Annotated in this window: 38 protein-coding genes (1 of these 38 running past the window's edge); 20 read left to right on the top strand and 18 right to left on the bottom strand. The window is 64.8% G+C overall.

What is annotated here, in order from left to right; translation table 11 throughout:
* A protein-coding gene (locus tag ACIQUI_RS11115) for a putative quorum-sensing-regulated virulence factor (RefSeq protein WP_391124274.1) crosses the window boundary here: on the bottom strand, window positions 1-166 show its 5' portion. Its footprint begins 56 nt before the window's first position; 166 of the gene's 222 nt are visible here — the first part of the coding sequence; the start codon lies at window positions 164-166; its stop codon lies beyond the left edge, outside the window.
* A 202-nt stretch (window positions 167-368) separates the two neighbouring features.
* Between ACIQUI_RS11115 and ACIQUI_RS11110 the strand changes: the two genes are divergently transcribed.
* Complete coding sequence (locus tag ACIQUI_RS11110) at window positions 369-845, top strand: PA2169 family four-helix-bundle protein (RefSeq protein ID WP_403198194.1); 477 nt, start codon at window positions 369-371, stop codon at window positions 843-845.
* Here the strand turns inward: ACIQUI_RS11110 and ACIQUI_RS11105 are convergent.
* The 15 genes from ACIQUI_RS11105 to norR all read right to left on the bottom strand — a co-directional run bounded on the left by ACIQUI_RS11105 (window position 842) and on the right by norR (window position 37752).
* On the bottom strand, window positions 842-2332 hold the full coding sequence (locus ACIQUI_RS11105) for a diguanylate cyclase domain-containing protein (RefSeq protein ID WP_403198191.1): 1491 nt from the start codon (window positions 2330-2332) through the stop codon (window positions 842-844). The two genes, ACIQUI_RS11110 and ACIQUI_RS11105, sit on opposite strands and share 4 nt — an antisense overlap.
* 236 nt (window positions 2333-2568) lie before the next feature.
* Window positions 2569-3903, bottom strand: coding sequence for an OprD family porin (locus ACIQUI_RS11100; RefSeq protein ID WP_403198188.1), 1335 nt, complete (start codon window positions 3901-3903; stop codon window positions 2569-2571).
* A gap of 205 nt (window positions 3904-4108) precedes the next feature.
* On the bottom strand, window positions 4109-4333 hold the full coding sequence (locus ACIQUI_RS11095; protein ID WP_391124305.1) for a hypothetical protein: 225 nt from the start codon (window positions 4331-4333) through the stop codon (window positions 4109-4111).
* Window positions 4334-4653: 320 nt separating this feature from the next.
* Entirely contained in the window at window positions 4654-6042 is a 1389-nt protein-coding gene (locus ACIQUI_RS11090; protein ID WP_403198186.1) for a heavy metal sensor histidine kinase, read from the bottom strand.
* The gene (locus ACIQUI_RS11085) at window positions 6017-6691 is read right to left on the bottom strand and encodes a heavy metal response regulator transcription factor (RefSeq protein ID WP_403198183.1); all 675 of its coding nucleotides are present in this window, start codon (window positions 6689-6691) and stop codon (window positions 6017-6019) included. Before ACIQUI_RS11085 ends, ACIQUI_RS11090 begins: the two co-directional genes overlap by 26 nt.
* Before the next feature lie 9 nt (window positions 6692-6700).
* Window positions 6701-9793, bottom strand: coding sequence for a multidrug efflux RND transporter permease subunit (locus ACIQUI_RS11080; RefSeq protein ID WP_403198181.1), 3093 nt, complete (start codon window positions 9791-9793; stop codon window positions 6701-6703).
* Window positions 9790-10953 carry an efflux RND transporter periplasmic adaptor subunit gene (locus ACIQUI_RS11075; protein WP_403198179.1) on the bottom strand — a complete coding sequence of 388 codons (1164 nt, stop codon included), beginning with the start codon at window positions 10951-10953 and terminating at the stop codon, window positions 9790-9792. Before ACIQUI_RS11075 ends, ACIQUI_RS11080 begins: the two co-directional genes overlap by 4 nt.
* 330 nt (window positions 10954-11283) lie before the next feature.
* Window positions 11284-12018, bottom strand: a complete 735-nt coding sequence (locus tag ACIQUI_RS11070) for a YkgJ family cysteine cluster protein (protein WP_403198176.1) — start codon at window positions 12016-12018, stop codon at window positions 11284-11286.
* Window positions 12015-12326: a hypothetical protein gene (locus ACIQUI_RS11065; RefSeq protein WP_403198174.1), complete on the bottom strand. Its 312-nt coding sequence runs from the start codon at window positions 12324-12326 to the stop codon at window positions 12015-12017. Before ACIQUI_RS11065 ends, ACIQUI_RS11070 begins: the two co-directional genes overlap by 4 nt.
* An 89-nt stretch (window positions 12327-12415) precedes the next feature.
* Window positions 12416-13315, bottom strand: coding sequence for a chemotaxis protein (locus ACIQUI_RS11060; protein ID WP_403198171.1), 900 nt, complete (start codon window positions 13313-13315; stop codon window positions 12416-12418).
* A 204-nt stretch (window positions 13316-13519) separates the two neighbouring features.
* The gene (locus tag ACIQUI_RS11055) at window positions 13520-14704 is read right to left on the bottom strand and encodes an HlyD family type I secretion periplasmic adaptor subunit (protein ID WP_403198169.1); all 1185 of its coding nucleotides are present in this window, start codon (window positions 14702-14704) and stop codon (window positions 13520-13522) included.
* Window positions 14701-16869 carry a type I secretion system permease/ATPase gene (locus ACIQUI_RS11050; RefSeq protein ID WP_403198166.1) on the bottom strand — a complete coding sequence of 723 codons (2169 nt, stop codon included), beginning with the start codon at window positions 16867-16869 and terminating at the stop codon, window positions 14701-14703. Before ACIQUI_RS11050 ends, ACIQUI_RS11055 begins: the two co-directional genes overlap by 4 nt.
* Complete coding sequence (locus ACIQUI_RS11045; RefSeq protein ID WP_403198163.1) at window positions 16866-18302, bottom strand: TolC family outer membrane protein; 1437 nt, start codon at window positions 18300-18302, stop codon at window positions 16866-16868. The genes ACIQUI_RS11050 and ACIQUI_RS11045 overlap by 4 nt, the downstream gene beginning before the upstream one ends.
* 63 nt (window positions 18303-18365) lie before the next feature.
* On the bottom strand, window positions 18366-36005 hold the full coding sequence (locus ACIQUI_RS11040; protein ID WP_403198161.1) for a BapA/Bap/LapF family large adhesin: 17640 nt from the start codon (window positions 36003-36005) through the stop codon (window positions 18366-18368).
* A 190-nt stretch (window positions 36006-36195) separates the two neighbouring features.
* Window positions 36196-37752, bottom strand: coding sequence for a nitric oxide reductase transcriptional regulator NorR (gene norR, locus ACIQUI_RS11035; protein ID WP_403198159.1), 1557 nt, complete (start codon window positions 37750-37752; stop codon window positions 36196-36198).
* A gap of 154 nt (window positions 37753-37906) precedes the next feature.
* On the opposite strand from norR, the gene hmpA reads away from it, so the two are divergent.
* The 15 genes from hmpA (at window position 37907) to ACIQUI_RS10960 (ending at window position 51541) form a co-directional block, all read left to right on the top strand.
* Complete coding sequence (gene hmpA / locus ACIQUI_RS11030; protein WP_403198156.1) at window positions 37907-39085, top strand: NO-inducible flavohemoprotein; 1179 nt, start codon at window positions 37907-37909, stop codon at window positions 39083-39085.
* 417 nt (window positions 39086-39502) lie between these two features.
* Window positions 39503-40009, top strand: a complete 507-nt coding sequence (locus tag ACIQUI_RS11025; protein WP_403198153.1) for a disulfide bond formation protein B — start codon at window positions 39503-39505, stop codon at window positions 40007-40009.
* A 559-nt stretch (window positions 40010-40568) separates the two neighbouring features.
* On the top strand, window positions 40569-41513 hold the full coding sequence (gene cyoA / locus ACIQUI_RS11020; protein WP_403198150.1) for a ubiquinol oxidase subunit II: 945 nt from the start codon (window positions 40569-40571) through the stop codon (window positions 41511-41513).
* 3 nt (window positions 41514-41516) lie between these two features.
* Window positions 41517-43535, top strand: a complete 2019-nt coding sequence (cyoB, locus tag ACIQUI_RS11015; RefSeq protein ID WP_403198147.1) for a cytochrome o ubiquinol oxidase subunit I — start codon at window positions 41517-41519, stop codon at window positions 43533-43535.
* A 3-nt stretch (window positions 43536-43538) separates the two neighbouring features.
* A complete protein-coding gene (cyoC, locus tag ACIQUI_RS11010; protein WP_403198145.1) occupies window positions 43539-44165 on the top strand; it encodes a cytochrome o ubiquinol oxidase subunit III in 627 nt (208 codons plus the stop codon).
* Window positions 44165-44497, top strand: a complete 333-nt coding sequence (gene cyoD, locus ACIQUI_RS11005) for a cytochrome o ubiquinol oxidase subunit IV (protein ID WP_391124354.1) — start codon at window positions 44165-44167, stop codon at window positions 44495-44497. The genes cyoC and cyoD overlap by 1 nt, the downstream gene beginning before the upstream one ends.
* 11 nt (window positions 44498-44508) lie before the next feature.
* The gene (cyoE, locus tag ACIQUI_RS11000; RefSeq protein WP_014861450.1) at window positions 44509-45396 is read left to right on the top strand and encodes a heme o synthase; all 888 of its coding nucleotides are present in this window, start codon (window positions 44509-44511) and stop codon (window positions 45394-45396) included.
* Window positions 45397-45732: 336 nt separating this feature from the next.
* On the top strand, window positions 45733-46941 hold the full coding sequence (alaC, locus tag ACIQUI_RS10995; protein WP_201198563.1) for an alanine transaminase: 1209 nt from the start codon (window positions 45733-45735) through the stop codon (window positions 46939-46941).
* Window positions 46942-47140: 199 nt separating this feature from the next.
* Complete coding sequence (locus ACIQUI_RS10990) at window positions 47141-48268, top strand: hypothetical protein (RefSeq protein WP_403198141.1); 1128 nt, start codon at window positions 47141-47143, stop codon at window positions 48266-48268.
* Between the two features lie 129 nt (window positions 48269-48397).
* Entirely contained in the window at window positions 48398-48781 is a 384-nt protein-coding gene (locus ACIQUI_RS10985) for a YkgJ family cysteine cluster protein (protein WP_201198567.1), read from the top strand.
* Between the two features lie 318 nt (window positions 48782-49099).
* Entirely contained in the window at window positions 49100-49321 is a 222-nt protein-coding gene (locus ACIQUI_RS10980; RefSeq protein ID WP_403198137.1) for a hypothetical protein, read from the top strand.
* Window positions 49318-49569: a DUF3077 domain-containing protein gene (locus ACIQUI_RS10975; RefSeq protein ID WP_403198135.1), complete on the top strand. Its 252-nt coding sequence runs from the start codon at window positions 49318-49320 to the stop codon at window positions 49567-49569. The genes ACIQUI_RS10980 and ACIQUI_RS10975 overlap by 4 nt, the downstream gene beginning before the upstream one ends.
* 449 nt (window positions 49570-50018) lie before the next feature.
* Window positions 50019-50582: a GNAT family N-acetyltransferase gene (locus ACIQUI_RS10970; RefSeq protein WP_266028538.1), complete on the top strand. Its 564-nt coding sequence runs from the start codon at window positions 50019-50021 to the stop codon at window positions 50580-50582.
* A 12-nt stretch (window positions 50583-50594) separates the two neighbouring features.
* Window positions 50595-51134 (top strand): hypothetical protein, encoded by a 540-nt coding sequence (locus tag ACIQUI_RS10965; protein ID WP_403198132.1) that lies wholly within the window; start codon window positions 50595-50597, stop codon window positions 51132-51134.
* Between the two features lie 20 nt (window positions 51135-51154).
* On the top strand, window positions 51155-51541 hold the full coding sequence (locus ACIQUI_RS10960; RefSeq protein ID WP_403198129.1) for a lysozyme inhibitor LprI family protein: 387 nt from the start codon (window positions 51155-51157) through the stop codon (window positions 51539-51541).
* A gap of 435 nt (window positions 51542-51976) precedes the next feature.
* Here the strand turns inward: ACIQUI_RS10960 and mnmH are convergent, their stop codons facing one another.
* Together mnmH and selD are read right to left on the bottom strand one after the other, a co-directional pair.
* A complete protein-coding gene (gene mnmH / locus ACIQUI_RS10955) occupies window positions 51977-53089 on the bottom strand; it encodes a tRNA 2-selenouridine(34) synthase MnmH (RefSeq protein ID WP_403198126.1) in 1113 nt (370 codons plus the stop codon).
* Window positions 53089-54123: a selenide, water dikinase SelD gene (gene selD, locus ACIQUI_RS10950; RefSeq protein ID WP_403198123.1), complete on the bottom strand. Its 1035-nt coding sequence runs from the start codon at window positions 54121-54123 to the stop codon at window positions 53089-53091. Before selD ends, mnmH begins: the two co-directional genes overlap by 1 nt.
* Window positions 54124-54261: 138 nt before the next feature.
* On the opposite strand from selD, the gene ACIQUI_RS10945 reads away from it, so the two are divergent.
* Genes ACIQUI_RS10945 through phnE form a run of 4 tightly spaced genes read left to right on the top strand, consistent with a single transcriptional unit; the run spans window position 54262 to window position 57507 of the window.
* Window positions 54262-55116, top strand: a complete 855-nt coding sequence (locus ACIQUI_RS10945; RefSeq protein WP_403198120.1) for a putative selenate ABC transporter substrate-binding protein — start codon at window positions 54262-54264, stop codon at window positions 55114-55116.
* The gene (locus tag ACIQUI_RS10940; RefSeq protein ID WP_403198117.1) at window positions 55113-55922 is read left to right on the top strand and encodes a phosphonate ABC transporter ATP-binding protein; all 810 of its coding nucleotides are present in this window, start codon (window positions 55113-55115) and stop codon (window positions 55920-55922) included. Before ACIQUI_RS10945 ends, ACIQUI_RS10940 begins: the two co-directional genes overlap by 4 nt.
* Complete coding sequence (locus tag ACIQUI_RS10935; RefSeq protein WP_403198114.1) at window positions 55916-56743, top strand: PhnE/PtxC family ABC transporter permease; 828 nt, start codon at window positions 55916-55918, stop codon at window positions 56741-56743. Before ACIQUI_RS10940 ends, ACIQUI_RS10935 begins: the two co-directional genes overlap by 7 nt.
* Entirely contained in the window at window positions 56740-57507 is a 768-nt protein-coding gene (phnE, locus tag ACIQUI_RS10930) for a phosphonate ABC transporter, permease protein PhnE (RefSeq protein ID WP_403198111.1), read from the top strand. The genes ACIQUI_RS10935 and phnE overlap by 4 nt, the downstream gene beginning before the upstream one ends.
* Window positions 57508-57671 lie beyond the last annotated feature (164 nt).

Here is a 57671-nt window from a genome sequence, read left to right as displayed (position 1 = left end):
CGACCTCATGCATCAACGCCAGCAACCCACCCAGTTCTCCCGCCGGGAAACCCTTGCGCGCAAACCACGCCAGGTAGTCCCCCGGCAAGTCGGCAATGATGCGCCCCTGGTACTTGCCAAATGGCATGGTCCGGGTCACCAGCAGTTCGAGGGTTTCCGGTTTCATGTTCGGCGCACCTGGCAGTGGAAAAGTGCCGACCATACTGCAATCTGCACGAACGCCCAAGCGTGGATCATGCAGAACGCCCTCATATGCGGTCAGTCTTTTAAGTGTAAGTTATTGATTTAAATGATTTTATTTTTGATCCATCGCTTGGCACGAACTCTGCTCCATTACAGATGACTATCACCTGCCAAGGAGTTCGACCATGAGCAACCCCAACAAAGACGTGATTGATGTGCTCAACGACCTGATCGAGTACAGCAAGGATGGTGAGAAGGGCTTCAAGGCTTCCGCCGATGATGTGAAGGACCCCGAGCTGAAAGCGTTCTTCGTCCAGCGTGCCGGTGAGTGCGCCAACGCCGCTGGCGAGCTGCAAAGCGAAGTGCGCCGACTGGGCGGCGACCCGGAAACTTCCACCAGCATCAGCGGCGACCTGCACCGTGGCTGGGTCAACCTCAAGTCGATGGTCACTGGCAAGGATGAAGAAGCGGTGCTCAACGAAGTGGAGCGGGGTGAGGACCACGCCCTGAAGGCTTACAAAGAGGCTCGCGAAAAACTGGTCAAGCTGGGCCGCACTGCCAGCGACATGACCTACAGCCTGGTGGAAAAACAGCTGCAAGGCGTGCAGCGCAACCATGACCAGGTCAAGGCCCTGCGCAACGCCGCCCGCGCTCGCTCCTAAGCGTCAGGCCCCTCTACCCGGTTGCGGCCCTTGGCCTTGGCCCGGTAGAGCGCTTCGTCCGCGGCACCCAGCACCCCGGTCAGGTCGTGCTGGGTGCCAGACAGGCCGATACCGATGCTCACCGTCACCGCGTGGGCATCATCGGCAAAGGGTGCCAACGCTTCGACACTGGCACGGATGCGCTCGGCCAGCAGCCGTGCGCCAGCCAGGTCGGTTTCCGGCAGCACTATCTGGAACTCCTCCCCACCGTAACGCGCAGCCAGGTCGGCCGGCCGGCGGATGCACGCCTCGATGGCCTTGGCCACTTCGCGCAGGGCATGGTCGCCACCGGCATGGCCATGGCGCTGGTTGAACGCCTTGAAATGGTCCACATCCACCATCAGCACCGCCAGCGGCTTGCGATTGCGCTGCGCACGTGCCCACTCCTGGCGCAGCACCTGGTCCAGGCGGCGGCGGTTGGCCAGGCCGGTCAGGCTGTCGGTGGCGGCCAAGGTAGCCAGGCCTAGCTCGGCCTCCTGGCGGCGGCGCAGTTCGCGGCCCAGTAGCAGGGTCAGCCAGAGAATGCCCACGCACAGTACACCGGTGGCCACGCTGACCAGGATCGCGGTGCGCCGCCACGACTGGAACACTTCGTCGGCCGAATGCACCACCAGTACGATCAATGGCAGCTGCGCGACCCGGGCGAAGGTGTACATGCGCGGGCTGCCGTCGGTGCCGGAGCGGGCGATGAAGTTGCCGCTTTGCTCATTGAGGATGCGCTGGAAGTTGGGCCGCTCGGCATAGTTGGTGCCGATCAGCGGATCTTGCGGGCGCGAGGGTTGGCGGGCGAGCAATTGGCCGTCGGTATTGAACAGGTTAATACTGCTGTCGTCGCCTATGTCCAGGCGCTGGAACAGGTCGCTGAAGTACGACAGGCGCAGTGCCCCCGCCGCCAATCCGGCAAACTCGCCATCGGGCCCGGGGATGCGCCGGCTGAAGCTGATGCACCAGTCCAGGTCACCCAGCCTGGCCTTGAACGGCGGGCCCACCAGCAAGCCAAGGTTGGCATTGCGCTGATGGGCCTTGAACACCCCGGTATCGCCGAAGTTGGCCTTGCGCGGCACGTTGCTGGTGGAGTCGCCTACCACATTGCCTTGCTTGTCCAGCCACAGCACATCACCGCGCTTGCGGTCGACAAAGGCCTCGTTGAACAGCAGGCGCTGGCGCAAGGGGCCGGGTATTTCCGGCAGTTCCTTGCGCCCGACGGCCCAGATCAGGCCCTGCAACGACTGGTCGTACAGTTCGGCGTTACGCAGGATGTCGCTTTCGATCAGCTGGACGATGTTGTTGGACGAGCGAATGGCCGACTGCTCCACGCTGTCGCGCTCACGCGCCAGCAGGTAGCTGACGATGGCTACGATGGCGAGCACGGCAAGGCAACTGCCCAGATTGAGGGTCAGCTCGGGGTGCGACCTGAGGAATGCGAAACGCGGTAATCGGGTGGGCATGCTCGCTACTGCGTGGGCAGGGCCATTCGCGGCGGCGACATTCTAGGGAAGCGGGGATTGTCGGACAAGATTTGTCCGACGGAATCACGTATAGCTATCTTTCGGCTTCACGCCGAACCCTGTGGGAGCGGGCTTGCCCGCGAAGCAAGCGCCGCGGTGTATGGCACCGGCTTCGCCGGTGTTCGCGGGCACGCCCGCTCCCACAGGGGTTTACGTGTGCTGCCTACAAACGAAGGTCAGAACACGTTCAGCGGATAATCCACGATCACCCGCACTTCATCGTTGTCGCTGTTGCTGTCGATCGATGCATAACCCTGGCTGCCACGGTGGGTGGCATAGCGCACCAGTACCGACAGGTCTTTCAGGTCACCCTCCTGGAACACGTACTTCACGTCCAGGTCGCGCTCCCAGTGCATGGCGTTCTTGCCATCGGCACGGTAGTAATCGTAGTGGTCAGTGTTCTGCGTAGCCTTGGTCAGGTCGGCTTCACCGCGCGAGTACGACAGCGAGGTGGTCAGGCCAGGCACGCCGACGCCGGCGAAGTCATAGTCGTACTGCAGCTTCCACGAACGCTCGTTTGGCGCATTGAAGTCCGAGTACATGCGCGAGTTGTCCAGGTACACGCTGTCGCCCAGGTTGATGTAGTCGAACGGCGTGTTGCCGTTGACCCGCTGGTAGGCGGCGGTGACGCTGTGGTAACCGGCGTTGACGGTAAAGTGCACGCTGTAGGTGTTGTTGTCGATCTTGCCCAGCAGGGCCTGGCCGGTGTCCTGGGTGTGGTAGAAGTGCACGCCCGGGTTCAGGCTGACCAGGTCGTTGACCACGTAGGTGTAGTCGAAGTCAGCGTAGTACTGGTTCCAGATGTCCTTCAGCTCGGCGGCGTACAGGTTGGCGGTGATGTTCTCGGTACCGCTCCACGAAGCGCCGGCCCAGTTCAGGTGCTTGCTCTTGTCGTGCTCGTTCAGCGAGCCGTAGTAGGTATCGATACGGCGGTGGCCGCTTTGGTTGTACGGGTGGGTGAAGCTCACCTGGCCGCCTTCGAGCAGCAGGCCGTCGATGCTGGTGTTGGTCAGGCTCACACCGCGGAAGGTCTGCGGCAGCATGCGCGTTTCGCCGCCAGCGATCACCGGGTTGGTAAGGAACAGGTCACCGGCTTTCAGCTCGGTGTCGAAGGCCTTCAGCTTGACCGCGGCGCCCGCCGTGGAGAACGAGTGCGGCGCAGCGCCCAGTTCGTCGTTGTCCTTGATGTGCTCGGGCAGGATGCTGGTGCCGGCATGGCCGCCACCGCCATCGAGCTTCAAGCCCAACATGGCATGGGCATCCAGGCCAAAGCCGACTACGCCCGGGGTGTAACCGGATTCGAAGCGCGCAACCGCGCCTTGGCCCCACTCGCGGGTGTCACGCACGCCGGCATTGTGGTTGTCGCGGTTGAAGTAGGCATTACGAAAATGCAGGTTGAAGGACGACCCTTCGATAAAGCCATCAGCCTTGTCTTCATCTGCCTGTGCGGCGAAAGGGATCGTTGCAGTCAACGCAATGAACAGCGGGGTAAAACGAAACGCGGAAGGCACCGGTACTAGCTCCTTTGGTATGACGGTGGGGCAGTTGTTATTTTTGAATGTGCGTCTTTCTTATAGGTGAACGTTACAGCCGGGCTGATAGTTACAGCACATAAAAAAAGCCGCTGATCGGCAGCGGCTTTAAAAGGCTAACATATCGGCACCGGTGGTGCCCATGGCGTAGCCAAGGGAAATCGGGAGCAGCGACAGCGCTTTATCAGCTGTCGGCGTTGGCATCGACAGCAGCCTTGGAGGCTGTCTGTTTGGCGTCTTTTGCAGCGTCAGCCTTGTTTGCGGCTACAACGTCGCGGGCCTCTTGATGAACGGCGGCGAGCTCTGCATTACGGGTGACGAAAGCGCTGGATTCTTCGGCCATGGCCAGGGGCGACAACAACAGGGAAGACAGAACGAAGACGCTGGCAATACCCATACTGTTGGACATTTGAAACTACCTTCTTGCGGTGCAAGTGCTAATGAGGACGGGGGTAAAGTTAGTCCTTTCGATGCACCGGAAACAGAGCGAAGTGCGATAAGCACTGTTGCGCAAAAGGTAACTATCCATGAGAAAGCAATAGTACTTTTGGCGCAAAGCACCGCGTTAGACGCGGTCCTTGTGGGGAGGAACTGTCTTGTTCAAAATCTGAAAGCTTGCGCAATCTCTGTGGGAGCGGGCAAGCCCGCGAACACCGGCAGCGCCGGTGCCATCCACCGCGTCGCCTGTTTCGCGGGCATGCCCGCTCCCACAGGGACCGCGACCTCCTGTCAGGCATGGGTGGGTAGCTTGATACCGAAGGTATTCGCCCCCGCCCCACTGCGCACGAACACCTCCCCCCCATGCATCAGCGCAATCGCCTTGACGATGGCCAACCCCAACCCATGGTTGCCGCCACCGCTGTTGCTGCGTGCCGCATCCACCCGGTAGAAACGCTCGAACAGCAACGGCAGGTGCTCATCGTCAATCGCCGGCCCCGGGTTGCTCACGGCAATGCTCACCTGCTCAGGCCCGGCATCGATCTGCACCTGGATCACCTGATGCGGGGCCGTATGCTGCACGGCGTTGTTCAGCAGGTTGATCAACGCCCGGCGCAGTTGGGCCTTTTCGATAGGCGCCTGGGCATCGCCGGTCACGCTCACGCTGACCTGCGCGTCTTCGAGGATATAGTCGAGGTAATCGAGGGTGGTCGCCACTTCCTCGGCCAGCGAGGCCTGAGCCAGGGCAGTGGCCTTGCTGCCCTGGTCGGCACTGGCCAGGAACAGCATGTCGTTGATGATGCTGCGCAGGCGCTCCAGCTCTTCCAGGTTCGATTGCAGCACTTCGAAGTAATGCTCTGCACTGCGCCCGCGAGTAAGCGCTACCTGAGTCTGGCCGATCAGGTTGGTCAGCGGCGAGCGCAGTTCGTGGGCCACGTCGGCGTTGAACGCTTCCAGCCGCGAGTAGGCCTGGCTGACGCGATCCAGAGCGGCGTTGAAGGCACCGGCAAACTGCGCCAGTTCCGGGGGCAGGGCATGGGTTTGCAGGCGCCCGTCCAGGCGTGGCGGGGCCAGGGCCTGGGCCTCGTTGGACAGCGCCAGCAGCGGGCGCAAGCCAATACGCGCCACCCAGTAGCCCAGCACCGAGGCCAGCAGGACGCCGAGCACTGCCAGCCCGACAATCGCCACCAGCAGGCTGTGCTGGGCCTGCCAGAACGTTTCGGTGTCGATGCCGATCAGAAAGCGCAGCGGTGGCCGCTCGCCCAGCGCAGGCAGTTCGCTGACCAGCACTTTGTAAGGGTAGGGGCGGTCGGGCAGGCGCAGGTCGCGCATACCCTGCGGGCCTTCGGCGAAGGCACGTACAAGTTCGCCAGGGTGGCCATATTCGTAGGCAGGGTTGCTGCTGACTACCCAGAAGCGGATGCGTTTGTCTTCTTCGCCCAGCAGGTTGAGCTTGTTGTTGATCTTGGCCCAGTGATCGGGCGTGCCGAAGCGGTTGAGGGTGGATTCGAGCACGCTGAAACGCGCGTCCAGTTCGGCCTGCGGCAGCAGGTCGAGGCTGCGGTCGACCTGGCGGTACAGCGCCGAGCCTATCAATATGAATACGCCCAACGCCACCAGGATGAACAGTGCCGACAAGCGCAGGGCGATGGAATTACCCCGCACGGTTTTCCAGGACATAGCCCATGCCTCGGATGGTGTGCAGCAACTTGTTGTCGAAAGGCCCATCGAGCTTGGCGCGCAGGCGTTTGATCGCCACTTCGACGACGTTGGCATCGCTGTCGAAGTTGATGTCCCAGACCAGCTCGGCAATCGCCGTCTTCGACAGGATTTCACCCTGCCGTCGGGCCAACACACTCAGTAGCGAGAATTCTTTGGCGGTCAGGTCCAGGCGCTGGCCGGCGCGTGAGGCCTTGCGGGCCATCAGGTCGATCCACAGGTCTGCCACCTGCACTTGCAGCGGTTCATGGCTGCTGCTGCGCCGGGTCAGGGCTTGCAGGCGGGCGACCAGCTCAAGAAAAGAGAACGGCTTGCCCAGGTAGTCGTCGGCGCCCTCACGCAGGCCGCGGATGCGGTCTTCGACCCGCTCGCGAGCGGTCAGCATGATCACCGGCGTCTGCTTGCGCGCGCGCAAGGCGCGCAGCACGCCATAGCCGTCCAGGCCGGGCAACATCACATCCAGCACGATTACTGCGTAGTCGCCCTCCAGGGCCAGGTGCAGGCCGTCGATGCCGTCCCGCGCCAGGTCGACGGTAAAGCCCTGCTCGGTAAGGCCGCGATGAAGGTAATCGGCGGTTTTTTCTTCGTCTTCGATGATCAGCACACGCATGGTCTTGTCCTAGCTGGCACTTGGCGCTGCCGCAGGGGCAGCCTGGCGGCGGTGGAACAGGCGCTCCAGGGCCAAGTATATGACCGGGGTGGTGAACAGCGTCAGGGCCTGGCTCACCAGCAGGCCGCCCACCACCGCAATGCCCAGTGGCTGGCGCAACTCGGCACCGGTGCCGAAACCGAACATCAGCGGTACCGCGCCGAGCAAGGCGGCCAAGGTGGTCATGATGATCGGCCTGAAGCGCGTCAGGCATGCCTGGTGAATCGCCTGCTCCGGCGTCAGGCCATGATGGCGCTGGGCTTCAAGGGCGAAGTCGATCAGCAGGATGCCGTTCTTCTTGACGATACCGATCAGCAGCACCACCCCGATCAGCCCCATGATGCTGAAGTCCTGGCCCATGGCCCATAGCAGGATCAACGCGCCCAGGCCGGCCGAGGGCAGGGTGGAGATGATCGTCAGCGGGTGGACGAAGCTCTCGTACAGCACGCCAAGAATGATGTACACCGCCACCAGCGCCGCCAAAATCAGCCAAGGCTGGCTCGACAACGAACTCTGGAACGCTTGGGCCGCACCCTGGAAGTTGCCGCTGATGGAGTCGGGCATGCCCAGCTCGCGCTGGGTGCGGTCGAGGATGCTCACGGCATCGCCCAGGGCCACGCCAGGGGCCAGGTTGAACGACAGGTTGGCCGCCGGGAACAGGCCATCGTGGCTGATCGACAACGGCCCGGTGCTGGGCGGGGCCACGTGGGCCACGGCCGACAGCGGCACCATTTCGTTGCTCAGCGGCGAGCGCAGGTAGAAGTAGTTCAGGCTCTCGGCCTTGCCGCGTTGGCGGGCATCCAGTTCAAGGATCACCTTGTACTGGTTGGTGTCGGTCTGGAACTCGCTGATCTGCCGCTGGCCGAAGGCATCGTACAGGGCCTGATCGACGTCGGTGGTGGTCAGGCCGAAACGCGCTGCGGCCTGGCGGTCGATGTCGATGCGGGTGACGCTGGCACCCAGTTGCAGGTCGTTGGACAGGTCGCGGAACGCCGGGTTTTCCCGCAGGCGGTCGGTCAGGCGTTGGGTCCACAGGTTCAGTGCCTCGCCGTCGTTGCTCTTGAGCACGTACTGGTACTGGGTGCGGGACGGGCCGGAGCTGAGGTTGATGTCCTGGCCGGCGCGCATGTACAGGACAATGCCCGGTACCTGGGCCAGTTTGGGGCGCAGCCGGTCGATCAGCTCGCTGGCCGACACATCGCGTTCGCCGCGCGGCTTCAAGGCGATCCAGAAGCGGCCGTTGGCGATGGTCTGGTTGCTGCCGGTGACCCCTACCGAATGGGAGAACGCGCGTACTGCCGGGTCCGCCTCGATGATCTTCGCCAGCGCCTGGTGCTTCTCGATCATCGACGGGTACGACACGTCTGCTGCGGCTTCGCTTGTGCCCAGGATGAAACCGGTGTCCTGCAACGGGAAGAAGCCCTTGGGGATGGCCACGTAACCGGCCACCGCCAACGCCAGGGTCACGCCAAACACGCCAAGGGTCAGGCGCTGGTGGGCGAGGGCGCGGTTCAGGCCTTTTTCGTACCACTTGACCAGGCGCTCGCCAAAGCCGCCCTCGTGTTCACCGGGTGGCCGGCGCATGAACAGCGCGCAGAGGGTGGGTGCCAGGGTCAGCGAGACCACCACCGAAATCAGGATGGTGGAGGTGGCGGTCAGGGCGAACTCCTTGAACAGCCGGCCAACCACGCCGCCCATGAACAGCAGCGGGATGAACGCGGCAATCAGCGAGAAGCTGATCGACACCACGGTAAAGCCGATTTCCCCGGCGCCCTTTAGCGCCGCCGTGCGGCTATCGTCGCCGGCCTCCAGGTGGCGGTGGATGTTCTCCACCACGACGATGGCATCGTCCACCACGAAGCCCACGGAAATGACGATGGCCACCAGGGTCAGGTTGTTCAGGCTGAAGCCGAGGATGTACATCAGCGCGCAACTGGCGATCAGCGACACGCCGAGCACGCTGGACACCACCATGGTTGCCGACCACTGGCGCAGGAACAGCGCCATCACCCCGATCACCAGGGCCACGGCGATCATCAGGGTCAGTTCCACTTCGTGCAGCGAGGCGCGGATGGTCTGGGTACGGTCCTGCAGTACCGACACCTCGACCGAGGCCGGCAGCATTTCCTGCAGCTTGGGCAGGGCGGCCATGACCCGGTCCACGGTATCGACGATGTTGGCGCCGGGTTGGCGGAAGATCACCAGGTTCAGCCCCGGCTGGTCGCCGGACCAGGCCTTGACGTAGGCGTTTTCGGCACCGTTGATCACCTTGGCCACGTCTTTCAGGTGTACCGGTGCACCGTCCCGGTACGAGACGATCAGCTGGGCGTAGTCCTCGGGGTGGAACAGCTGGTCGTTGGCGGCGATGGTCGACACGCTGTGCTCACCGTACAGCGCGCCCTTGGCCAGGTTAAGGCTGGTCTGCTGGATGGCCTGGCGCAGGTCGGCCAGGGTCAGGCCGATGGCGGCGAGCTTCTCGGGTTGTGCCTGCACGCGGATCGCCGGGCGCAGTTGCCCGGTGATGTTGATCAGGCCCACCCCTTCGATCTGGCTCAGCTGCCGCGCCAGCAGGGTTTCGGCGTAATCGCTGAGGTCGTTGCCGGGCATCTGGTTGGAGCTGACGGTCATCACCAGCACCGGGCTGTCGGCCGGGTTGACCTTGCGCCAGGTCGGCGGGTTGGGCAGGTCTTGCGGCAGGCGGGCGGTGGCGGTGTTGATCGCCGCCTGCACTTCCTGGGCAGCGGTGTCGATATTCTTGTCCAGGGTGAACTGCAGGATCAGGGTGGTCGAGCCCAGCGCGCTGCTGCTGGTCATCTGGGTCATGCCGGGGATGGCGCTGAATTGCACCTCCAGCGGCGTGGCCACCGACGACGCCATGGTTTCCGGGCTGGCGCCGGGTAACTGGGCGGTCACCTGGATGGTCGGGAAGTCCGCCTCGGGCAGCGGCGCCACCGGCAGGCGCGGGAACGCGATGGCGCCCAGCAGCACCAGGGCGAAGGTCAGCAGCAGGGTGGCGATGGGGTGGTCGATGCACCAGGCCGAAACACCGTTGCGCGTGTTCATGGCTGGCTCCGGCGGTCGGCCATTTCCGATGGCGCGGGGGCATCAGGCGTGACCTCTACCCGTGAGCCCGGCTTGAGCCGCGACTGGCCGTCGAGCACCAGCCGCTCGCCCGCTTTGACCCCGGCAATGATGTTCAGCCCGCTGTCCTGGTACAGCACCTTGACCGGCACACTGCTGACCTTGTCGCCGTCCAGGCGGTAGACGAAGTGCCCGTCGACGCCGCGTTGTACCACCGGTGGCGGCACCACCAGGGCGTTTTCTTCCACGGCGGTGCGCAAGCGGATTGTGACCAGCTGGCCCGGCCACAGGTGGCCGTCCTTGTTGTCGAACTCGGCCTTGACCCGCACGGTGCCGGTGGTGGCGGAAATCTGGTTGTCGATCAGCGCCAGGTGGCCTTCGCCAAGCAGGCTGCGTTCGCCGTCGGCATCCATGTAGGCTTGCACCAGCGCCGGGCTGGATGCCTTCAACAGGCTTTGCAGGGTGGGCAGCATCTGCTGTGGCAGGGCGAACTCAACGGCAATCGGGTCGATCTGGGTAACGCTGAACAGGCCTTGGGTGTCGCTGGTGCGTACCAGGTTGCCCGGGTCGACATTACGGATACCCACGCGCCCGGTGACGGGCGAGCGGATCTGGGTATAGGAGAGTTGCACTTCGGCGTTGGCAATGGCGGCCTGGTTGCCTTTGACCGTGGCCTGCAACTGGTTGACCAGCGCCTGTTGCTGGTCGAGGGTTTGCTTCGATACGCCGTTATCGCTGCTGAGCAGGCGGTAGCGCTTGAGGTCGACGCCAGCCACCTGGATCTGTGCCTGGCTCTGGCCAAGCTGGGCGCGGGCCTGGTCGAGGCTGGCGCGGATGCTGCGGTCGTCGAGGGTGGCCAGCAGGTCGCCTTCCTTGACCCATTGGCCTTCCTTGACCAGCACCTGGGTGAGCACCCCTTCGACTTGTGGCCGCACCTCGACGCTGTGCAGCGACAGCACTGTGCCGATGGCACTGGCGTAGCGCGGCACATCTTGCTGGGCGACGCTGATCACCCGCACCGGCACGGCGGTTTGCGCGTGGGCGGCGGGGGCTGGCTGGCGCTGGGCGAACCAGCTGCCCGCTACCGCCAGGACGATGAGTGCCAGGGCGGCGAGGAGAGCGGAACGGGACGGACGTCGCATTGGTGCGGGCACCTTGGCCAAGGAAGGAGGGAAGGATGGTCAGTATTCAATCTTATAGCCCCGGAACCCGGTCGGCAGCGTGACCGCTGGCTGACAGCCGTGTCAGTTTCGCGACTTTTGAGTCATGCGCGGTTGTTTTTGTGGGAGATTGCCCAGCCCATTGGGCTGCGCTGTCGCGCAGAGAACTGATGCCGGGCGCACCGCGTACCCTGTGGGAGCGGGCGTGCCCGCGAAGAATCCAGCGCGGTGCATGGCACCGGCTGCGCCGGTGTTCGCGGGCTTGCCCGCTCCCACAGGGATTGTGCAACGCTCTGCAGTTTGGTGGTCTGGCTAGAAACCGATAAAGGCGTAGTACAGCGGAGCTTCGCTGGTCGTGCGCAAACCAAGCCCCTGCAATCTCGCGACCAGCGCTTCATCCTGCACATGCACGGTCCACTGCTCACTGTCATCTCCGGGTACCTGCGCCAGCGCAGTGGCAAACGCCCCCATGTCCGGCAGGTAAGCGGTAAACCCATTACCCTTGAGCGCACTGGTGGTCATGCCCAGCGCCTGGCACACCGCCACCTTGGCAGCAATGTCATCCCGGTCGGCCTGCCGTGAGGCTTGCACCAGCGCTTCCAGCTCCGCATCGACCAGTTGCGTGCCGTGGATCAGTTCCGGCCCCTGCTGCCACGCCTCTGGCGGGCAGTCCTTGCTCTCGGGGCGCAGCGGAATGTGTGGGTTGATTTCCACCGGATAGATGCGACAAACCAGCGGGCGTTCGTCGTAGATGGTGCAAAGGTCGGCGTCGTCGAGGTTACGGCAGCGTCCAGGGTTGAACGCAGCAAAGGTCACCGACACGCGAGCTTCGCCATCGCCGCAGTGCACCGGATGCGAGCGGCGCAGCACATGCTCACGCTGCTCCAGCGGCATGCCGGGGCCATCGGTGACGAAAGCTTCGATCAGCACGATCACCTGGCCGGCGTCAGCCGCCCAGCGTCGCGCCTCATCAAGGGTCAAGGGCACATGGTGCCCGGTGCAGCACTTGCCGCAGCCGGTACAGCCGAATCGCAAGCTGTCGGTCACTTGGCTTCCGGGCTCCACTCGCTGACAAAGGCACGCTGGTGCTGGCGGTCGTACAGGCACAACTCGGTGCCGGTGCGTTGCTGCATTTGCTTCTGTGGGTAGACGCCTTCGATCAGCAGGGCGCTCATGCCCACCTGGTCATCGAACTCGGCAGGCTTGCCACGGGCGTGGGCATCCTTGAACTGGCTGGCGGCCAGGCAGGCCTTGAGCATCTGCTTGCGCTGCTCGTTCCAGGCCTGGCTACTGGAGGCCTGGGCAATACCGCTGAAGAGGGCGCAGCTGATCAGGATGGAGCTGAAAAACTTCATACGCGGTTCCGGCAGTTTTCTCACGAGGGGGCGCGAATTATGCCCGGCTCACCCCCGGCGGCAAACCGGGGAGTTTGTCTCGGAATATATCAGTGCTCGGCGAAAACCACGGTACGCGCCGCCACCACCAGACAATCGGTCAGCTCTGGCGAGGAAAACTTGGTCAGGATGGCGTTGGCCCCGGCCTGGGTCGCCTTTTCGCTGCTCATGGCGCTGTCCAGCGAAGTGTGCAGCAGCACGTACAGGTGCTGGAAGTCTGGCGTTTCGCGCAGGGTGCGGGTGAAGGCGTAGCCGTCCATCTCGCTCATTTCGATGTCGGAGACGATGATGTTGATTTCCTGCGCGGTGCCTTGCAGTTCCAGTAACACGTTGATGGCGTCCTTGGCGCTGCGCGCGGTGTGGCATTCGATGCCCAGGTTGCGCAGGGTGTGCACCGACTGCTGCAGGGCTACCTGGCTGTCGTCCACTACCAGGATGTTGGCGGCGGCCAGGAGGCTGGCATCCTCATCGCTCAAGGTGCCGTGATGCGGCTCGGCTACCGGTGGGGCGATGGCGTGGATGACTTTCTCGATGTCCAGCACCTGCACCAGGGTGTTGTCCACGCGGGTCACGCCTGTGATGAACGAGCGGTTGCCTGAACCGAAGGGCGGCGGTTTGATATCGGTGCTCAGGCAATGCACGATGCGGCTGACCGCCTGCACATGCAGGCCCTGGCGCGAGCGGCTGATCTCGGTGACGATCAGGCAGCCGCCCTGCGGGTCTTCCAGCGGCCGCTCGCCAATGGCGCGGGACAGGTCGATGACCGACAGCGAATGGCCGCGCAAGGTCGCGACGCCTTTTACGTGGGGGTGCGCTTCGGGCAGCTTGGTCAGCGGCGGGCAGGGGATGATCTCGCTGACCTTGAGCAGGTTGATTGCCATCAACTTGCCGCTGCGCAGGGTGAACAGCAGCAGCGACAGCGAGTCCGCGCGGGCATTTTGCGTGGCCATGGTGACCTTCGGTGGGGAACAGGGGATAACCGGTTATCGGCCTGTTCGGGCTGGGCTTTAGGCATTTTGCACAGCCCGAAGGAATACTCGGGACCCTGTGGGAGCGGGCAAGCCCGCGAAGAGTGCGACGCGGTGCATGGCACCGGCTTTGCCGGTGTTCGCGGGCATGCCCGCTCCCACAGGGGGGGCGTGTGAACGCCTGGGTCAGCGTTCGCGCAGGGCCTCCTTGGCCCGGTTCAGCGGCTTGATCAGGTAGTCGAGAATGGTCTTTTCCCCGGTACGGATATCCACCGTGGCAATCATCCCCGGCACGATCGCAAAGTGCTTGCCGGCCTTGTTCTGCAAGCTGTCCTGTTCGGTGCGGATGAACACCCGGTAGTAATAGATCTCCGGCTTCACTTCATCCTGCAAGGTATCTGGCGAAATCCCCACCACCTTGCCATCCAGCCCGCCGTACACCGAGTAGTCATAGGCACTGATCTTGACCTTGGCCGCCTGGTCCGGGTGGATGAAGGCAATGTCGCGCGGGGCGATGCGGGTTTCTATCAGCAGGCGTTCGTCCATTGGCACGATCTTCATCACCTGGCCGCCCGGCTGCACCACGCCGCCCAGGGTGTTGACCTCGATGTCCTTGACGATGCCGCGTACCGGTGAGCGCAGGGTCAGGCGGGTGAGCGAGTCGCTGCGCCCACGGATCACCTCCGACAGGCTGTCGGCCTCGGCGCTGGCCTTGGCCAGCTCTTCCCGGGCGCGTACCAGGTAGTCGGAGCGCGCCTCGTTTGCCTTCAGTTCCAGTTCCGAACGCTGGCGGTTCAGGCGGATCACCTCGACCCGGCTGGAGGCGCCCATCTTGGCCAGGTTTTCGGTGATCTTCAGCTCGCTGCGCACCAGTTGCAGCGAATCCTCGATGCCGGCCAGGGTCTGCTCCAGGCCGCGACGGCGGGTCTGGTACAGGGCGGTTTCAGCGTCTATCAGGTCGGGTGAGTCGCGCAGGCTTTCGGGGAACGTCAGCGGCTTGCCAGTCACCTCGGCCTGCAAACGGGCCTGGCTGGCCTTGGCGGCGCGGTACTTGGCTTCGCTTTCGCCAACGCTGGAAGCGGTCTTGGTCGGGTCGAGCTGGGCCAGCACCTGGCCGCGCTCCACCAGGTCGCCTTCGGCCACGCTCATCTGCGCGACGATGCCGCCTTCGAACGACTGGATCACCTGCTCGCGCGAGCTGGGGATGACCTTGCCGGTGCCGGTGGACACTTCGGTTACCTCGAACCAGGCCGCCCAGGCCAGGAACGCCGCCAGCATCAGCGCGCAGATGGTGATGATGCGGCCGGCGCGGAATACCGCCTGGTCGTCCTGCCCGTCCAGGTAGGAGGCCGGGAGTTCATGGTTGCTCATGCCTGCGCTCCTTGCAGTTTGGCCATTGCGGCATCACGTGTGTCGTCGATGACGATGCGCCCGCCATCCAGCACCACGATGCGGTCGACCCGTTGCAGCACGCTCAGGCGGTGGGTGGCGATCACCAGGGTGCGGCCCTGACAGAAGCGCTCCAGGTTATCCAGCAGCTTGCGTTCGGTCAGGTCGTCCAGCGATGCGGTCGGCTCGTCCAGCAGCAGTACCTGCGGTTGACGTACCAGCAGCCGCGAAAGCACCAGCGCCTGGCGCTGGCCGCCCGACAGGCCCAGGCCACCTTCCAGGATCAGGTGATCCATGCCTTTGGGCAGACGGCGCACGAAGTCCAGTGCCCCCGTGGCGGCGAGTGCGGCCACCAGCTCCTGGTCGCTGGCCTGGCCGGCGCCCAGGGTGAGGTTTTCCCGCAGGGTGCCGTGGAACAGCCGGGCATACTGCGGCAGCAGGCCGACGTCACGGCGCAGGTCGGCAGGGTCGAGGTGGGCCATGGCGATGCCGTCCAGGCTGACCTCGCCCTGCACCAGGTCCATGGCTCCGCCCAGGGCTTGCAGCAGGGTCGATTTGCCGGCGCCGTTGCGGCCGAGCACGGCAATGCGCTCGCCCGGTTGAATGTCCAGTTGGCCGATGTTCAATACTGGCGGGGACTCTTCGCTGTAGCGGAAGTTGGCCTGGCGCAGGCGGTATTCGCCGCGGATGGCCGGCAGGTGTACGCGGGCTTCGCCCTCGGGGTGGTCGACCGGCGACTGCATCAGCTTGTCCAGGCCCTGCAGCGCCACCTTGGCCTGTTGCCAGCGGGTCAGCACGTGGGTCAGCTGGGCCAGCGGCGCCATCATCCGCGACGACAGCATGGATGCCGCCACCAGGCTACCGGTGGTGAGGTCGCCGGCGATCACCATGGGTGCGCCGATGACGATGACCACGGCAAACACCGCGCCTTGCACGTTCTGCGTCCAGGTCACCAGGCCGTTGGTCAGGGTACGCAGGCGCAGGTTGGTGTGCGCACAGGCGGCGTTGTACTGGTTCCACTGGCGCTCGAAGCGTGCTTCGGCCTGCAGTGCCTTGATCTCGTCCAGGCCCTGGATACTTTCCACCAGCATGGCATTGCGCAGCGCAGACTCGCGCATCGAAGCATTGGCCAGCCGCGCCAGGCGCCGTTGTGCCAGCAGCCCGGGCAGCACCATGGCCAGCAGCGCCACCAGCGGGATGAACACCAGCACCCCGCCGATCAGCCAGAACACGAACAGGAACAGCAGGAAGAACGGCAAGTCGGCCAAGGCCGTGGCGGTGCTGGAAGTGATCAGGTCACGGATCGACTCCAGCTCGCGCAGCTGCGAAATGAACGAGCCGGTGGATTTCGGCCGCACCGAGTTACGCAGGCGCAGGGCATGGCCGTAAACCAGGTCGCTCACCCGCAAGTCGGCGCGCTTGCCCAGCAGGTCGGTCACCTTCAGCCGCAGCAGGCGCATGCTGAAATCGAACACCAGCGCCAGTACCACGCCGCCAAACAGCACGTACAAGGTGGGCAGCGATTCGGCCGGGATCACCCGGTCGTACACCTGCATCGAGAACAGCACCCCTGCCAGCGCCAGCACGTTGGCCACCAGCGAGGCGACTATCACCTGGCCATAGGGGCGCAGGTCGCGCAGCACGATGCGGGCGAACCAGTGGCGGTCGTAAGGCGCGGTGTAGTCGTCGGTGCGCACGTCACGCAATGGCCGCGCCGGGCGCAGCAGGGCGACCCGGTTGATGCGGCCCTTGAGGGTGTCGCGCGGCAGGCGCGAGGTCAGGCCCTGGTCGCCGGCGAACACCACCGCCAGGTCATCTTCTTCGGTGACCGACTCGACCACCGCCAGCTGGCCATCGTCCAGCTCCAGCACCAGCGGCGTGCGCCACTGCCGCAGGCCCTTGGCATCGAAGCGCACGAAGCGCAGCGCCAGCCCGGCCTGGCGGGCCATGTGCCGGAGGATTTCGTCCAGTGGGCGGGCGTCCTCGACGGCGGCCAGGCGAATGCGCTGGGGCGACACGTCGAGGCGGTAGTGGTGCGCCACCTGCAGCATCACCTCCAGCCAAGGCCCCAGATCAGGCCGATGCGGCTGCTCGGCCGCTGAAGCAGCAGGTTGGGTGGGCAGGGTCACATTGATCGAATCACTCATGGCTGGATCTCCACACCTTGCAGGTTGCGCCCGTCAAGGCCAAAGGCCGTGCGCAGGGCGCCGGTGTTGTACAGGCAGTCGACATCCAGGCGCAGCAGGTCGGAGCGGGTGCCGGCAAGTTCGAAGCGTGACTGGTATATCTCCTGCTCGGCGTTGAGCAGGTCGAGCAGGGGCCGGGTGCCAAGGTCCAGGTACTGGCGGCCATACAGCATGCGCGCCTCCTGGATGCTGACCTGGCGCGCTTCCAGCGAGCTCAGCCGGCGCCCCAGACCGGAAGTTTGCGCCATGGCCTCGGCCAGGCCGCGACGGGCTTGCAGGCGTGCGGCGTCCTCGGCGGAGTCGGCAGCGGTCAGGGCATGGCTGGCGGCGCGGCTGCGGGCACTGATGGCGCCGCCCTGGTAGATGGGTACCTCGACGTTCAGGTAGATACCCGCCTGGGTGCGGTCCATGCGCGAGTTGTCGCGGTTGTAGTCGTTGTCCAGGTAGTGATTGACCTGCGGTTGCAATGAAACGGTCGGGTAGGCCTCGGCCTTGGCCTGGGCCAGTTCGGCCTGGCCCTGGGCACGCTGGGCCAGGGCCATCAGCACGGCGGGCAGGCGGTCATCGCCTTGCGAGGGGCGCTTGCAGGCCTGGTTCAACGCGGGAGGTGACTCTTCGGCCAGTGCCGGTGGGGTCACGCGGCCCATCAGCGCCGCCAGGGTCGAGCGCCAGCGTTCGTACTGCGACTGGTACTCCTCCAGCGTGGCCCGGGCGCTTTCCACCCGGGACTCGGCCTGCACCACGTCGGAACGGGTGCTGGCGCCCATGTCGCTGCGCTGGCGGGCCATGCCGGCAATATCGCCGACCCCGCGGATCTGGTCGCGGGCAATGGTCATCAGTTGCTCGTAGCGGCGGGTTTCGATCCAGGCATAGGCGGTGTCACGGGCCAGGTCATCCACCACCAGCAGGATATTGGCCTGGGCGCGTGCAGCGGCGGCCTGGGCGGCGCTGACGGCGCTGTCGACCTTGCCGAAGTCGTAGAGCATCTGCTTGAGCGACAGGTTGAGGGCCTGGCTGTTGCGGTCGCCGCCATAGCCGGTGTCGTAACCGGTGCGGATACCGCCGGAAATCTGCGGGTAATACCCCGCGCGGGCGACGTTGATGCCTTCGCCCTGCTTGTACAGGTTGCCGATGGCTTCGGCGATGCTCGGGTGCCACTGCGCAGCTTGCAGCACTGCGTCGGTCAGCCCCAGGCGTTCGCCACTGGCGACCGGGGCCATGCCGATGGCCGGGCGGGCAGGCACCGCTTCGGGCGCATCGCGTAACAGCGAGGGCCCGATGTGGCGCAGTTGAGGGTCTATATCATCGGCTGCCTGGGCAACCGGGTGGAAGTTGAGGGCCAGGAGCCCGAAGGCTCCCAGCAACAGCGGTGACAGCGGACTGCTTCGCTTCACATAGTTCCCTTACTGCTGGTCGTCCATGCCGCCGGGCGTTTGCCCGGCGGGTTTGCAGCGGCCTCAGACAACGTGGATACCGTTCTGCACCCAGAGCTGGTGGCTCGGATCCTCCTGCGCCGTATATTGGTTATAGTCGAGCCCGTCGGCAGTTTGGTTCCCGACCAGGCTCCAGTTGTCCGTCATGTGCACCGAGTCGTTCGTGTCCCCCTTGATGATCAGTGTGTTGTTGCCGGTTTCGGTAATGGCCACCACGTCGGCCAGGTTCAGGGTCAGGGCCACCGAACTGGTGTCGTTGAGGTCGATGATTTCGATGTCGTGCACGCGCCCGACCAGGTTGCCCAGGTCGATGCTGGCATCGCCGCCGCCCCATTGCAGGGTATCGGTGCCGGTGCCGCCGTCGACGCTGGCGAAGTTCTGGTCGACGATCACCAGGGTATCGTCACCCGCGCCACCTTCCAGGGTGATGTGCCCGCCCTGGCTGCCCACCAGGTGATCGTTGCCGTCGGTGCCGGCGATTACGTCGCTGGCGGCGGCCACGCTGGCCAATGCGACTGCCTCGTCACCGCTGTCGGCCACCAGCGAACTGAAGGTGGTGAGGCCGGCAGCGTTGTCCAGGTTGATGGTAAGCGTTGCCGTGTCGGTGGTGCCGTTGGGGTGGGTCAGCGAGTAGGTGAAAGTGTCGTGCTGGCCGAGCGCCGCCGAGGTGAGCCCCGCGTTGAGGTTGTAGGTATAGCTGCCATCCGCGTGCACCAGCAAGGTGCCGTAGGTGCCGGCCACGCTCACCCCGTTGTAGCCCGGGATGGTGTAGGTGTTGGCCGCTGTCAGTACGCTCAGCACGGTCAGTGCCGAGCCCACGTTGTCGTCGGTCAACAGGTTGCCGGTCGCAGCCGTCGCGCCGCTGACCACGAATTCGGTCAGGTGCGTGGTGGTGGCGTTGACACTGGTGGTGATCGAACTGGCCAGGCCGATGCCACCGGCGGTGACCCGCACGTGGTAGGTGCCGGCGCCCTGGTTCTGGAAGGTATACCCTGCGCCGCCACCGAGCAGGCTGATCAGCGAGCCACCGTTCACCGACTGCACCAGCACGTACTGGCCGGTGGCCGGGTTGAGCTTGAGCAGTTCGATGGTGGTGCCGTTGAGCAGGCTCAGCAGGTTGGTGGAGTTGACCACCACTTGCAGGTTGGCCGTGGTATCGGCGGCCACCGTGGTGGTGTAGGTGGCCTGCCGTGAACCGATCAGTGGCAAGGTCAGCGAGCCCAGCGTACTGCTGCTGGTATCTACCCGGTTGGCCAGGGTCAGGTGGCTGAAGCCGACATCGTTGACTGCGTCGACCACCGTGGCCGGCGCGCCGTAGTTGGTGTCGCTCCAGATCTCCGTCGCCTGTGGGCTGTCGATGCGTACGTACAGGTTGGCCGCATCGGACAGACCGTTCGGGTGCACCAGCTGGTAGCTGAACACATCGACCTTGCCGACGCTGGCCGGGCTGCCGTTCGGCGTGTAGGTGTAGCTGCCGTCCCCGCGGATCACCAGGGTGCCGTACAGGCCCTGCACCGTGGTGGCGGTGCCGGCCGCGACGTAGCTGCCACCTTTGAGCACTTGCAGCACGGCCAGGCTGTCGGGGCCACGGGCATCGACGGTGCCATCGGTGCCGACGTCGGTGATGACGTTGCCCGAGGTGGCGGTGCCGGTGCCGGTGAACTGGGTCAGGCTGGTGGCCGTGATATCCAGCGCGGTGGTGACCTGGGTGATCAGGCCTATGCCGCCGCTGCCCACGGTCAGGCGGTAGTCGCCCGCTTGCAGGCTACCAATGTCCACCTGCAGCCCGATAGGCAGCACGATCAGGTCGAGCAGCCCCTGGGTGTTGCCGGTGGCGAGGGTTATCCAGGCACCGGCCGCGTTCTTGACCTGCAGGGTGAACGTGGTGTTGTTGAGCAGTGCCAGCACGCTGTTGGTGGTCAGCGTCAGGGTCGGGTCGACCGTGGTGCCGGCCGCAACCGTCCAGGTGTAGGTCTTGGTGAAGCCCGACAACAGCGTGGTGAAGCTGTCGGTGTAGGTCTTGGTGGCGCTGACCGGTACCAGGTTGACGGTAGCCGTTGCCAGGTTGTCGCTGGCAATGACTGGCGCGTTGGCATCCACATCCGGCGCGGTGATGTTGACGTTGCCCGACACGTTGCCGCGTGGGTCGGCCAAGGTTACCGAGAGGATCTGGCCGTTGTCCTGTGGCGGGCTCAGGGTGACGGTGAAGGTGCCGTTCGGCTGCACCGTTGCGGTTTGCAGCACGGTACCGCTGGCGCTGCGCACGGTCACCGTGGCACCGACTTCGCCGGTACCGGTCAGGGTACCGCCGTCGGCACTGATCACCAGGTTGCCGGCCGCGGCAGGCGGGGTCAGGTCCGGTGCGGTCAGCGCGGTGCCGGTGGACACGTTGCCGGCGGCGTCGGTGAGGGTGACGCTGAGCGCCTGGTTGTCGATCTGTGCGGCGGCCAGGCTGACCACGAACAGGCCGTTGCTGCCCACCGTCGCAGTCCCCAGCACGGTACCGGCGCTGTTGCGCACGGTGACCGTGCTGCCGACCTGGCCCGAACCACTGACCGAGGTGCCGTTGGCGTTGATGGAGGCCAGCGGCGCGGCCGGCGCAGTGGTGTCCGGGGCCGTCAGGCTGGTGCTGGCAGACAGGTTGCCGGCCGCATCGGCCTGGCGCACCACCAACAGTTGTCCGTCGTTCTGCGCAGTAGTCAGGGTGATGCTGAAGGTGCCGTTGGCCTGCACCACACCGCTACCGACCTGGCCGTTCGGGCCTTGTACGGTGACGGTTGCACCTGCTTCACCGGTACCGGTGAGTACGGTGCCCGCGCCGTTGATGGTGACGTTGGTCGGTGCTGCCGGTGGCTGCAGGTCGGCGGCGGTGTAGCTGGTGCTGCCAGAGATATTGCCCGTGGCGTCGGCCTGGCTCACGCCCAGCACCTGGCCGTTGAGTTGCGCGGCGTTGAGGTTGACGGTGAACACGCCACCGGCGTTCACCAGGCCGCTCCCCAGCACGTTACCCAAGGCATCGCGCACAGTCACCGTGGCCCCGGCCTCGCCGGTACCGCTCAGCACCAGGCCGTTGGTCGACAGGCTGGTTACCAGCGGGTTGGCCGGCGGGGTGATGTCGGCTGCCTGCACAAACGTTGGCTGCGACTCGCCGCCGACCAGCGCCACGGCTGTCACCGAGAGGTGCTGGCCGTTGAGCTGGGCTGCGTTGAGCGTCAGCGTGAAGGTGCCGTTCAGCGTCGCGCCCCCGGTGCCGATCAGGTTGCCTGCGGCATCGTACACGCGGATGCCAACGCCGCTTGGCGCGTTGCCCGTCAGGGTCAGGCCGTCGCCGCCGAGAATCACGTTGGTCGGTGGTACCGGCGGTGCGATCAGCGGGGTGACGTAGGTCGCTACTGCCGACGTGTTGATGCCGTCGGACTGTGTGATTGCCAGGGTGGCCAGCGAACCCGCTGCCGGCGTCAGGGTGATCTGGAAGTTGCCCGCAGCATCGACCGTGCCGGTGCCGATCACTGTCCCCCCGAGGCTGACAGTGACCGCGGCATTGGCCTCGCCCTTGCCGGTCAGCACGTTGAAGGTGTTGTTGATCGCCAGGTTGGTGACGATGGCGGGTGGCGAGGTGTCGTTGGTCTGGTAAGGCGCAGGCACCGAAACGTTGCCGGCATCGTCAGTGGACACCACGGAGAGCAGCTGGCCGTTGTTCTGCGCCGGGCTGATCGGCACGGTGAACTGGCCGTTCGCACCCACTTCCACGGTGCCTACGACGCTGTTGTCCGGCCCGCGAACGGTGATGGTGCTGCCGGCTTCGGCGGTACCGGTCATCGACGTGCCGGCGGCATTGAGCAGCAGGTTGCTCGGCTGCACCGGTGGCGTCAGGTCTGGCGCAGTCACCAGCAGTGGCGACGATGGGTTGCCGGTGGCGTCCTGGGCGATCAGGGTCAGTTGCTGGCCGTTGATCTGTGGGCTGGTCAGGTCAACCACGAAGGTGCCGTCCGGATCGACCGTCACCTGGCCCAGCAGGTCGCCATTGTTGTTGATCACGGTAACCCGGGTGCCGGCCTCGGCGGTACCGATCAGCTGGGTGCCGCTGTCGTTGATGCTGGCAATGACGGTTGCCGGTGGCGTGATGTCCACCGCCGTTACCGTGCTGATCGGCGACACGTTGCTGCTGGCGTCGGTCAGGGTCACCTGCAACACCTGGCCGTTGAGCTGGGCCGCATCCAGGTTGACCGTGAAGGTGCCGTTTGCGGCGACTGTGGCAGTACCGATTTCAGTGCTGCCGACATACACGCGCACCGTGGTGCCCGCTTCGCCGATGCCGGCCAGTACATCGCCTGCTGCATTGAGCCGCAGCTCGGTTGCCGCAGCTGGCGGTGTGTGGTCCGGTGCCAGCACGCTGACCGGTTCGCTGACGTTGCCGGGTGGGTCGGCCTGCAGCACCGACAGCACCTGGTTGTTGATTTGCGCGGGGCTCAGCTCGACGCGGAAGCTGCCGTCGGCCAGTACCGTGCCGGTGCCCAGTACGGTACCGGCGGCGTTGCTCACGATTACCGTGGCGCCGGCTTCGCCCAGGCCGCTGACCACGCTGCCATCGGCATTGATCACCACTTGGGTGAGCGGGGCTGGCGGGGTGAAGTCCGGGGTCAGCAGGGTGGCTACCGCCGACACGTTGCCGGCGGCATCGGTCTGGGTGAAGCTGAGCAATTCGGCGTTACCCAGCGCCGGGGTCAGGGTGATGCTGAAGTGGCCACTGGCATCGACGGTGGCGCTGCCGATCTGTGCACCGCTCGGGTCGGTCACGGTCACCAGCGCGCCGGCTTCGCCGCGACCGGTCAGGGTGACGCCATCCCCGGATACCGCCAGTTCGCTCGGGGCCACCGGCGGCGTGGTATCCGGCGCGGTAATGGCGCTGGCGGCGGACTGGTTGCCCGCCGCGTCGGTCAGCACCACGTGCACCTGCTGGCCGTTGGCTTGCGGTGAGGTGAGGTTGACCTGGAAGGTGCCGTCGGCACGTACTACGGCGGTACCCAGCACGCTGCCATCGGCGGCCAGTACCTGTACGTTGGCACCGGCTTCGCCGCTACCGTTGAGCAGGCTGCCTCCCCCGGCAAAGGCCAGGTTTTCAGCGGCATCCGGCGCCACGCGGTCGGGGGCGGTGAGGCTGACGCTGTTGGACTCGTTGCCGGCCGCGTCGGACTGGGCGGCGCTGAGCTGTTCGCCGTTGATCTGCGCGGCACTGAGGTTGGCGCTGAAGTTGCCGTTGGCATCGACCACGGCGGTGCCCAGGTCGATACCGCCCTCACCGATCACGGTGACGGTGGCACCCGGTTCGCCGCGGCCACTGAGCACCAGGCCGTCGTTGGACAGCACCAGGTTGGTCAGCGGTTGTGGTGCGGTGGTGTCCGGTGCCAGCAGGGTGGCAGGCAGCGATACCGTGCCATCGCTGCCCGTTGCGCTGACGTGCAGCACTTCGCCGTTGGCCTGGGCACTGCCGAGGTTGACCGTGAAGGTGCCGTCGTTGGCCACCGGGCTGCTGCCCAGCAGTACGCCGTTGGGGCCATACACCTTGACCGTGCTTGCGGCGGTGGCGGTACCGGTTACCGACAGGCCGTCTGCAGCCAGCACCAGGTTGCCCGGCGTGGCCGGGGCCAGAACCCCCGGTGCGGTAACGCTTTGCGCAGGGGAGGCGTTCTGTGCAGCATCGGCCTGCACCACGCTGAGGCTTTCGCCAGTGAACGCCGCGGGCGACAGGGTGACGCTGAAGCTGCCATCGGCGGCGACGGTAGCGGTGCCCAGCACGGTACCGTCCGGAGCGCGCACGGTGACCGTGGCTGCGGCTTCACCGTGGCCGGTCAGGGTAGCGCCGTCGGCGGACACCGCCAGGTTGCTCACAGCGGCTGGGGGCGTGGTGTCGGCTGCCGTATACGGCGCAGCCGGCGACACGTTGCCCGCCGCATCGGTGGCGGTTACCTGCAAGGTCTGGCCGTTGGTCTGGGCAGTGCCCAGGGTGATCTGGAAGGTGCCGTTGTTACTGGCCACCGTGGTCCCCAGCACGTTGCCGCTGGCATCGCGCACGGTCACGGTGCTGCCGGCTTCGGCGTTACCGCTCAGTTGCAGGCCGGTACCCGACAATACCAGTGCCGTCGGCGCTGCCGGTGGGGTGAAGTCCGGTGCGGTCACTGCCACGGCGGTGGAGGTATTGTTGGCCGCATCGGTCTGGGTCACGCTCAGGTGCTGGGCATTGAGCTGGGCACTGGTGAGGGTGAGGGTGAAGCTGCCATTGGCTGCCACCAGGCCGGTGCCGATGATGGTGCCGTCCGGGCCGCGCACGGTGACGCTGGCGCCTGCTTCGCCGAGGCCGGTCAGGGTCAGGCCGTTGTTGTTCAGCGCCACGTTGGTCAGCGGCGCAGGCGGGGTCAGGTCCGGGGTCGCCAGGTTGACCGCTGGCGAGGTGTTACCGGCAGCATCCACTTGCGTGACACCGATGGCCTGGCCGGTGGCTTGCGGGGTATCGAAGGTGACCGTGAAGCGGCCATCGGCACCCACGGTCGCCGTGCCGAGTACAGCCCCCGCGGCATTGCGCACCTGCACCGTGGCCCCGACTTCGCCGCTACCGGACAGCTGCCGGCCGTCCTGGCTCAGCACGGGGTTGGTGATTGCAGCAGGCGGTGTACGGTCTGGCGTGGCCAGGCTGGCCGGGCCGGATATGTTGCCCGCGGCATCGCTGAGGGTCACTTGCAGAGGGCTGCCGCTGGTCTGTGCAGCAGGCAGGGTGATCTGGAACTGGCCGCTCTGGTTGACCGTGCCGGTGGCCAGAATGGCACCGCTGGCATCGCGAACCGTGACACTGGCGCCTGCTTCGCCCTGGCCGCTGAGCACGGTAGCCGCGCTGTTGAGGCTGAGGTTGCTGGCCGCCAGCGGTGCCTGCAGGTCGGGCGTCTGCACGCTGGTTGCCAGCGACACGTTGCCGGCTGCGTCGGCCTGGGTGACGATCAGGCTCTGGCCGTTGGCCGTGGTTGGCGCCAGGGTGATGCTGTACAGGCCGTTGCTGCCGACAGTGCCGGTGCCCAGCAGGTTGCCCTGGGCATCGGTGACGCGCACCGTGGCCCCCACTTCGCCCTGGCCGGTAAGCGAACTGCCGTTGGTGCTGAGGTTGGCAGTGGGTGCGTTCGGCGCCGTGGTGTCGTTGGCCACGACGGTGGCCGGCACCGATGGCTGGCCATCGACCGTGGCACGGGCGCTGACCTGCAAGGTCTGGGCATTGAGCTGGGCGTTCTGGAAGAACACACGGAAGCTGCCGTCGCTGCCGACGGTGGCGGTGCCCAGGGTGGTGCCGCCAGAGGTCACGGTGATCAGCGAACCGACGGTGCCGGTACCGGTCAGCAGGAAGCCGTCTGCGCTGATCGCCAGGCCGGCAGGTGTCGCCACTTCGTTGCCGGTCGGGCCTGCCACGGGCACTTCGGTGGAGGTGTTGCCCGCCGGATCGGTGACCACCACGGTGCCGGTGTCGCCAGCGGCAAGAGGTGGGTCGACCGGCACGACGAACGTGCCGTCCGGGCCTGTGGTACCGCTGCCGATCGGGGTGCCGTCGGCGTCACGTACGATCACGGTACTGCCCGGTTCGGCGGTGCCGCCCACCGTGCCGCCATCCGGGCTGACGGTCACACCGGTGGCCGGTTGCGGGTCGGTGGTGTCGGGTGCTGTGGTTGCTACCGGTGCCGAATCGTTACCGGCTGCATCGGTCACCACTACAGTCACGGTTTCGCCGTTGGTCTGCGGCGTGTCCAGCGGCACGCTGAAGCTGCCGTCCGGGTTGACCGGGACGGTGACGACATTGCCCACGCTGTCGGTGACGGTGACCGAACTGGCACCCGGCGCAGTGCCGGTAACAGTCGTGCCGTCTGCGCTGACCGCCACATCGCCGGGCACTGCCGGAGGGGTGATGTCGGGTGCGGTGATCGGGGTGATGTCGGAGACGTTGCCCGCCGCGTCGGTCAGGGTCACTTCCAGCGCCTGGCCATCCAGTTGTGCAGGCGCCAGTGGTACGGTGAAGTTACCACCCGCCGGCACTACCACGCTGCCGAGCAGGTCGCCAGCGGCGTTGCGCACTTCAACGGTGCTGCCCGCTTCGCCAGTGCCCTGGATGGCATTGCCGCCCTGGGTGATGGTGAGGCCTGCCGGTGCGTCCGGTGCGCTGCTGTCGTCGGCAGTGAAGCTGGTCGAAGGCGAGGCGTTGCCACCGCCATCGATCAGCACCACCGACAAGGTTTCACCGTTGGTCTGGGCTGGTGCGATCGGCACTTCGAAGGTGCCGTCGCCGTTCACCTCGATGGTGCCCAGCAAATCGCCGGCCGCGTTGCGCACTTCCACGGTGCTGCCAGGTTCGCCCTGGCCGCTGAGCAGCGTGCCTGCGGCGTTCAGGCCAAGGCCCTGGGCTGGCAGTGGCGCCTCAAGGTCCGGCGCGGTCACGGTGTCGGCAGGCGATGGGTTGCCGGCGTTGTCCGCCTGGCTCACGGTCAAGGTCTGGCCGTTTACCTGCGGCGGGTCGATGGTCACGCTGAAGCTGCCGTCGGGCTGCACGGTGGCGGTGCCTACCACTGCGCCGGCTGTGCCGGTGACGGTGACCTGGGCACCAGGCTCGCCAGTGCCGGTCAGGGTGGAGCCGTCGCCGGAGAGGGTCAGGCCACCTGGAATGGCCGGCGCCTCGGTGTCCGGTGCAGCAAGGTCTACGGCTGCCGACAGGTTGCCGCTCGGGTCACGCTGCTCTACGGTCAGCGCCTGGCCGTTGGTTTGCGCTGTGCCGAGGGTGACTTCGAACGCGCCGCCTGCGCCGACCACCACGCTGCCCAGCACGCTGCCATCCGGCCCGCGCACGGTGACGGTGGCGCCCGGTTCGCCGATACCGGTGACGAGGGTACCGCTATCGTCGATGGCCGGGCTGCCGACCACCTGTGGCGGGGTAGAGTCCGGTGCAGTGAAGTCCACCGGCCCGGCACTGTTGCCCCGGCTGTCGGTGGCATCCACGGTCAGGCTTTCGCCGTTGCGCTGTGGTGCGTTCAGGGTTACGTCGAAGCGGCCGTCGCCGCCCACGGTGGTGGTGCCCAGTACATTACCGTCAGCATCGCGCACGGTGATGATCGAGCCACTCTGGCCCTGGCCGGTCAGGTGCACGCCGGCGCTGTCGATGGCCAGGCCCGAAGGTTGCAGCGGGCCGTCCAGGTCCGGCGCGGTGATGGTCGCCGTCGAGCTGTTGCCGGCGGCATCGCGCAGCACCACGTCCAGTTCCTGGCCGTCGGTTTGCGGTGGGTTGAGCTGCACGCTGATGACCCCGTCGGCGCCGACCTGGGCATTGCCCAGCACGTTGCCCTGGGCATCGGTGACCTGCACCGTGGTGCCGGGCTCGCCGCGCCCGGTGAGGGTGCTGCCATCGTTGCTCAGTTGCAGTTCGCTCGCCTCGTTGGGCGGCGTGATGTCCGGGGCGCTGACCTGGACCGGCAGCGAGGTGTTGCCATCTGCGTCGATCGCCACCACATCCAGCAGTTCGCCGTTGGCCTGGGCAGGTGAGAGACCGATGGTGAAGTTACCGTCGTTGCCAGCCTGGATGCTGCCTATCAGGTTGCCCTGGGCATCGCGCACTTCTACCAGGCTGCCTGGCGGGGCCGAACCGCTGATGGAACTGCCATCGGCAGCCACAACCAGCCCACTCGGGCTGTCCGGTACCGCGGTGGCCGGCACGATGATGGTGAGGCCTACCGAAGGGTTGCCGGCAGCATCGGTCTGCACCAGCACCAGGGCTTCACCGGCAATGACCGGGCTGTCGAGGTTGACCAGGAATGTGCCATTTGCCGAGACGATGCCGGTACCGATGACGCTGCCATTGGCATCGCGCACTTCGACCGTGGCACCGGCTTCGCCGCGCCCGGAAATGACCAGGCTGCCAGCACCCGCAATGACATTGCTGATGATACCTGGGGGGGTGATATCCGGGGTGGCGTAGCTCAGCGGTACAGAGCTGTTGCCGGCTGCATCGGTCACCCTGACCGACACGGTTTCGCCGTTGGCCTGCGCCGGGTTCAGGGTGAGGCTGAAGCTGCCATCCTGCCCGGCGATGGTGCTGCCGATCAGGTTGCCGGAGGCATCGCGCACATCCACCCGCGCACCTGCTTCGGCCGTACCGGTCAGGGTCACGCCATCGGCCAGCGCCAGGCCGGTCGGTTGCAGCGGTGCCACATGGTCGGGTGCAGTCAGCGGGCTTGGTGTGGACACGTTGCCAGCGGCATCGGTCAGGGTTACTTGCAGGGACGAGCCGTCGATCACCGGCGTTGGCAGGGTGACGGTGAAGCTGCCGTCTGCCTGCACGGTGCCGCTGACCAGCACCTGGCCCTGGTCGTTGCGCACTTCCACGGTCGCGCCCGCTTCGCCACGGCCCGAGACGGTACTGCCATCGTTGCTGATGACCAGGTTGCTGGCCGGCTCCGGTGGCGTGGTATCGCCGCCATTGTCGATGATGGGGGCCGTGATCGAGCCGGCCTGCGAGGCATTGCCGGCAACGTCGGTGGCGATGACTTGCAACTGTTCGCCCGCCACTTGCGGCGGGGTGAGGGTGATTTCGAAGGCACCGCTGGCACCGACCACCACGCTACCCAGCACGGTGGTGCCGTCGGCGGCCAGCACGCGCACGGTGCTGCCGGCCTCGGCGCGGCCGCTGACCACGGTACCGTCGGCGGCGATGACCAGGTCGCTTGGCGCGACTGGCGGGGTAATGTCTGGCGCGCTGACCTGCACCGGCAGCGACGAGGTGCCGTTGCTGTCGATGGCCACCACGTCCAGCAGCTCGCCATTGGCCTGGGCCGGGTTGAGCACCACGGTGAAGGTGCCTTCGGCACCGACCACGATGCTGCCGACCAGCGCGCCGTTGGCACCGTGTACTTCCACGCGGCTGCCGGCCGGGGCCGAGCCGCTGATGCTGGTGCCGTCTTCGGCGACCACCAGGCCGCTCGGGCTGGTTGGCGTGACCACCAGTGGCACGTCGTAGGTCAGGGCCTCGGAGGCATTACCGCTCGGGTCGGTCTGCACCAGGCTCAGGCGCGCGCCTGGCAGTGCAGCCGGGTCGAGGTCGAGCAGGAAGGTACCGTTCGCGGTTACCAGGCCACTGCCGATCAGTGTGCCATTGGCATCACGCACTTCGACCGTGGCACCCGCTTCGCCACGACCGCTCAGGGTCAGGCCAGCGGCGCCGACCACGATGTTGCTGACCTCGGCAGGCGGGGTGGTGTCCGGGGCATCGAACTGCAGTGGCGTCGACACGTTGCCGGCAGCATCCACCAGGCGAATGTCGAGTACTTCGCCATTGGCCTGGGCCGGCGACAGGGTAACGCTGAAACTGCCATTTTCGTTGACCAGGCCAGTGCCTATCACATTGCCCGAGGCATCGCGCACCTGCACGGTGGCGCCTGGCTCGCCGCTACCGCTCAGGGTAACGCCGTCGGCCAGGGCCAGGCCGGTCGGCTGGGCCGGCGCCTGCAGGTCCGGGGTTACCACCGAAGCTGGCACAGAGGCATTGCCGGCGGCATCGGTCAGCACCACCTGCAGGGTGCTGCCGTCCTTGACGGGCGGGTCGAGGGTGATCTGGAAGCTGCCATCCGGGTTGACTGTACCGTTGGCCACTACATTGCCCTGGGCATCGCGTACCTGCACGCTGGCACCGGCTTCGCCACGACCGCTGAGCTGGGCGCCGGCCAGGCCGACCACCAGGTTGCTAGCGGCGTCCGGTGGCGTGGTGTCGCCACCGTCGATGTCTGGTGCGGTAACGCTGCCGGCGGTGGAGGCATTGCCGGCAGCGTCGGTGGCAGTAACCTGCAGTACCTCGCCGTTCACCTGCGCCGGGTTGAGGGTAATACTGAAGCTGCCGGTGGCGCCGACTACCACGCTACCCAGCACAGTGGTGCCATCGGCGGCCAGCACGCGCACGGTGCTGCCTACTTCGGCGCGGCCGGTGACCACGCTGCCGTTGGCATTGATTGCCAGTTCGCTCGGTGTGACCGGCGGGGTGATATCCGGGGCGGTAACCTGCACTGGCAGTGAGGATGCACCGCTGCCGTCGATGGCCACCACGTCCAGCAACTCGCCGTTGGCCTGGGCCGGGTTGAGAACGACGGTGAAGGTGCCTTCTGGGCCTACCACCACGCTACCGACCAGGGTGCCGTTGGCATCGTGCACTTCCACACGGCTGCCGGCCGGTGCCGTACCGGTGATGCTGGCGCCATTCGCCGCGATCACCAGGTCGCCCGGGCTGGCCGGGGTGGTGGTCAGCGGTACTTCAAATTGCAGCGCGTCGGAGGCGTTGCCGCTCGGGTCGGTCTGCACCAGGCTCAGTTGCTCGCCCGGCTGCACGGCGGGGTCGAGGTTGACGGTGAAGGTGCCGTTGGCGCCGACGATCACACTGCCGATCAGCGTGCCGTTGGCATCGCGCACTTCGACAGTGGCACCGGCTTCGCCACGCCCGCTGAGTACCAGGCCATCGGCACCGACCACGATGTTGCTGACCGCGGCTGGCGGGGTGATGTCTGGCGCCGTGAACTCAAGCGGCGCCGAGCCGTTGCCGGCGGCATCCACCACACGCACTTCCAGCGCTTCGCCATTGGCCTGGGCGGGGAACAGGGTGACGCTGAAGGTGCCGTCCGGGTTGACCAGGCCGGTGCCGATCAGGTTGCCGGCAGCGTTGCGCACCTGCACGGTGGCGCCAGGTTCGCCGCGGCCGGTGAAGGTGACGCCATCGGCCAGGGCCAGCTCAGTGGGTTGGGCCGGGGCTTGCAGGTCTGGCGAAGCCACCGAGCCGGGTTGCGAGACGTTGCCGGCGGCGTCGGTCAGGGTTACCTGCAAGGTGCTGCCATCGGTGACGGCCGGGCTCAGGGTGATGGCGAAGGTGCCATCCGGGTTGACTGTGCCGTTGGCAATCACATTGCCTGCGGCATCACGCACCTGCACGCTGGCACCGGCTTCGCCACGGCCGCTCAGCTGGCTGCCGTTAGCGTTGACCAGCAGGGCGGTGGGCGCTTCTGGCGGCGTGGTGTCGCCGCCGTCGATGTCCGGCGCAGTGACGCTGCCGGCCGTGGAGGCATTGCCGGCCGCGTCGGTGGCGGTGACTTGCAGTACCTCGCCGTTCACCTGCGGCGGGTCGAGGGTGATGCTGAAGCTGCCGGTGGCGCCAACCACCACGCTACCCAGCACGGTGGTGCCGTCGGCGGCCAGCACGCGTACGGTGCTGCCCGGTTCGGCACGGCCGGTTACCACACTGCCGTCGGCATTGATTACCAGCTCGCTCGGGGCGACAGGTGGGGTGATGTCCGGTGCTGTTATCTGCACCGGCAGCGACGAAGCGCCGCTGCCATCGATGGCCACCACATCCAGCAGCTCGCCATTGGCCTGGGCCGGGTCGAGGGTGACGGTGAAGCTGCCATCAGGGCCTGCCACCACGCTGCCGATCAGCGTGCCGTTGGCATCATGCACTTCCACGCGGCTGCCAGCAGGCGCGGTACCGCTGATGCTGCTGCCGTCCTCGGCGAACACCAGGTCGCTCGGGCTGGCCGGGGCAGTGGTAACCGGCACTTCGAACTGCAGCGCCTCGGAGGCATTGCCGCTCGGGTCGGTCTGCACCAGGCTCAGTTGCTCGCCAGGCTGCACGGCCGGGTTCAGGTCGATGAGGAAGGTGCCGTTTGCCGCAACCACGCCGGTGCCGATCAGCGTGCCATTGGCATCGCGCACCTCGACGGTGGCGCCGGCTTCGCCGCGACCACTCAGGGCCAGGCCGCCAGCGCCGATCACGATGTTGCTGACCGCCGCAGGCGGGGTGATGTCCGGTGCATCGAACTGCAGCGGTGCAGAACTGTTGCCGGCAGCATCCACCAGGCGCACGTCCAGCGCCTCACCGTTGGCCTGGGCAGGCGACAGGGAGAGGCTGAACAGGCCGTCGGCATCAACTATGCCGGTACCGATCACGGTGCCGCTGGCATCGCGTACCTGCACGGTGGCACCTGGCTCGCCACGGCCGTTGAAGGTAACGCCATTGATCAGCGCCAGCTCGGTGGGCTGCGCAGGCGGCTGCAGGTCTGGCGAGGTGACCGAGCCGGGTGGCGAAACGTTGCCGGCGGCATCGGTCAGGGTCACTTGCAGGGCGCTGCCGTCGTTCACCGGCGGGGCCAGGGTGATGGCGAAGCTGCCGTCTGCAGCTACGGTACCGGTGGCCAGGACATTGCCCGCGGCATCCCGTACTTCCACGTTGGTGCCCGGCTCACCGCGCCCGCTCAGGCGGCTGCCGGCCAGGCCGATGACCAGGTCGGTAGGTGCTGCGGGTGGCGTGGTATCGACACCGTCGAGGTCTGGCGCGGTCACTGCACTGGTTGGCGAGGTATTGCCCGCAGCATCGGTGGCAGAGGCTTGCAGCACTTCACCATCAATCTGTGGCGGAGCCAGGTTGATGCTGAACACACCGGTCGGGCCGACCACCGCGGTACCCAGCTCGGTGCCGTCGGCGGCGACGATGCGCACGGTGCTGCCCGGCTCGGCGCGGCCAGTGATGACGCTGCCGTCAGCGCTCACGGCCAGCTCGGCAGGCGCAGCCGGTGCGGTGATATCGGGCGCAGTGATCTGCGTGGGGATGGACGAAACGCCATCGGCATCGATGGCCACCACGTTCAGCAGTTCGCCGTTGGCCTGGGCAGGGTTGAGTTCAATGCTGAAGGTGCCGTCGGCATTGGCAATGGCGCTACCGATCAAGGCGCCGCTGGCGTCGTGCACTTCCACGCGGCTGCCGGCAGGGGCATTACCGGTGAGGGTGGTGCCATCGGCATCGATGGCCAGCCCGCTGGGGCTGACCGGGGCAGTGGTCAGCGGCACATCGTATTCGAGTGGGGCCGAGGCGTTGCCGCTTGGGTCCACCTGCAACAGCGTCAGCTGGTCGCCGGGTTGTACGGCCGGGTCAAGGCTGATCAGGAAGGTGCCGTTGGCCGTGACCACGCCACGGCCCAGCAGGTTGCCATCGGCATCGCGCACCTCCACCGAGGCACCGGCTTCACCGTGGCCACTCAGGGTCGTGCCGCCCGGGCCGACCAGAATGTCGCTGACGGCATCCGGCGGGGTGATGTCCGGGGCGTTGAATTGCAGCGGTGCCGAAGCATTGCCCGCGGCATCCACCAGGCGTACATCCAGCGCTTCGCCATTGGCCTGGGCAGGCGACAGGGTCAGGCTGAACAGCCCGTCGGCGCCTACTATGCCGGTGCCGATGAGGTTACCGGCGGCATCGCGCACCTGCACGGTGGCGCCCGGCTCGCCGCGACCGGTAAAGGTCACGCCATCGGCCAGGGCGAGGTCGGTCGGCTGGGCGGGTGGCAGCAGGTCGGCCGAAGTTACCGAACCTGGCGGCGAGACGTTGCCAGCGGCATCGGTCAGGGTGACTTGCAAGGTGCTGCCGTCTTTCACGGCAGGGGCCAGGGTGACGGCGAAGGTGCCATCTGCGCCGACGGTACCGGTGGCGATGAGGTTGCCGGCGGCGTCACGCACCTGCACGGTGGTGCCGGCCTCGCCACGGCCGCTGAGCTGGCTGCCGGCCAGGCCGATCACCAGGTCGACTGGTGCATCTGGCGGCGTGGTGTCGCCACCGTCGATATCCGGAGCGGTGACCGAGCTGGCCACGGACGTGTTGCCAGCGGCATCGGACGCGGTAGCTTGCAGTACCTCGCCGTCGACTTGTGGCGGGTTGAGGGTGATGCTGAACACACCGGTGGCACCGACTACGGCAGTGCCCAGTTCGGTGCCGTCGGCGCCGACAATGCGCACGGTGCTGCCCGGTTCGGCACGGCCGGTGAGCACGGTGCCATCAGCGCTGACGGCCAGTTCGGTCGGCGCGGCAGGGGCGGTGATGTCCGGGGCGGTGATCTGTGCGGGCAGCGACGACACGCCGCTGTCATCGATGGCAACCACATCGAGCAGCTCGCCGTTGGCCTGGGCCGGGTTCAGTTCGATGCTGAAGCTGCCGTCGGCATTGGCGATGGCGCTGCCGATCAGCGTGCCATTGGCGTCATGCACTTCCACCCGGCTACCGGCTGGGGCGGTACCGGTCAGGATGGTGCCGTCGGCGTCGATAACCAGGTTGCTCGGGCTGTCCGGGGCAGTGGTCAGCGGCACGTCGTATTCGGTCGCCGGCGACACGTTGCCGCTTGGGTCCACCTGCACCAGGCTCAGGTGTTCGCCGGGCTGTGCGGCTGGACTGAGGTCGACCAGGAAGGTGCCGTTGGCACTTACCACGCCGGTGCCGATTACGTTGCCGTTGGCATCGCGTACCTCGACGGTGGCGCCAGGTTCGCCGCGACCGCTCAGGGCTGCGCCACCCGGGCCGACCAGGATGTCGCTGACGGCCTCGGGCGGGGTGATGTCCGGGGCGGTGAATTCCAGTGGGATCGAGCTGTTGCCGGCGGCATCCACCTGGCGGATATCCAGCGCTTCGCCATTGGCCTGGGCGGGCGACAGGGTGAGGCTGAACAGGCCATCGGCGCCAACGGTGCCGCTGCCAATGATGTTGCCGGCGGCATCGCGCACCTGCACGGTGGCACCCGGCTCGCCGCGACCGGTGAGGGTTACACCGTTGGCCAGGGCCAGGTCGGTCGGCTGGTCGGGGGCGGTGGTGTCAGGGTTGTCGACGTCTGGTGCGCTGATGCCGGCAGCCGGCGAGGTGTTGCCGGCTGCGTCGGTGGCGCTGACTTGCAGGGCCTGGCCATCGGTTTGTGGCGGTTGCAGGGTGATGCTGAACAGGCCGTCCGCACCGGCTACCGCAGTGCCCAGCACTGCACCGTCGGCGCCGCGCACGGTAACGGTCGAGCCGGCTTCGGCGCGACCGGTGAGGGTGGTGCCCTGGGCATCGATGGCCAGTTCGGTAGGGGCCAGTGGCGCAGTCACATCCGGGGCGGTGACGGTGCCGGGCGCCGAGACGTTGCCGGCGCCATCGGTCAGGGTGACTTGCAGGTTCTCGCTGTTGACCTGCGGTGGGTTCAGGGTCACGTTGAAGCTGCCATCGGCGGCCACGGTGCCGCTGCCGATGAGGTTACCGGCGGCGTCACGGATGTTCACCGTGGTGCCCGCTTCGCCACGGCCGGTCAGGCGCAGGCCGTCCGGCGATACCAGCAGGTCGATTGGCGTTGCCGGTGCGGTGGTGTCCGGGTCGGAGCCGCCGCTGCTGCCACCACCGCCGTTGTCAGCCGCTGCTGCCGCACCGCCGACACCCAGCAGGCTTAGCCCGGCAATCGCCCAGGTTGGCATGGCGCTACCGGCGGTGCCGATACCCGCGACCAGCTCGTCCAGCGAGGTCACATCTTCGAAGGTGAAGCCGGTGAAGGCCGTTGCATCGTATTGGGCGTGCCACAGGGTGCCGTCTTCGCCGACGAAGACGATGTCGCTGCCGACCCCGGCCTGGTCCACGGCAAAGAAGTTGCCAATGGTGACTTTTTCACCGGACTTCAGGGTCACGATCAGATCTTGCCCACGTTGGGTGACGGTGGCGATCTGGTCGGGGGCAACCGGCATCTGCACGACGCCCGGACCTTTCAGGTTGATGTTGCCCCAGGCGCTCTGAGTGGCGACTTCGGATTGCTTATCGGCGACGACGATGTTTTCCATGGATGCTCCCTGCTGGTATCCGAATCCCCGGCCCGGCTATTCGGGCCATAACCGCCGTAACAGAGCCCTTGCAAGGGGTGTTGCGCGCAGTCTCGACCAGGCAGTCGAGAAATGGGTGGTTAGGGAGATATAGCAGCCAGCCCGGAAGCAACCAGATGGCTTTCTGGGTTAATCCTTTGGTAGGTAAACCTCAGCGAAGCCCCAGTCGGCGGGCCAATCGGCTCAGATTTGCTCGGTCCAGACCCAGCTCTCGCGCAGCTGCCGCCCAGTTGTCCTGATGGCGTTGCAGGCAGGCTTCGATCACCTGGCGCTGGTAGATATCAACGGCTTCGCGCAGGCCGCCCTCGGGCAGCTCGGCCACGGGTGGCGGGGCTATGGTGGAGGGCAGGGCGCCGGCGGTTGGCGGCGATACGCGCAGGTCCAGGTCGGTGGCTTGCAGGGTGAGGATGCGTGGCCGATCTGGGTGCTGGCCCAGCGCCTTGAGCGCCGAACGGCCGATCAGGTGTTCCAGTTCGCGCACGTTGCCTGGCCAGTCGTAGGCAAGCAGCGCGGCCTGCGCTTCGCTGCTCAGGCGCAGGCTATTAAGACCCAGGCGCGAACGGTTCTGTTCGAGGAAGTAGCCGGCCAATAGCAGCACATCGCGCCCACGTTCGCGCAACGGCGGTACGTGCAGCGGGTACACGCTGAGGCGGTGGTAGAAGTCGGCGCGGAAGTTGCCGTTGCGTACTTCTGCCGCCAGATCGCGGTTGGTTGCAGCGATCAGACGCACATCCACCCGGTGCTCGCGGTCCGAGCCCAGGCGTTGCAGTTGGCCGCTTTGCAGCACGCGCAGCAACTTGGCCTGTACCGTCAGCGGCAGTTCGCCCACTTCGTCGAGGAACAGCGTGCCGCCGTTGGCCAGCTCGAACTTGCCCCGGCGCTCGCCGTGCGCACCGGTGAAGGCCCCGCGAACATGGCCGAACAGTTCGCTTTCCACCAGGGTGTCGGGCAGCGCGGCACAGTTGAGGCTGACCAATGGCTTGTCGGCGCGGTTGCTGGCCTGGTGCAGGGCCTGGGCCACCAGCTCCTTGCCAACGCCGGTTTCGCCGGTGATCAGTACGGTCAGCTCGCTAGCGCCGACCAGGCGGATTTCTTCCACCAGGCGCTTGTGCGCCGGGCTCTGGCCAATCAGCTCTTTGTCCTGGCCGCTGGCCTGGCGGTAGATCTCGGCGCGGTGGTGTTCATCTTCGGCGCGCAGGGCAAGGTGCTCGATGCGTTCGGCCACGGTCACCGTGGCGGCGGCCAGGCTGGCGAAGGCCTGCAGGGCATCCAGCTCCAGGCTCTGGAACTGCCCTGGGGTGAGTGCATCGAGGGTAACCAGGCCCCACGGGCGCTCATCGACCATCAACGGGCAGCCCATGCAGTCGTGCACCTCAAGGTCGGCATCCGGGGCATTGACCAGGCCGTCGTAGGGGTCGGGGAGTTCGGAGTCGCTGGCGAAACGGGTGGGTTCCGGGCGGCTGAGCAATATCTGGAAGCGTGGGTGCTCGCTGACCCGAAAGCGCCGGCCCAAGGTGTCGGGGCTCAGGCCATCAACCGCCAGCGGCACCAGCCATTCACCATCCAGGCGCAGCAGCGCGGCGGCATCGCACGGCAACAGGCTGCGCATGGCCTGCAGCAGGCGGCGGTAGCGTTCCTGGTCGGGCAGGTCGCGTGACAGATCACTGACCAGGGGCAGAAGGGCGGTAAGCAGCGGCTTTGCAGTCATATGGACTCCTGTTGGTCAATATGACTATACGCTGCGCTGGGTCGTTTTGACATGGTCGGCTTCAACCCCCTGATTTTACTGGTGATAAAAGTTGGCACGATTGCTGAAATAGTCATGGCAGTCATTTGAAGCCACAGGCTCAGGAGTTGTCGCAATGCTCAATGCCGAACAACGTGCAATCATCAAGGCCACTGTACCCCTGCTGGAAAGCGGCGGCGAAGCGCTGACCACCCACTTCTACAAGATGATGCTCAGCGAATACCCCGAGGTACGCCCGCTGTTCAACCAGGCCCACCAGGCCAGTGGCGACCAGCCCCGTGCCTTGGCCAACGGCGTGCTTATGTATGCCCGCCATATCGACCAGCTGGAGCAGTTGGGCGGCCTGGTCGGGCAGATCATCAACAAGCACGTTGCCTTGCAGATTCTGCCGGAACACTACCCGATCGTCGGCAGCTGCCTGCTGCGTGCCATCGAGGAAGTGCTGGGCAAGGAAATCGCCACCCTTGAGGTGATCGACGCCTGGGCTGCGGCCTATGGCCAGCTGGCCGACATCCTGATTGGCGCTGAAGAAAACCTTTATAAAGAGAAAGAACAGGCCGAGGGCGGCTGGCGCGGTACCCGCGAGTTCCGCCTGGTTCGGCGTGAGCAGGAAAGCAGTGAGGTCGTGTCGTTCTACTTTGCCCCGGTGGATGGCAAACCGGTGCTCAAGGCTGAACCTGGCCAGTACATTGGCCTGAAGCTGGATATCGACGGTGCCGAGCAGCGCCGCAACTATTCCCTGTCGGCGCTGTGCGATGGCAAGGAATACCGTATCAGCGTCAAGCGCGAGGCGGGCGGCAAGGTTTCCAATTACCTGCACGATGAGCTGGTGGTGGGCGAAACCCTGCAACTGTTCCCGCCTGCCGGTGATTTCACCCTGGCAGCCAGCGACAAGCCGTTGGTGCTGATCAGTGGGGGCGTGGGCATTACCCCGACCCTGGCGATGTTGCAGGCGGCACTGCAAACCCAGCGTGAGGTGCATTTCATCCACTTTGCGCGTAACGGTGCGGTGCACGCCTTCCGTGACTGGATCGATGGCCTGGCGGCGCGTCATCCACAGCTCAAGCGCTTCTACTGCTATGCCGAGGCGCAGGAGGGCGCTGCGGCGGATGCGGTCGGCCTGCTGAGCGAAGACCTGCTGGCCGAATGGCTGCCGCAGGAGCGTGATGTGGATGCCTACTTCCTTGGGCCCAAGGGCTTCATGGCGGCGGTGAAGCGCCAGTTGAAGGCGCTGGGTGTGCCAGAGCAGCAGAGCCGTTACGAGTTCTTCGGGCCGGCGGCCGCCCTGGAGTGATGTAGCGCCTGTGCTGGCCTCTTCGCGGGCACGCCCGCTCCCACAGGGATAGCGCAGCTTTCAAAGCCTGTGCAGTGCTTGTGGGAGCGGGCGTGCCCGCGAAGAGGCCAGCACAGGCAATACACACTTCCTGCCTATATATAAGGAAAGATGAAAGCGCGCTCACCGCTTTCATCATTAATCCTGCGTTAATCACGGTATCCTTCACTCCCGGGTGTCGAGGGGCTTGCCCCTGTGCGGCACCCGGGCAGCAGCTTTTTTGCCGCCCGGCGTTGAACCGACCTCGTTGCGGCCGGTCTCAGCCTCACCGGATAGCCCTGCGCAGTGCTATCGCGCCGCTTCCTCGACACGCCCAGCGTGTAGACTTGCGCCCAGGCAAGCGGACCACGCTGCCACTATCCATCGAAGGAACCGGCAATGAACGAACAAACATCGCGCCTGAATCGGGAACGGCGCTTTCTGGTGCTGTTGGGCCTGATCTGCCTGTCGCTGATCGGCGGCGCCCTCTATATGCAAGTGGTGCTGGGCGAGGCACCGTGCCCGCTGTGCATCCTGCAGCGTTACGCGCTGCTGTTCATTGCCGTGTTCGCCTTCATCGCCGCAGCGATGCCCGGGCGCCGCAGCCTGACCTTCTTCGAGGCCATGGTGGTGCTTAGCGCAATTGGCGGAATCATTGCAGCCGGCAACCATGTGTATATACTCGCCAACCCCATGGTCAGCTGTGGCATCGACACCCTCCAGCCGATCGTGGACGACCTGCCGCTGGCCAAAGTCTGGCCGCTGGCGTTCCAGGTCGATGGCTTCTGCAGCACGCCTTACCCACCGATCCTCGGTTTGTCGCTGGCGCAGTGGGCACTTGTGGCGTTTGTGCTGACCGCCATCCTGGTTCCGCTCGGCATCTACCGCAACCGACGTCAGGGTTAGACAAAAGTCCTGAATTGCATGTGGTCTTTTACGCCGCACGAGAACAGCGAAAAGTTGCCCCCCGGTTGATCCAGATCAATCACGAAGCCTTGTAGAATGCGGCTTTGAGGGCTAGCAAGCGGGGTGCGACAAACTGTCGCGAAGTTGAATTATCGAGCAGCATTGTTACGCATTCTGTAAAAGACTGTTGCTCAATAAGTCATAGTCAAGGGTTGGCGACCTCACTACAATCGCCCCCAATTTCCGTTCGGCACTGCTTGCGAGTCGCAGGATTGAAGGAAGCCCCAGCGCTCCTTTTTGCTGACTTCGTCAAGTTTCGCCCAACGGCGATACCGGGCGGATACCCCTCCGCGTTTTCCCGCACCAAATGGACTTGGTCTGAAGTACAGGCCTGTTGCCTACGAAACCATAAGCACCGCTAACACGCTTGAAGCCAAGGTCCAGCAGTCGGACCCCAGGCCGGAGCGAGTACGGGCGCAAAATGCCTCACTTGGCAGGACGAAGTGTTGGCTACCAAAACACAAATTGCATTGAAGCAAGCTGATCTAGAGGTCGTGAGATGAGTAAAAAGCGTTACCCCAGACTGTTTGGCATATTGCCCGTTTTAGGCATGCTTTTACTCAGTGGGTGCAACTGGACCCTGCTCGACCCGAAGGGCCAGGTCGGCATTGAGCAAAAGAACCTGATCCTGATCGCAACCGGCCTGATGCTGCTGGTGGTGATTCCCGTCATCATCATGACCCTGGCGTTCGCCTGGAAGTACCGTGCTTCCAACAAGGCAGCCACCTACACCCCTGACTGGTCGCACTCGACCAAGATCGAGGCCGCGGTGTGGATCATCCCGATCCTGATCATCATCGCCCTGGGTTACGTCACCTACAAGTCCACCCACAAGCTGGACCCGTACCGTCCGCTGGATTCGGACGTGAAGCCGATCCAGATCGACGTGGTCGCACTGGACTGGAAGTGGCTGTTCATCTACCCGGAACAGGGCATCGCCACCGTCAACAAGATCAACTTCCCGGCTAACACCCCGGTGAACTTCCGCGTCACCTCCGACGCCGTGATGAACTCGTTCTTCATCCCGGGCCTGGGTGGCCAGATCTACGCGATGGCCGGCATGACCACCAAACTGCACCTGATCGCCAACGAGAACGGTGTGTTTGACGGTATCAGCGCCAACTACAGCGGTGCTGGTTTCACCGGCATGAAATTCAAGGCTACTGCCCAATCCCAGGCCGACTTCGATGCATGGGTCGCCGAGGTCAAGCAGTCGCCGTTGAAACTGGGCAAAGCCGAGTACGAAGCTCTGGCCAAGCCTAGCGAATACAACCCAGTCGCGCTGTACAGCGAGGCGCCAGCAGAGCTGTTCCAGACCATCGTCGACAAGTACGAAGGCATGAACCGCGGCAAGCCGGTCCACGAAGAAGCAGGCAGCAAAGATCTGGCCACAACCAAGGGTGTGGAATCGAGTATGCAACCAGCTGCCGGTGCAGAGGAGTAAGAGATGTTCGGTAAACTAAGCCTGGAGGCGATACCCTATCACGAGCCGATAGTCATGGTGACGCTTGCCATGATCGCGCTCGGCGGTATCGCTGTCGTCGGTCTTATCACCTATTTCCGCAAGTGGACCTACTTGTGGAGCGAGTGGCTGACTACTGTCGACCACAAAAAGATCGGCGTGATGTACATCATCGTCGCGATGGTCATGCTGCTGCGCGGCTTTGCCGACGCCATCATGATGCGTACCCAGCTGGCTGCCGCAACCGGTGGCTCCGAAGGCTACCTGCCGCCTGAACACTATGACCAGATCTTCACCGCCCACGGTGTGATCATGATCATCTTCATGGCGATGCCGTTCTTCACCGGCCTGATGAACCTGGCGGTTCCCCTGCAGATCGGTGCACGTGACGTTGCCTTCCCGTTCCTGAACTCCCTGAGCTTCTACCTGCTGCTGGCAGGCGTGCTGCTGGTCAACATCTCGCTGGGCGTTGGTGAATTCGCCAAGACCGGCTGGGTTGCCTATCCGCCGCTCGCGGGCATCCAGTACAGCCCTGGGGTGGGCGTTGACTACTACATCTGGGCGCTACAGCTATCCGGATTGGGTACGACGCTTACCGGCGTGAACTTCCTCGTTACCGTGATGAAGATGCGCGCACCTGGCATGAAGCTGATGGACATGCCGATCTTCACCTGGACCTGCACCTGGGCCAACGTTCTGATCGTTGCTTCGTTCCCGATCCTGACTGCTGCACTCGCGCTGCTGACTGTTGACCGTTATCTGGACTTCCACATTTTCACCAACGAGCTTGGTGGGAACCCGATGATGTACGTCAACCTGTTCTGGGCGTGGGGTCACCCTGAGGTTTACATCCTGATCCTGCCGGCCTTCGGCGTGTTCTCGGAAGTAACTTCGACGTTCTCTGGCAAACGCCTGTTCGGCCACCACTCGATGATCTACGCATCGGGCGCGATCGCCATCCTGGGCTTTGCGGTATGGCTGCACCACTTCTTCACCATGGGTGCCGGCGCCAGCGTCAACACCTTCTTCGGCCTGGCGACGATGCTGATCTCCATCCCGACCGGTGTGAAGCTGTTCAACTGGCTGTTCACCATGTACCAAGGCCGCGTGCGCTTCACCGCGCCGATGCTCTGGACCCTGGGCTTCATGGTCACCTTCTCCATCGGTGGCATGACCGGCGTACTGCTGGCCGTTCCGGGTGCTGACTTCGTCCTGCACAACAGCCTGTTCGTAATTGCGCACTTCCACAACGTGATCATCGGTGGCGCGGTATTCGGCTACATCGCCGGTTTCGCCTTCTGGTTCCCGAAAGCCTTCGGCTTCACCCTGAACGAGAAGTGGGGCAAAGCTGCCTTCTGGTTCTGGCTGTCGGGCTTCTACGTTGCGTTCATGCCGCTGTACGCCCTGGGCTTCATGGGCATGACCCGTCGTCTGAACCACTCCGACAACCCACTGTGGGAACCCTACCTGTACGTAGCCGTTGTCGGCGCCGTGCTGATCCTGTTCGGTATCGCTTGCCAGCTGATCCAGATCTTCGTTTCGGTTCGCGATCGCAAAGACAACATGGACGTCACTGGCGACCCATGGGGCGGCCGTACCATCGAGTGGTCCACTTCGTCGCCACCACCGTTCTACAACTTCGCTCACATGCCTGAGAAAGTTGGCCTGGACGCCTGGCACGAAGCCAAGGAAGCCGGCGTTGCGTACAAGGTTCCGGCCAAGTACGAAGCGATCCACATGCCGAGCAACACCTCCACCGGTCTGTTCATGGGTCTGTTCCTGACCGTGTTCGGCTTCGCCTTCATCTGGCACATCTGGTGGCTGGTGGGCGCGAGCCTGTTGGCAACCATCGCAGTCTTCGTTCGCCACGCTGCACGTGACGACCAGGGCTACATGGTTCCGGCCGAAGAAGTGGCGCGCATCGAAGGCGAGCGCATGCAAGCGCTGGCCAAAGCAGGTGTTCTGCCTGCCGGCGCACGTGTCGAATCGTTTGAGCGGGTGTAATCAATGTCCAGTCAAGTAATGCACGGCGGCGCTGCTCATGGTCACGACCATGGGCATGACGACCACCACCACGACTCGGGCCAGATGACCGTACTGGGCTTCTGGCTGTACCTGATGACCGACTGCATCCTGTTTGCGTCGCTCTTCGCCACCTACGCGGTGCTGTCCGGCAGTTTTGCCGGCGGCCCGTCGGGTCACGACATCTTCCAGCTCGACTTCGTAGCTGTTGAAACGCTGTTCCTGCTGCTGTCCTCGATCACCTTCGGCTTCGCCATGCTGAAGATGTTCGATGGCAAGAAAGCGGGCGTACTGGGCTGGTTGGCTGTGACCTTCCTGTTCGGTGCTGGCTTCATCGCGATGGAAATCTATGAATTCCATCACCTGATCGGCGAGGGCTTCGGCCCGCAGCGCAGTGGCTTCCTGTCGGCGTTCTTCGCCCTGGTAGGCACCCACGGCCTGCACGTGACTGCCGGCCTGATCTGGATGGCAATCATGATGTACCAGATCAACAAGCACGGCATCACGCCGACCGCCAAGACCCGCATGAGCTGCCTGAGCCTGTTCTGGCACTTCCTGGACGTGGTCTGGATCTGCGTATTCACCGTCGTTTACCTGCTGGGGGTTCTGTAATGGCTAACGCACACGACACTCATCACGAAGGTAATCACGGTAGCGTCAAGTCGTACATGATCGGCTTTGTCCTGTCGATCATCCTGACCGCGATCCCGTTTGCCCTGGCAATGACTGCCAGCTTGCCGAAGAACCTGACCGTTCTGATCATTGTTGCCATGGCCGTGATCCAGGTTGTTGTTCACCTGGTTTACTTCCTGCACATGGATCGCTCGAAAGAGCAACGCAACAACGTGTCGACGTTCCTGTTCACCGTACTGGTAATTGCACTGCTGGTCGGCCTGTCGCTGTGGATCATGTTCAACATCCACATCGAAATGATGGCCAAGTGAGGTAAGACTGCATGTCCGTTAAGCACTTTATCCAAATCACCAAACCGGGGATCATTTTCGGTAACGTGCTTTCCGTGGCAGGCGGTTTCTTCCTTGCCTCGAAGGGCCATGTGGATTTCGCCTTGTTCCTGGCGGTGGTGATCGGTACTTCGCTGGTGGTTGCGTCCGGATGCGTGTTCAACAACTGCATCGACCGTGACATCGACCACAAGATGGAGCGCACCAAGAACCGCGTCATGGTGCAGGGCGGCATGTCGCTGCCCCTCGCGCTGATCTACGCCACCCTGCTCGGGGTGGCGGGTTTCAGCCTGCTGTATGTCCAGGCCAACCCACTGTCGGCGTTCTGCGCGCTGATTGGCTTTGTTGTCTACGTCGGTTTCTACAGCCTGTGGCTGAAGCGTAAATCGGTGCACGGCACCTTGGTCGGCAGCCTGTCTGGTGCCATGCCTCCGGTGATCGGCTACTGCGCCGTGAGCAACAGCTTCGACCTGGCTGCAGTGACCCTGCTGGTGATGTTCAGCCTGTGGCAGATGCCGCACAGCTTTGCCATCGCCATCTTCCGCTTCAAGGATTACAGCGCTGCCAACATTCCGGTCCTGCCGGTGGCGCGTGGTGTTCTCGCGGCGAAGAAGCAGATTGTGCTGTACGTGCTGGCCTTCGTGCTCGCCACCTTGATGCTTACCCTCGGCGGTTACGCCGGCCTCGGCTACCTTGCCGTGGCGGCTGCCATGGGCCTGTACTGGCTGTACATGGCCTGGGGTGGCTACAAGGCCGAGGATGACAGCAAGTGGGCGCGCAAGGTGTTCGGCTTCTCCATCCTCACCGTCACTGCCCTGAGCGTGATGATGGGTGTGGACAGCCAGACTGCTGCGGACGTGCTGATGACCTACGCACGCTGAAATTGCTGCCTGTTTCACGAAAACCCCGGCCAGTGTGCCGGGGTTTTTTTATGGGGTTTTTCCTGTGCCGGCCCTTTCGCGGGCTTGCCCGCTCCCACAGGTACCGCGCAAGCCTAAGGGCTGTGGTTAACCCTGTGGGAGCGGGCAAGCCCGCGAAGAGGCCGGCACGGGAAAACATAAATCCCAGATTTTCAAAAAATACATCTGAAAAAATCTTACAAAACAGGAAATTGTCCTTTACAGCTATCCTGTTTCAGCACTATCTTCTGATCCAGGCCGCCACATCGGCCAACGTCGCTCGGACGGTTCCGGGCGCTTACGTACTCAGAGGAAGCCATGGCCAACCCAGGTTCGCCGCGCCGCTTTGCGCGCATCGATCGTCTCCCCCCTTACGTCTTCAACATCACTGCCGAGCTCAAGATGGCAGCCCGCCGCCGTGGTGAGGACATCATCGACCTGAGCATGGGCAACCCCGACGGCGCCACTCCGCCGCACATCGTCGAGAAGCTGGTGCAGGTCGCCCAGCGTGAAGACACCCACGGCTATTCCACCTCGCGCGGCATCCCGCGCCTGCGCCGGGCCATTTCCAACTGGTACAAGGAACGCTACGAGGTCGACATCGACCCTGAAAGCGAAGCCATCGTTACCATCGGCTCCAAAGAAGGCCTGGCCCACCTGATGCTGGCCACCCTCGACCAGGGCGACACGGTGCTGGTACCCAACCCCAGCTACCCGATCCATATCTACGGTGCGGTGATTGCCGGTGCCCAGGTGCGTTCCGTGCCGCTGGTGCCGGGTGTGGACTTCTTCAACGAGCTTGAGCGCGCCATTCGCGAGTCGATCCCCAAGCCGAAGATGATGATCCTCGGCTTCCCGTCCAACCCTACCGCGCAGTGCGTGGAGCTGGACTTCTTCGAGCGCGTGGTGGCGCTGGCCAAGCAGTACGGCGTGCTGGTGATTCACGACCTGGCCTATGCCGACATCGTCTACGATGGCTGGAAAGCCCCGTCGATCATGCAGGTGCCGGGCGCCAAGGACATTGCGGTGGAGTTCTTCACCCTGTCCAAGAGCTACAACATGGCCGGCTGGCGGATCGGCTTCATGGTCGGCAACCCCGAGCTGGTCAGCGCCCTGGCGCGAATCAAGAGCTACCACGACTACGGCACCTTCACGCCGCTGCAGGTTGCGGCCATTGCTGCGCTGGAAGGCGACCAGCAGTGCGTGCGCGACATTGCCGAGCAATATCGCCAGCGCCGCAACCTGTTGGTGAAAGGCCTGCACGAGCTGGGCTGGATGGTCGAGAACCCCAAGGCGTCGATGTACGTGTGGGCGAAGATCCCGCCGGAGTATGCACATCTGGGGTCGCTGGAGTTTTCCAAGAAGCTGCTGGCCGAGGCCAAGGTTTGCGTGTCGCCGGGGATTGGTTTTGGTGACTATGGCGATGACCATGTGCGCTTTGCCCTGATCGAGAACCAGGACCGCATACGCCAGGCCATTCGTGGCATTCGGCAGATGTTCCGGGCTGACGGCCTGGCCCGCAAGTAAGGCCGTTGGGGCCGCTTTGCGGCCCATCGCGACACAAGGCCGCTCCTACAGGAGTACGCGATCCCCTGTAGGAGCGGTCTTGTGTCGCGAAAGGGCTGCAAAGCAGCCCCCGACAGACTCAAAGGCTACCTTTCCGCCTGCAATCCCCCCGATCTGCCAATCTATCTTCAGCACTCATTTCTCACCAAAGAGATCCCCCATGAGTGTCTTCACCGCCTATTTCTGCGGCACCGGCTCGCACCGCTTCGACGACGCCAACCCCAACTTCTGGAATGGCGAACTGGTCTCGACCCTGGCCAGCAACGACCAGGGCCGCGAATTCGCCCACTGGATCGCCGTGGACGGCCCCGGCAGCGGCAACCTTCAGGATGACAACCTGTTCGTCGAACCCGGCGGCTACTTCAACTGGACCGGGCAGCTGTTCGGGCGCGGCTGGGAAGAAAACGTCAACCATGTGCTGCAAGTCATCAAAGGCGAAAGCAACTGGCAGCGCACCCAGCTCAGCGAGGATGAGTACCAGCGGCTGAAAGACGCTGGCGTGCCCATCCCGGACGCCACTTCCACTGCCTCCTGGTTCTGGCGCACTTATGACTATGGTCAGCGCACCCCAACACCGCAGGAACTTCAGGAACGCATAATCAGCATGTTCCGCAAGCCGCGCCTGCCCACCCAGGTCAACCTGGTGGGCTGGAGCAGGGGAGGGATCAGCTGCCACATGCTGGCCAACGCCATGGCGCAAGACCCGGTATTGCGGAACATACCGGTGAACATCTTTGCCATCGACCCTGTGCCCGGTGTCGGCAACGTGCAAACCGAGCGCGTTGCCTTGGCTGATAACGTTAAGGAATACGTTGGCTTCTACTCGCGAGATGAGCGTTCCAAAGGGTTTGCCTGCGTGGTCCCTGCCGTCGCGCAACAGACGCGGATATGCATCTACCCGATGCCAGGCCGACATGCTACGCTGGTTGGCAATGCTTCAGTGGATGGCGCCAGTGACGGCAAGGTACTGGCGGAACCGGGGCTGATCGTTCGCCATTTTGCCGAGGTGTGCCTGGCGCGCTGGGGCGTGCAACTGGACAAGCGGCTAGCGCTGGATGACGCTCAGTTGATGAAGTGCCACCAAGCCATGGCGGCCGCCGACAAGCAGTATCAGGCCATGCGCAGCCAGTCCTACACCGTGCTCACCGAGGGCGAAGCAAACGACCGTCTGGTGCATTGCGGCTCAGCTCGCACCCAGTTCAGCAAGGTGCAGGGCGATGATTACGACCCAAGCGCGGGCCTTGCCTTGCAGCGTTGGGATGCCACTACTTACAAAGCGATCTGCTAGGCGTAGCAGGCGGCCGGATCGGCGGCGATTTTTTTTGCATTGCCCCTCTATCCAGCCGCCCCTGCTTGGATTAAAAATGGCGCCGCGGGCTCAGCCCCGATAACAACAACCTTTCCCCTCCGTGGCATCATGTCTGAATATAACCCTTGCCTTGACTGCGGCGCCTGCTGCGGGTACTTCCGTGTGTCCTTCTTCTGGGGCGAATGCCAGTCGGCCGGGGGCGTTGTACCGGACGACCTGGTGGTACAGATCAACCCCACCCGCGTTGCCATGATCGGCACCGATGCCAAGCCCTGCCGCTGTGTCAGCCTTGAGGGCGAGATCGGCAAAGAGGTGGCTTGTACCATTTATGCCAACCGTTCCAGCCCGTGCCGCGAGTTTGATGCCTCGTGGGAGGGTGGGGTGCATAACCCCAGCTGTGATGATGCGCGGGCGGCGTATGGGCTGCCGCCGCTGACTCCGCCGGGGGCCAATGAACCGCATTGGCCGGATGATGGGGCTGAGGTGGCCTGAAGCGTTTTCGCTAGCCTGCACTGGCCCTATCGCCGGCAAGCCAGCTCCCACAGGTACTGCACAAGGCTCAGGTCCTGTGGGGGCCTTGTGGGAGCTGGCTTGCCGGCGATAGGGCCATCAGCTGCAAGAAGATTTTGAATCTTGAAACCAAATGCTTCAGGTTGTCAGGGGTTAGGAATTATCCTACGACCTCAGTCGGATGGCGTCTGATAGGCAAGTACACATCCCGGAGATAAGGTTCCTGCGTCGCCATATTAGGTGGCCGGGTGTGAGAAGCCCGAAGTCGGGGTTGCCTCTTAAACTACATCCGAGATGACTATGACTAGCTTCGTACCTGATCCACCCATTACCGACCTCACCTACCAAGCCGCCAAGTCCCAGGCCACCCAGGTCATGGACCACCTCTCCAGCACCATCCTCCAATACCTCGACGCCGAAGCCCCAGCCCTGCGCTCCAGCCTGCTGGAAGCGATGTCAGCCCAGACCGACCTGCTACAAGCCCTGCTGGCCCACATGAAAGCGCAGGAGGCCAACGCATGAGCGACCACCTGAAATCCCGCACCACCGCCGGCGTGGAGAAATTCCTCGAGCTGTACCGGGTAGAGCCGGGCGTGCCGCTCGATCTGGCATTTGATGAGTTATCGGTGCTGATCGGTTGCATCAAGCACCTGAACGAAGAGGCCGAGATGGAGGGCGACAAGCTCGCTGGCAGCGCAGCGCGGATTCTGAGTGCCATGGCCAAGGCGCTGATCAATGATATGGAAGTGGGGTTGAATCGGGGGGATTGAGTATTGGTCCGATGAGCCTGTCGGGCGGGCCAGTAGCGGCTGACAGGTGCATGCCTTGATGTGTTCGGCGCCTGTGAGATCGAGCGCCGCCCGCGCGGCGCTTCGCGGGACAAGCCCGCTCCCACATTTGTTGCAACGTGGCCATGCCTGTGGAAGCAGCGTTGCCCGCCTGGGTGCATGTCTCAAGACAGGTGGGCAGCGGATGCGCCAGTCGAGAAGTCCAGTCAGGGCAACCAGGCTGACAACCATGGCCTGACAGGTTCGGCACGTTGCAACAAATGTGGGAGCGGGCTTGTCCCGCGAAGCGCCGCGCGGGCGGCGCTCGATTTCAGCACCACCTCCAAGCCCAAGGCAGGCACCTCTCAGAAGCACCCCGCCCCAAGACCTGCCCCACCCACCCCACTTGAAGTTAAACTGTCATCTCCCCAGCAATGGACAGGAGATCCGGCGTGACCCCACCCCGCAGTTTCCCCAGTGACCTCTGCCTAGACAGCCCGCGCCTGCACTTGCGCCCCATGCGCCATGCCGATGCCGCGCAATGGCTGGCGATCATGGCCGACCCCGAGGTCATGCGTTATTGGCACCATGCCCCCTGGCAAGACCTGGCCGAGGCCGAAAGCGCCCTGGCCGCCGACCGCGAAGCCTATGCCAATGGCGACCAGCTCAAGCTCGGCATGTACCGCCGCGACAACGGCGAGCTGATCGGCATGGTCCAGCTGTTCAATATCGACGACATTTCCCGCCGCGGCGAAATCGGCTACTGCCTGGCCAGCGCCGTGCAGGGCAGGGGCTACATGGACGAAGCGCTCACCTGCTTCATCGACTACCTCGCCCACACCCTGCACATGCGCCGCCTGGAAGGCGAAATCGACCCGCGCAACCAAGGCTCGGCACGCACCCTGGAGCGCCAGGGCTTCGTGCTCGAAGGCACCCTGCGGGCGCGTTGGTGCGTCGCTGGCGAGTTGTCCGATTCGGGTATCTATGGCCTTCTGCTAGAGCCCCCGGTTGCCTAGGAAATGACTCCCTTGCCTGTTTTCTACTTGAGCATCAGCCTGCTGCTGTATCTGCTCGCCCTGTTCTTCGACGGCGCGCTGATGAGCGGCGATCGCCACATGCCGGCCCTGCAGATGTTGCTGTACGGGCCATGGGGCGTGCCCTTCGGTTTGCACCAATGGTTTGCCAGCCCGCTGCTGGCCCTGGCCATCCTTGCCCATCGGCGCTTTCGCCGGCTGGCATTGTTGGCCGGGTTGGCGGCGGCGTACCTGGCGGCCAGCAGCTTCGGCATCACCCGTTTGCCGGATAACCAGACTTATGAATTCCACGACTTGACCGGTTTCGGTGCCGGCTTCTACCTGTGGCTGGCGGCAATGGTGGTGTTCTGCATGGGCCAGGCGTGGCACTGCTGGAAGGCGCGTAGCGCCGACGACATGCCGGGATGGAGCTGGCTGGACGTGGCGTTGATTGCGGCACTGGGCGTGGCCTTGTATACGGCGACGCAGATGCCCTCGTTGCGCTTCGAGCCGGGCAAGGTGCTGATGCCCCCTGAGCAGCCGCAGACGCTGTAACATCCACAAGGAGGATTCGCATGATCAAGTATTACCTGGCAGGCCTGGCACTGGCCTGCGTGCTGCCAATGGCGGTGGCGGACGACTACACACCGGCCTATGGCCAGTGCATGGACAAGGCTTCCAGTACCGTGGCCATGAGTGAGTGCATCCGGGCCGAGACGCAGGTGCAGGACCAGCGCTTGAACCGGGTGTACAAGCAACTGATGGGCAGGCTGGACGCCGGGCAGCAGAAGAGCCTGCGCGATGTACAGCGCAAGTGGCTGGCCTACCGCGATGGCAATTGCCAGTTCCATGTACAGGCCAGTGGCGGGACCATGGCGCAGCTGGAAGGTGGCAGCTGTCTGATGGACATGACCCGCGACCGCGCGGCGGAGCTGGAGCGGGTGCTTAGCCCGGGGCAGTGAGTTGTCTGTACTGGCCTCTTCGCGGGTAAACCCGCTCCCACAGGTGCTGCGCAGGCTTCGGGGTTACGCTGTACCTGTGGGAGCGGGTGCCCGCGAACACCGGCAACGCCGGTGCCATCCACCGCGCTGGATTCTTCGCGGGCATGCCCGCTCCCACAGGTTCTGTGCAGGCTTCGGGGTTACGCTGTACCTGTGGGAGCGGGCGTGCCCGCGAACACCGGCAACGCCGGTGCCATCCACCGCGCTGGGTTCTTCGCGGGTGAACCCGCTCCCACAGGTTCTGTGCAGGCTTCGGGGTCACGCTGTACCTGTGGGAGCGGGCGTGCCCGCGAACACCGGCAACGCCGGTGCCATCCACCGCGCTGGATTCTTCGCGGGCATGCCCGCTCCCACAGGTTCTGTGCAGGCTTCAGGCTCATGCAATACCTGTGGGTTTTACTTGCGCGGTTCGCGCAGCGCCCGGGCCTTGAGGTATTCGCGCACTTCCACGGCATCGCCGGCAAACTCGATGCGTTCGGCCTTGGCGTCGCGCTGGTAGGCATACATCGGGTCGTAGTACTCGTTCAGCAAGCCTTCTATCCAGCCCCGGTGCAGGTCCACCGCGCCGCTGCGCTGCTGCTCGTCCAGAGCTTCGCGCAGAATCGCTGACAAGCGCTGATAACGCTCGCCGCCCAAACGCTTGTAGATGTTGGCCATGCTTTGCAACATGCGCTCGGCAAACAACCGGCGGCCGTCTTCCTCGCCATGCACGCTGACGAACTCGGCACTCAGGTTGACCACGTAATCACGCAGAATACGCTCCACACGGTTGGCAAAGCTGTCCTCCAGCCACACCAGCGGGTACTGCTGCATGCCCTGGTACAGCTCCAGCGGCACCGTGCAGCTGCCAACGATGCGGCCTTCATCTTCCAGCACGAACTGCTCGACTCCACGGGCGCGCTTCTTCAGCACGTCGATGGCCAACTGGTTTTCGAAGTCGATCTGCGCCGGCTGCGCGGTGGCGCGCTTGCCGAAGCTGGAACCGCGATGGTTGGCATGGCCCTCAAGGTCCAGCACATTGCCCAGTTGGTGCAGCACATCGGTCTTGCCGGTGCCGGTCAGGCCGCCCACCAGCACGAAATCGCATTGCTCTACCGCCTGCTGGGTAGTCTCCAGCAGGAAGGTACGCATGGCCTTGTAGCCACCCTTGATGCGCGGGTACTGGATGCCCGCCTCATCACGCAGCCAACCCTGCACGATCTGCGAGCGCAGGCCACCACGGAAGCAGTACAGGTAGCCTTCAGGATGGGCCTGGGCGAACGCCGCCCAGGCCTCCAAGCGAGCCTGTTTGGTGGCGCCGCTGACCAGCTGGTGGCCCAGGGCGATGGCGGCGGCCTGGCCCTGTTGCTTGAAGCAAGTGCCAACCTTCTGCCGCTCCTGGTCGTTCATCAGCGGCAGGTTGACCACGCCGGGGAAGGCGCCCTTGGCGAATTCGACGGGCGCGCGCATGTCCATCATCGGCACATCATTGAGGAACAGTTGGCCAAAGTCGGTGCAGTCGGGGCGCATCAGATCACCTCGACCGCGTGGCTCTGTCGCTCGACCAGCTTACCGATCGGCGCCAGTTGCAGACCCAGCTCGGCCGCCACGGCAAGGAACTCGGCTTCGCCCTCCGGAGCAACTGCCACCAACAGGCCGCCGCTGGTCTGCGGGTCGCACAGCAGGTGTTTCTGCTCGTCGCTGAGGGCGCCAATCTTGTGGCCGTAGCTGTCGAAGTTGCGCAGGGTGCCGCCCGGGATGCAGCCCTCGGCCAGGTAGTGGTCGACGCTGGGCAGGCGCGGTACGGCGGCGTAGTTAAGGTGCGCGGTAAGGCCGCTGCCTTCAGCCAATTCGACCAGGTGGCCGAGCAGGCCGAAACCGGTGACGTCGGTCATGGCCTTGACCCCGTCGAGCTTGCCGAAGCGGCTGCCGGGGGTGTTGAGGGTGCACATCCAGTCGCGGGCCAGGCCCTGGTCCTGTTCCCGCAGCTTGGCCTTTTTCTCGGCCGTGGTAAGGATGCCGATGCCCAGTGGCTTGGTCAGGTACAGCTGGCAGCCCGCGCTGGCAGTGTCGTTGCGCTTGAGGTGGCGCTTGCTGACCACACCGGTAACGGCCAGGCCGAAGATTGGCTCGGGGGCGTCGATGGAGTGGCCGCCGGCCAGTGGAATACCGGCTTCGGCGCACACCGCGCGGCCACCGCGGATCACTTCGCGGGCGACTTCCGGTGGCAGTACGTTGACTGGCCAGCCGAGGATGGCGATGGCCATCAGTGGGTCGCCGCCCATGGCGTAGATGTCGCTGATGGCGTTGGTGGCGGCGATGCGGCCGAAGTCGTACGGGTCATCGACGATCGGCATGAAGAAGTCGGTGGTCGAGACCACGCCGCGCTCGTCGTCCAGCGCGTACACGGCAGCATCGTCACGCGAGGCGTTGCCGACCCACAGCTTCGGGTCCAGGGCCTGGGTACCGCTTTCGGCGAGGATCACGTCCAGCACCTTGGGGGAAATCTTGCAGCCACAGCCGGCACCGTGGCTGTACTGGGTCAGGCGGATCGGCTCGCTCATACGCACCTCGGCAGGTCGAATTGTTGCGCGAGTGTAGCAAAGCTGGCCATTGCGCCTGTGCCTCTTATACTTCCCGTTGTCGGCGGATCAGTCGGCGGTTTTGTTGGCATTGTCCCGCTCTTGAACCGGAGAACACCCATGCTCAAACGCCCCTTGGCGCTCGCCGCCGGCCTCGTGCTGTCCTGCTGTGCCGTTGTCGTCCAAGCCGCTGAAACACTGCGGGTCAGCGCCATCCCCGACGAGGCGCCAACCGAACTGCAGCGCAAGTTCAAGCCGTTGGGCGAGTACCTGGCCAGGCAATTGGGCATGGAGGTGAAATTCGTACCGGTGGCCGATTACCCGGCCGTGGTCGAGTCGCTGGCCGCCGACCGGCTGGACCTGGCCTGGCTGGGCGGCTTCACTTTCGTCCAGGTGCACCTGAAAGACCCGACCGCCACGCCCCTGGTACAGCGTGAGCAGGACGCGCAGTTCACCTCCAAGTTCATCACTGCCAACCCCGAGGTGAAGAGCCTGGCCGACCTCAAGGGCAAGTCGTTCGCCTTCGGTTCCATTTCGTCTACTTCCGGCAGCCTGATGCCGCGTTATTTCATGCTCAAGCAGGACAATATCAAGCCTGAGGACTACTTCAGCCGCGTGGCCTACTCCGGCGCGCATGACGCTACCGTGGCTTGGGTGCAGGCGGGCAAAGTCGATGGCGGCGTGCTCAACGCCAGTGTGTGGCAGAAGCTGGTGGATGCCGGCAAGGTCGATACCGCCAAGGTGAAAGTGTTCGCCACCACCCCGACTTACTTCGACTACAACTGGACCGTGCGCGGCAACATGGCCCCGGCGCTGAAAGAGAAAATCAAAAAGGCCTTCCTCGACCTCGACCCGGCCAACCCCGAGCACAAGGCAATCCTTGACCTGCAGGCCGCGAGCCGTTTCATCGAGACCAAGCCTGAGAACTATGTGGGCACCGAACAGGCTGCGCGCGAGGCCGGCCTGCTCAAGTGACTGCTTCGAACGCGGCAATCCATCTGCACGGCGCCAGCCTGCGCCATGGCCAGGTGCGCGCGCTTGACGCGGTCAACTTGCGCATCGGGCAGGGAGAACGCGTCGCCATCATCGGGCCGTCGGGGGCGGGCAAGTCCAGCTTGCTGCACCTGATGGCCAGCGCAGTCCAGCCCAGCAGTGGGCGCCTGGAATTGCTGGGTGAACAGCCCTGGGCGTTGTCTGCCCGGGCGCGCCAACGCCTGCGTGCCCACGTTGGCCTGGTGCATCAGGCGCCGCCCTTGCCGCCACGCCAACGGGTGGTCACGGCGGTGCTGGCCGGGCGTCTGGGGCAGTGGAGTGTGCTGCGCGGTTTGCTCAACCTGCTGTACCCCTGCGATGTAGCAGGCGCGCGCCAGGTATTGGCCGAGCTGGGCCTGGCCGACAAGCTGTTCGTGCAGTGTGGGCAATTGTCCGGTGGCCAGTTGCAGCGGGTGGGCATTGCCCGTGCGTTGTATCAACAACCGCAGCTGCTGCTGACCGACGAACCGGTGTCAGCCATGGACCCGGTGCTGGCCGACCACAGCCTGGCCTTGCTCAACCGCCATGCCCAGGCCAACTGCGTGACCCTGGTGGCCAGCCTGCATGCGGTGGAGCTGGCGCTGGCGCATTTCCCGCGTGTGGTCGGGGTCCGCGAAGGGCAGGTGGCGTTCGACAGCCCGGCCAGCGCGGTGACCAGGCCGATGCTGGATGCGCTGTACGCCAACGAACAACTGGCTTCGCCGCCAACCCAGTGGCCAACCCTGACCGTGCAGATTCCGCGATGCTGAGTGCTGATACCCGCGACCCGGCGTTACTGCCGCGGTTGCTGCTGACCGTGCTGGCCGTGGCAGTGCTGTGGCCGGGTATCCAGTTGAGCGAACTCAACCCCGGGGTGCTGCTGCAGGCCGAGAACCGGCAGCAGATCGCCAGTTTCACCAGCGCCTTCTGGCCACCGGCATACGATGCCGATTTCCTTGCGCTGTTGTACGAAGCCACTTTGCAGACCCTGGCCGTGGCCACTGCCGGCATGGCGCTGGCTTTGTTGCTGGCGATTCCGGCCGGCCTGCTGGCCAGTCGTGCCTTGTCGTTACGTGCCGCCTCCCGGGGCGGGCGGGCCGGGTTGTGGTCACGCGTGTTGCGCCTGCCGGTGCGCGGGTTGCTGATTTTCCTGCGCAGCGTGCCGGAAATCGTCTGGGCGTTGCTGTTCGTGCGTGCTGTGGGGCTGGGGCCGACGGCGGGTGTGTTGGCCATCGCCATCACCTATAGCGGCATGCTGGGCAAGGTCTACGCGGAGATTTTCGAGTCGGTCGACCAGCGCCCGGTGCATGCCTTGTTGCAGGCGGGCAGCGGCCGGTTGGCGGCGTTCCTCTACGGCATCCTGCCCAATGCCGCCTCCGAGGTGGTGTCGTACACCGTGTACCGCTGGGAATGCGCGGTGCGGGCTTCGGTGGTAATGGGGTTTGTCGGCGCGGGCGGCCTGGGCCAGCAGATCGACCTGTCGATGCGCATGTTTGCCGGTGCTGAAGTGGCGAGCATGTTGCTGACCTTCCTGTTGCTGGTGATTCTGGCCGACCTGCTCAGCCGCCTGCTGCGCTGGAGGCTGGCATGAACCGGGCAATCAACCTGTTGTTGCTGGGCGCCATCGTGGCGGCGGTGGTGGCGTCGTTCGCCTATCTGGAGCTGGACATGCACGCGCTGGTAGGCAACGGCGGGCTGGGGCAGATGGGCGAGTATGCCGGTCGCTTCCTGCATCCGGACTTGTCTGCCGGGCACTTGAAGGCGGTGTGGCGCGGGGCGCTGGAGACCCTGGCCATGTCCGGGCTGGGCACCTTGTTGGCGATGGTGCTGGGGATGTTGCTGGCACTGCCGGCGGCGGGCCGTTTCGGTTGGCCGTTGCAGGGGGCCGCTCGCTTGCTGCTGAATGCCCTGCGGGCCATTCCCGAACTGGTGTGGGCCGCGTTGACCGTGCTGGCGGCCGGGCTTGGGCCGAACGCCGGTACCTTGGCCTTGGCGCTGCACACCGCTGGTGTGCTGGGGCGTCTGTTTGCCGAGGCGCTGGAGAACGCGCCACCGGAGCCTGCTGCGGCGATCCGCTTGCAGGGGGGTAGCCAGGTGGCGGCGTTCTGCTTCGGTACCTTGCCCAACCTGTGGCCGCAGTTGCTGGCCTACAGCTTGTACCGCTGGGAGAACAACATCCGCATGGCCAGCGTGCTGGGGTTTGTCGGGGCTGGTGGGTTGGGGCAGATGCTGTATACCACCTTGAGCCTGTTCCAGGAGGCCCAGGCCAGCACAGTGATCATCGGCATGCTGGTGCTGGTGTTGCTGGTGGATGTGCTGAGTGATGTGTTGCGCCAGCGTTATGTGCGGGCCTGACCGATAGCCGGGGCCGCGTTGCGGCCCTTTCGCGACACAAGGCCGCTCCTACAAGAGATCGCGACCCCCTGTAATCGATGGACTCGCCCCCGCCGAGGCATCACAGTGCCACGGTGGCGTTCAAAGAAGCCAACGGCAGCGAGGGCGAGACCATGAAAAAGCAT

Origin of the sequence: Pseudomonas sp. NPDC090592 (assembly GCF_044769185.1) — a bacterium.
Lineage (GTDB): Bacteria > Pseudomonadota > Gammaproteobacteria > Pseudomonadales > Pseudomonadaceae > Aquipseudomonas.
Note: the sequence above shows the minus strand (reverse complement) of the source record. Positions and strands in the feature narration are given on the sequence as shown.

What these genes read in the sequence shown, in the direction of transcription:
- ACIQUI_RS10935 (WP_403198114.1), top strand. Translation starts at nt 55,916, where the DNA reads ATGCTGAGTGCTGATACCCGCGACCCGGCGTTACTGCCGCGGTTGCTG.
- ACIQUI_RS11060 (WP_403198171.1), bottom strand. Translation starts at nt 13,315, where the DNA reads ATGGCCACGCAAAATGCCCGCGCGGACTCGCTGTCGCTGCTGCTGTTC.
- ACIQUI_RS10980 (WP_403198137.1), top strand. Translation starts at nt 49,100, where the DNA reads ATGACTAGCTTCGTACCTGATCCACCCATTACCGACCTCACCTACCAA.
- norR (WP_403198159.1), bottom strand. Translation starts at nt 37,752, where the DNA reads ATGACTGCAAAGCCGCTGCTTACCGCCCTTCTGCCCCTGGTCAGTGAT.
- ACIQUI_RS10985 (WP_201198567.1), top strand. Translation starts at nt 48,398, where the DNA reads ATGTCTGAATATAACCCTTGCCTTGACTGCGGCGCCTGCTGCGGGTAC.
- ACIQUI_RS11065 (WP_403198174.1), bottom strand. Translation starts at nt 12,326, where the DNA reads ATGAAGTTTTTCAGCTCCATCCTGATCAGCTGCGCCCTCTTCAGCGGT.
- phnE (WP_403198111.1), top strand. Translation starts at nt 56,740, where the DNA reads ATGAACCGGGCAATCAACCTGTTGTTGCTGGGCGCCATCGTGGCGGCG.
- ACIQUI_RS11095 (WP_391124305.1), bottom strand. Translation starts at nt 4,333, where the DNA reads ATGTCCAACAGTATGGGTATTGCCAGCGTCTTCGTTCTGTCTTCCCTG.
- ACIQUI_RS10975 (WP_403198135.1), top strand. Translation starts at nt 49,318, where the DNA reads ATGAGCGACCACCTGAAATCCCGCACCACCGCCGGCGTGGAGAAATTC.
- ACIQUI_RS11025 (WP_403198153.1), top strand. Translation starts at nt 39,503, where the DNA reads ATGAACGAACAAACATCGCGCCTGAATCGGGAACGGCGCTTTCTGGTG.
- ACIQUI_RS11090 (WP_403198186.1), bottom strand. Translation starts at nt 6,042, where the DNA reads ATGTCCTGGAAAACCGTGCGGGGTAATTCCATCGCCCTGCGCTTGTCG.
- ACIQUI_RS11040 (WP_403198161.1), bottom strand. Translation starts at nt 36,005, where the DNA reads ATGGAAAACATCGTCGTCGCCGATAAGCAATCCGAAGTCGCCACTCAG.
- ACIQUI_RS11055 (WP_403198169.1), bottom strand. Translation starts at nt 14,704, where the DNA reads ATGAGCAACCATGAACTCCCGGCCTCCTACCTGGACGGGCAGGACGAC.
- alaC (WP_201198563.1), top strand. Translation starts at nt 45,733, where the DNA reads ATGGCCAACCCAGGTTCGCCGCGCCGCTTTGCGCGCATCGATCGTCTC.
- cyoA (WP_403198150.1), top strand. Translation starts at nt 40,569, where the DNA reads ATGAGTAAAAAGCGTTACCCCAGACTGTTTGGCATATTGCCCGTTTTA.
- ACIQUI_RS11080 (WP_403198181.1), bottom strand. Translation starts at nt 9,793, where the DNA reads ATGAACACGCGCAACGGTGTTTCGGCCTGGTGCATCGACCACCCCATC.
- ACIQUI_RS10960 (WP_403198129.1), top strand. Translation starts at nt 51,155, where the DNA reads ATGATCAAGTATTACCTGGCAGGCCTGGCACTGGCCTGCGTGCTGCCA.
- ACIQUI_RS10990 (WP_403198141.1), top strand. Translation starts at nt 47,141, where the DNA reads ATGAGTGTCTTCACCGCCTATTTCTGCGGCACCGGCTCGCACCGCTTC.
- ACIQUI_RS10945 (WP_403198120.1), top strand. Translation starts at nt 54,262, where the DNA reads ATGCTCAAACGCCCCTTGGCGCTCGCCGCCGGCCTCGTGCTGTCCTGC.
- cyoB (WP_403198147.1), top strand. Translation starts at nt 41,517, where the DNA reads ATGTTCGGTAAACTAAGCCTGGAGGCGATACCCTATCACGAGCCGATA.
- ACIQUI_RS11110 (WP_403198194.1), top strand. Translation starts at nt 369, where the DNA reads ATGAGCAACCCCAACAAAGACGTGATTGATGTGCTCAACGACCTGATC.
- hmpA (WP_403198156.1), top strand. Translation starts at nt 37,907, where the DNA reads ATGCTCAATGCCGAACAACGTGCAATCATCAAGGCCACTGTACCCCTG.
- ACIQUI_RS11105 (WP_403198191.1), bottom strand. Translation starts at nt 2,332, where the DNA reads ATGCCCACCCGATTACCGCGTTTCGCATTCCTCAGGTCGCACCCCGAG.
- ACIQUI_RS11085 (WP_403198183.1), bottom strand. Translation starts at nt 6,691, where the DNA reads ATGCGTGTGCTGATCATCGAAGACGAAGAAAAAACCGCCGATTACCTT.
- cyoD (WP_391124354.1), top strand. Translation starts at nt 44,165, where the DNA reads ATGGCTAACGCACACGACACTCATCACGAAGGTAATCACGGTAGCGTC.
- selD (WP_403198123.1), bottom strand. Translation starts at nt 54,123, where the DNA reads ATGAGCGAGCCGATCCGCCTGACCCAGTACAGCCACGGTGCCGGCTGT.
- cyoC (WP_403198145.1), top strand. Translation starts at nt 43,539, where the DNA reads ATGTCCAGTCAAGTAATGCACGGCGGCGCTGCTCATGGTCACGACCAT.
- cyoE (WP_014861450.1), top strand. Translation starts at nt 44,509, where the DNA reads ATGTCCGTTAAGCACTTTATCCAAATCACCAAACCGGGGATCATTTTC.
- ACIQUI_RS11075 (WP_403198179.1), bottom strand. Translation starts at nt 10,953, where the DNA reads ATGCGACGTCCGTCCCGTTCCGCTCTCCTCGCCGCCCTGGCACTCATC.
- mnmH (WP_403198126.1), bottom strand. Translation starts at nt 53,089, where the DNA reads ATGCGCCCCGACTGCACCGACTTTGGCCAACTGTTCCTCAATGATGTG.
- ACIQUI_RS11050 (WP_403198166.1), bottom strand. Translation starts at nt 16,869, where the DNA reads ATGAGTGATTCGATCAATGTGACCCTGCCCACCCAACCTGCTGCTTCA.